The organism is Enterocloster sp. HCN-30185, assembly GCF_037890305.1.
In the GTDB taxonomy this organism is placed as follows: Bacteria; Bacillota; Clostridia; order Lachnospirales; family Lachnospiraceae; genus Enterocloster.
Genome location: NZ_JBBKBT010000001.1, coordinates 115,344 through 173,014 on the forward strand (window position 1 = coordinate 115,344; position 57,671 = coordinate 173,014).

49 protein-coding genes, 5 tRNA genes and 2 riboswitches (2 of these 56 cut by a window edge) are annotated in these 57,671 nt (G+C 49.0%); of the genes, 9 read left to right on the forward strand and 45 right to left on the reverse strand.

Features of this window, described 5'->3' with window-relative positions:
- The 10 genes from WKT10_RS00525 to WKT10_RS00570 form a co-directional block, all read right to left on the reverse strand.
- Positions 1 to 618: the 5' portion of a CpsB/CapC family capsule biosynthesis tyrosine phosphatase gene (locus tag WKT10_RS00525; protein ID WP_340274758.1), read on the reverse strand. The gene continues 105 nt to the left of window position 1, outside the view; the window shows 618 of its 723 coding nt (coding positions 1-618); its start codon is at positions 616 to 618; the stop codon falls past the left edge of the window.
- Positions 615 to 1,139, reverse strand: coding sequence for an AfsR/SARP family transcriptional regulator (locus tag WKT10_RS00530; protein WP_340274760.1), 525 nt, complete (start codon positions 1,137 to 1,139; stop codon positions 615 to 617). Before WKT10_RS00530 ends, WKT10_RS00525 begins: the two co-directional genes overlap by 4 nt.
- 242 nt (positions 1,140 to 1,381) lie before the next feature.
- Complete coding sequence (locus WKT10_RS00535) at positions 1,382 to 1,864, reverse strand: AfsR/SARP family transcriptional regulator (protein ID WP_340274762.1); 483 nt, start codon at positions 1,862 to 1,864, stop codon at positions 1,382 to 1,384.
- 142 nt (positions 1,865 to 2,006) lie between these two features.
- Positions 2,007 to 2,138: a hypothetical protein gene (locus WKT10_RS00540; RefSeq protein ID WP_337434286.1), complete on the reverse strand. Its 132-nt coding sequence runs from the start codon at positions 2,136 to 2,138 to the stop codon at positions 2,007 to 2,009.
- A gap of 119 nt (positions 2,139 to 2,257) precedes the next feature.
- A complete protein-coding gene (gene gltA / locus WKT10_RS00545) occupies positions 2,258 to 3,649 on the reverse strand; it encodes an NADPH-dependent glutamate synthase (RefSeq protein ID WP_066544448.1) in 1,392 nt (463 codons plus the stop codon).
- Positions 3,649 to 4,539, reverse strand: coding sequence for a sulfide/dihydroorotate dehydrogenase-like FAD/NAD-binding protein (locus WKT10_RS00550; RefSeq protein ID WP_066544450.1), 891 nt, complete (start codon positions 4,537 to 4,539; stop codon positions 3,649 to 3,651). The genes gltA and WKT10_RS00550 overlap by 1 nt, the downstream gene beginning before the upstream one ends.
- 87 nt (positions 4,540 to 4,626) lie before the next feature.
- A complete protein-coding gene (locus WKT10_RS00555; RefSeq protein WP_066544452.1) occupies positions 4,627 to 5,538 on the reverse strand; it encodes an aldose 1-epimerase family protein in 912 nt (303 codons plus the stop codon).
- Positions 5,539 to 5,654: 116 nt separating this feature from the next.
- Entirely contained in the window at positions 5,655 to 6,152 is a 498-nt protein-coding gene (locus WKT10_RS00560; protein WP_066544453.1) for a dihydrofolate reductase, read from the reverse strand.
- Positions 6,153 to 6,155: 3 nt separating this feature from the next.
- Complete coding sequence (locus WKT10_RS00565; protein ID WP_337933635.1) at positions 6,156 to 6,671, reverse strand: dihydrofolate reductase; 516 nt, start codon at positions 6,669 to 6,671, stop codon at positions 6,156 to 6,158.
- Positions 6,672 to 7,001: 330 nt separating this feature from the next.
- Entirely contained in the window at positions 7,002 to 8,396 is a 1,395-nt protein-coding gene (locus WKT10_RS00570) for an alanine/glycine:cation symporter family protein (RefSeq protein WP_340274770.1), read from the reverse strand.
- Positions 8,397 to 8,542: 146 nt separating this feature from the next.
- Here WKT10_RS00570 and WKT10_RS00575 point away from each other — a divergent pair, with 146 nt between their 5' ends.
- Together WKT10_RS00575 and WKT10_RS00580 are read left to right on the forward strand one after the other, a co-directional pair.
- Positions 8,543 to 9,466 carry a LysR family transcriptional regulator gene (locus WKT10_RS00575; RefSeq protein ID WP_066544462.1) on the forward strand — a complete coding sequence of 308 codons (924 nt, stop codon included), beginning with the start codon at positions 8,543 to 8,545 and terminating at the stop codon, positions 9,464 to 9,466.
- Positions 9,467 to 9,488: 22 nt separating this feature from the next.
- The gene (locus tag WKT10_RS00580; RefSeq protein ID WP_066544469.1) at positions 9,489 to 9,989 is read left to right on the forward strand and encodes a superoxide dismutase family protein; all 501 of its coding nucleotides are present in this window, start codon (positions 9,489 to 9,491) and stop codon (positions 9,987 to 9,989) included.
- On the opposite strand, the gene WKT10_RS00585 is transcribed toward WKT10_RS00580, so the two are convergent.
- From WKT10_RS00585 to WKT10_RS00595, 3 genes are all read right to left on the reverse strand, one after another.
- Positions 9,976 to 11,643: an AAA family ATPase gene (locus WKT10_RS00585; protein ID WP_340274773.1), complete on the reverse strand. Its 1,668-nt coding sequence runs from the start codon at positions 11,641 to 11,643 to the stop codon at positions 9,976 to 9,978. The two genes, WKT10_RS00580 and WKT10_RS00585, sit on opposite strands and share 14 nt — an antisense overlap.
- A gap of 88 nt (positions 11,644 to 11,731) precedes the next feature.
- Positions 11,732 to 12,184 (reverse strand): NUDIX hydrolase, encoded by a 453-nt coding sequence (locus WKT10_RS00590; RefSeq protein WP_066544480.1) that lies wholly within the window; start codon positions 12,182 to 12,184, stop codon positions 11,732 to 11,734.
- A 106-nt stretch (positions 12,185 to 12,290) separates the two neighbouring features.
- A complete protein-coding gene (locus WKT10_RS00595) occupies positions 12,291 to 12,548 on the reverse strand; it encodes a glutaredoxin (RefSeq protein WP_066544481.1) in 258 nt (85 codons plus the stop codon).
- Between the two features lie 181 nt (positions 12,549 to 12,729).
- Here WKT10_RS00595 and WKT10_RS00600 point away from each other — a divergent pair, with 181 nt between their 5' ends.
- Genes WKT10_RS00600 through WKT10_RS00610 form a run of 3 tightly spaced genes read left to right on the forward strand, consistent with a single transcriptional unit; the run spans position 12,730 to position 16,856 of the window.
- Complete coding sequence (locus tag WKT10_RS00600; RefSeq protein WP_066544487.1) at positions 12,730 to 13,224, forward strand: MarR family winged helix-turn-helix transcriptional regulator; 495 nt, start codon at positions 12,730 to 12,732, stop codon at positions 13,222 to 13,224.
- 16 nt (positions 13,225 to 13,240) lie between these two features.
- A complete protein-coding gene (locus tag WKT10_RS00605) occupies positions 13,241 to 15,013 on the forward strand; it encodes an ABC transporter ATP-binding protein (protein ID WP_340274777.1) in 1,773 nt (590 codons plus the stop codon).
- Positions 15,014 to 15,047: 34 nt separating this feature from the next.
- Positions 15,048 to 16,856 (forward strand): ABC transporter ATP-binding protein, encoded by a 1,809-nt coding sequence (locus tag WKT10_RS00610; RefSeq protein ID WP_340274779.1) that lies wholly within the window; start codon positions 15,048 to 15,050, stop codon positions 16,854 to 16,856.
- A 5-nt stretch (positions 16,857 to 16,861) separates the two neighbouring features.
- Here WKT10_RS00610 and WKT10_RS00615 read toward each other — a convergent pair whose 3' ends face one another.
- From WKT10_RS00615 to ruvA, 9 genes are all read right to left on the reverse strand, one after another.
- Positions 16,862 to 19,195, reverse strand: coding sequence for a xanthine dehydrogenase family protein molybdopterin-binding subunit (locus WKT10_RS00615; RefSeq protein WP_340274781.1), 2,334 nt, complete (start codon positions 19,193 to 19,195; stop codon positions 16,862 to 16,864).
- Positions 19,195 to 19,662: a (2Fe-2S)-binding protein gene (locus WKT10_RS00620; protein WP_066544495.1), complete on the reverse strand. Its 468-nt coding sequence runs from the start codon at positions 19,660 to 19,662 to the stop codon at positions 19,195 to 19,197. Before WKT10_RS00620 ends, WKT10_RS00615 begins: the two co-directional genes overlap by 1 nt.
- Positions 19,662 to 20,453, reverse strand: a complete 792-nt coding sequence (locus tag WKT10_RS00625; RefSeq protein ID WP_066544497.1) for an FAD binding domain-containing protein — start codon at positions 20,451 to 20,453, stop codon at positions 19,662 to 19,664. Before WKT10_RS00625 ends, WKT10_RS00620 begins: the two co-directional genes overlap by 1 nt.
- Positions 20,454 to 20,547: 94 nt before the next feature.
- Complete coding sequence (locus WKT10_RS00630; RefSeq protein WP_340274784.1) at positions 20,548 to 21,993, reverse strand: peptidoglycan D,D-transpeptidase FtsI family protein; 1,446 nt, start codon at positions 21,991 to 21,993, stop codon at positions 20,548 to 20,550.
- Entirely contained in the window at positions 21,993 to 23,351 is a 1,359-nt protein-coding gene (locus WKT10_RS00635; protein ID WP_340274786.1) for an FtsW/RodA/SpoVE family cell cycle protein, read from the reverse strand. The genes WKT10_RS00630 and WKT10_RS00635 overlap by 1 nt, the downstream gene beginning before the upstream one ends.
- 3 nt (positions 23,352 to 23,354) lie before the next feature.
- Positions 23,355 to 25,613: a U32 family peptidase gene (locus WKT10_RS00640; protein ID WP_340274788.1), complete on the reverse strand. Its 2,259-nt coding sequence runs from the start codon at positions 25,611 to 25,613 to the stop codon at positions 23,355 to 23,357.
- A 133-nt stretch (positions 25,614 to 25,746) separates the two neighbouring features.
- Positions 25,747 to 26,505, reverse strand: coding sequence for a cell division protein ZapA (gene zapA, locus WKT10_RS00645; RefSeq protein ID WP_337933617.1), 759 nt, complete (start codon positions 26,503 to 26,505; stop codon positions 25,747 to 25,749).
- Between the two features lie 67 nt (positions 26,506 to 26,572).
- A complete protein-coding gene (ruvB, locus tag WKT10_RS00650; protein ID WP_296036076.1) occupies positions 26,573 to 27,568 on the reverse strand; it encodes a Holliday junction branch migration DNA helicase RuvB in 996 nt (331 codons plus the stop codon).
- Positions 27,569 to 27,611: 43 nt separating this feature from the next.
- Positions 27,612 to 28,235, reverse strand: coding sequence for a Holliday junction branch migration protein RuvA (gene ruvA / locus WKT10_RS00655; protein WP_337434327.1), 624 nt, complete (start codon positions 28,233 to 28,235; stop codon positions 27,612 to 27,614).
- A 201-nt stretch (positions 28,236 to 28,436) separates the two neighbouring features.
- Here ruvA and WKT10_RS00660 point away from each other — a divergent pair, with 201 nt between their 5' ends.
- Positions 28,437 to 29,534: a ribonuclease H-like domain-containing protein gene (locus WKT10_RS00660; protein ID WP_340274795.1), complete on the forward strand. Its 1,098-nt coding sequence runs from the start codon at positions 28,437 to 28,439 to the stop codon at positions 29,532 to 29,534.
- An 11-nt stretch (positions 29,535 to 29,545) separates the two neighbouring features.
- Here the strand turns inward: WKT10_RS00660 and WKT10_RS00665 are convergent, their stop codons facing one another.
- The 7 genes from WKT10_RS00665 to WKT10_RS00695 form a co-directional block, all read right to left on the reverse strand.
- The gene (locus WKT10_RS00665; RefSeq protein WP_066544505.1) at positions 29,546 to 30,157 is read right to left on the reverse strand and encodes a hypothetical protein; all 612 of its coding nucleotides are present in this window, start codon (positions 30,155 to 30,157) and stop codon (positions 29,546 to 29,548) included.
- 235 nt (positions 30,158 to 30,392) lie between these two features.
- Entirely contained in the window at positions 30,393 to 30,974 is a 582-nt protein-coding gene (locus tag WKT10_RS00670) for an NUDIX hydrolase (RefSeq protein ID WP_066544507.1), read from the reverse strand.
- 13 nt (positions 30,975 to 30,987) lie between these two features.
- Complete coding sequence (gene proC / locus WKT10_RS00675) at positions 30,988 to 31,785, reverse strand: pyrroline-5-carboxylate reductase (protein WP_296036090.1); 798 nt, start codon at positions 31,783 to 31,785, stop codon at positions 30,988 to 30,990.
- A 12-nt stretch (positions 31,786 to 31,797) separates the two neighbouring features.
- Positions 31,798 to 33,066, reverse strand: a complete 1,269-nt coding sequence (locus tag WKT10_RS00680; RefSeq protein ID WP_066545255.1) for a diaminopimelate decarboxylase — start codon at positions 33,064 to 33,066, stop codon at positions 31,798 to 31,800.
- A 115-nt stretch (positions 33,067 to 33,181) separates the two neighbouring features.
- Positions 33,182 to 34,618 carry a pyruvate kinase gene (pyk, locus tag WKT10_RS00685; RefSeq protein ID WP_066544509.1) on the reverse strand — a complete coding sequence of 479 codons (1,437 nt, stop codon included), beginning with the start codon at positions 34,616 to 34,618 and terminating at the stop codon, positions 33,182 to 33,184.
- Positions 34,619 to 34,724: 106 nt separating this feature from the next.
- Positions 34,725 to 35,579, reverse strand: a complete 855-nt coding sequence (locus tag WKT10_RS00690; RefSeq protein WP_066544510.1) for a hypothetical protein — start codon at positions 35,577 to 35,579, stop codon at positions 34,725 to 34,727.
- Between the two features lie 16 nt (positions 35,580 to 35,595).
- Entirely contained in the window at positions 35,596 to 36,537 is a 942-nt protein-coding gene (locus WKT10_RS00695; protein WP_066544511.1) for a magnesium transporter CorA family protein, read from the reverse strand.
- Positions 36,538 to 36,889: 352 nt separating this feature from the next.
- On the opposite strand from WKT10_RS00695, the gene WKT10_RS00700 reads away from it, so the two are divergent.
- Positions 36,890 to 41,155 (forward strand): acyl-CoA dehydratase activase-related protein, encoded by a 4,266-nt coding sequence (locus tag WKT10_RS00700; protein WP_340275167.1) that lies wholly within the window; start codon positions 36,890 to 36,892, stop codon positions 41,153 to 41,155.
- Positions 41,156 to 41,228: 73 nt separating this feature from the next.
- Here the strand turns inward: WKT10_RS00700 and glyA are convergent, their stop codons facing one another.
- From glyA to brnQ, 3 genes are all read right to left on the reverse strand, one after another.
- Entirely contained in the window at positions 41,229 to 42,479 is a 1,251-nt protein-coding gene (glyA, locus tag WKT10_RS00705; RefSeq protein ID WP_296036106.1) for a serine hydroxymethyltransferase, read from the reverse strand.
- Between the two features lie 109 nt (positions 42,480 to 42,588).
- The gene (recJ, locus tag WKT10_RS00710; protein WP_340274803.1) at positions 42,589 to 44,313 is read right to left on the reverse strand and encodes a single-stranded-DNA-specific exonuclease RecJ; all 1,725 of its coding nucleotides are present in this window, start codon (positions 44,311 to 44,313) and stop codon (positions 42,589 to 42,591) included.
- 40 nt (positions 44,314 to 44,353) lie between these two features.
- The gene (gene brnQ / locus WKT10_RS00715; protein ID WP_340274805.1) at positions 44,354 to 45,721 is read right to left on the reverse strand and encodes a branched-chain amino acid transport system II carrier protein; all 1,368 of its coding nucleotides are present in this window, start codon (positions 45,719 to 45,721) and stop codon (positions 44,354 to 44,356) included.
- Positions 45,722 to 45,960: 239 nt separating this feature from the next.
- Between brnQ and WKT10_RS00720 the strand changes: the two genes are divergently transcribed.
- Entirely contained in the window at positions 45,961 to 46,569 is a 609-nt protein-coding gene (locus WKT10_RS00720) for a GTP pyrophosphokinase (protein WP_340274807.1), read from the forward strand.
- Positions 46,570 to 46,613: 44 nt separating this feature from the next.
- Here the strand turns inward: WKT10_RS00720 and WKT10_RS00725 are convergent.
- Positions 46,614 to 46,687: transfer RNA gene (locus WKT10_RS00725), tRNA-Arg, on the reverse strand.
- 262 nt (positions 46,688 to 46,949) lie between these two features.
- On the opposite strand from WKT10_RS00725, the gene WKT10_RS00730 reads away from it, so the two are divergent.
- The gene (locus tag WKT10_RS00730; RefSeq protein ID WP_066544522.1) at positions 46,950 to 48,377 is read left to right on the forward strand and encodes a sodium:solute symporter family protein; all 1,428 of its coding nucleotides are present in this window, start codon (positions 46,950 to 46,952) and stop codon (positions 48,375 to 48,377) included.
- 72 nt (positions 48,378 to 48,449) lie between these two features.
- Here the strand turns inward: WKT10_RS00730 and WKT10_RS00735 are convergent.
- From WKT10_RS00735 to yfcE, 12 genes are all read right to left on the reverse strand, one after another.
- A tRNA-Gln gene (locus WKT10_RS00735) sits at positions 48,450 to 48,522 on the reverse strand.
- A 44-nt stretch (positions 48,523 to 48,566) separates the two neighbouring features.
- A tRNA-His gene (locus WKT10_RS00740) sits at positions 48,567 to 48,640 on the reverse strand.
- 31 nt (positions 48,641 to 48,671) lie between these two features.
- Positions 48,672 to 48,745, reverse strand: a tRNA-Arg gene (locus tag WKT10_RS00745).
- 128 nt (positions 48,746 to 48,873) lie between these two features.
- Positions 48,874 to 49,485: an ECF transporter S component gene (locus tag WKT10_RS00750; protein WP_066544524.1), complete on the reverse strand. Its 612-nt coding sequence runs from the start codon at positions 49,483 to 49,485 to the stop codon at positions 48,874 to 48,876.
- A 171-nt stretch (positions 49,486 to 49,656) separates the two neighbouring features.
- Positions 49,657 to 49,775, reverse strand: a riboswitch (FMN riboswitch).
- A gap of 59 nt (positions 49,776 to 49,834) precedes the next feature.
- Positions 49,835 to 49,905, reverse strand: a tRNA-Gly gene (locus WKT10_RS00755).
- 234 nt (positions 49,906 to 50,139) lie between these two features.
- Positions 50,140 to 51,513 carry an NCS2 family permease gene (locus tag WKT10_RS00760; protein ID WP_340274809.1) on the reverse strand — a complete coding sequence of 458 codons (1,374 nt, stop codon included), beginning with the start codon at positions 51,511 to 51,513 and terminating at the stop codon, positions 50,140 to 50,142.
- Between the two features lie 48 nt (positions 51,514 to 51,561).
- Positions 51,562 to 53,331 carry an adenine deaminase gene (gene ade, locus WKT10_RS00765; RefSeq protein ID WP_340274811.1) on the reverse strand — a complete coding sequence of 590 codons (1,770 nt, stop codon included), beginning with the start codon at positions 53,329 to 53,331 and terminating at the stop codon, positions 51,562 to 51,564.
- A gap of 101 nt (positions 53,332 to 53,432) precedes the next feature.
- Positions 53,433 to 53,529, reverse strand: a riboswitch (purine riboswitch).
- A gap of 190 nt (positions 53,530 to 53,719) precedes the next feature.
- The gene (locus tag WKT10_RS00770) at positions 53,720 to 54,220 is read right to left on the reverse strand and encodes a metallophosphoesterase family protein (protein WP_296036126.1); all 501 of its coding nucleotides are present in this window, start codon (positions 54,218 to 54,220) and stop codon (positions 53,720 to 53,722) included.
- A 21-nt stretch (positions 54,221 to 54,241) separates the two neighbouring features.
- Positions 54,242 to 54,862, reverse strand: a complete 621-nt coding sequence (gene rdgB, locus WKT10_RS00775) for an RdgB/HAM1 family non-canonical purine NTP pyrophosphatase (RefSeq protein ID WP_066544542.1) — start codon at positions 54,860 to 54,862, stop codon at positions 54,242 to 54,244.
- 6 nt (positions 54,863 to 54,868) lie between these two features.
- Positions 54,869 to 56,275: a lectin like domain-containing protein gene (locus WKT10_RS00780; RefSeq protein ID WP_340275169.1), complete on the reverse strand. Its 1,407-nt coding sequence runs from the start codon at positions 56,273 to 56,275 to the stop codon at positions 54,869 to 54,871.
- 40 nt (positions 56,276 to 56,315) lie between these two features.
- Positions 56,316 to 57,491 carry a THUMP domain-containing class I SAM-dependent RNA methyltransferase gene (locus WKT10_RS00785; RefSeq protein WP_066544544.1) on the reverse strand — a complete coding sequence of 392 codons (1,176 nt, stop codon included), beginning with the start codon at positions 57,489 to 57,491 and terminating at the stop codon, positions 56,316 to 56,318.
- A gap of 16 nt (positions 57,492 to 57,507) precedes the next feature.
- Positions 57,508 to 57,671 carry the end of a phosphodiesterase gene (gene yfcE, locus WKT10_RS00790; RefSeq protein ID WP_066544546.1) on the reverse strand. Its footprint extends 391 nt past the window's final position, so 164 of the gene's 555 nt are visible here — the last part of the coding sequence; its start codon lies off the right edge, out of view; the stop codon is at positions 57,508 to 57,510.

The following is a 57,671-nucleotide window of genomic DNA, read 5'->3' on the forward strand; positions in this document are numbered from 1 at the left end:
CCTGGGCGGCCTTGTATCCGGCCGGTGCATATCGCTGGCGGCAAAGTGGATCCTCCCCTTCTGGATTTCTTTCAGGCTCCAGGCTGCCGTCCGGTCAAACAGACCGCCTGTCAGGCTTTCTGCATTGACCTGCAGACAGGCTCCGCTCTGAACCAGCTCCTCGGTCCTGCCTGTTTCACGAAGGCAAAGATACCGCTCTGCGTGAGCCAATACGGGAATAAATCCAGACTGGACCAGTTCCCGGACTGCCCGTCTTATGGTCTGAAATCCATCTCCCGGTTTGAATTCCACCAGAGCATACCGGCTTTCTGCCAGTGTGAGCGCTCTGCCCTGTTCCAGATACAGCGGCAGTTCTTCAAAATACCGCAGTTCCTGTCCCAGGCTTATTTCAAGTTCCAGCCCTTTTCTGTGAGCCAGCTCCCGGACGCCTGCTTTTAATTGTCTTAACTGCTCCATATCCGTCTTTCTGGAAAAATGGGGGGTTGCGATAATATGGCGGACTCCCTGCGCCCAGGCTGCCTCCAGCAGACGGCCGGTTTCCTCCCAGTTTCTGGCTCCGTCGTCAATTCCCGGCAGAATATGAGCGTGGATATCTATCATTTCCAGTTGATCCGTCATTTTCTCTTTCCGCCTTTTTTCCTCTGACTGAGAATCGTCTCATGAACCTGATCGGAAAGTCCGTTCATAGGCGTTTCACAGTACTGGCAGTAAAGGTTGTTTAAATAGGGCACTACCTCCTGCCCCCACTCGTAACCGGACATATAGTTTCCCAGAAACAAGGGGACATAGTCGGGATTCCCTTCCACAAATTCGTATACATCACAGATAAAGCTGCTGGCGTCCACCGCAAAACTTCCTCTCTTTTTGATCAGCATGCCGCCAATCCCGTTATTCTCCAGTATTTTTTTCAGCCGGTAATAAATCACCCGAAGATTATTTTTGGCGGTCTGTTCCGGTGACTGTTCATACAGCAGCCAGGCCATCTGTGATAAGGATACGCTGCTCCCTCTCTTATCCACCAGAACCGCCAGCATTTCCTTTGCCTTTTCACTGGAAAAATGGACTTGTTTCCCGTCTACAAATACATCGAACCCGCCAAAGGTTTTTATAAATATGTTTTGCCCTTCCCTCTGACTCATTAAATATCTCTCCCGCTTTTAATCGTATTCTTAATAAAAACTTAATTTTTATTAACTATCCTTTAATAAGATACACCATGAACCTTATCAGTACCGTTACAGTTTTGCATTGTTATGCATGTTTCCTGTATTTTCGTAACATTTTCAAAGTGTTTTTATTTTAGTACCGTTTTTTTTACATAATTTCCAAAAAAAGGACTGCAGGTATTCTGCCCTGCAGTCCTTTTTCCCCCATTACTTTATTATTCGTTCTGTGCTTCCCTTATTTTCCGGGTTTTAATTTCCTCAAACTTCTGGAGCAGATATGACAATGTAACCTCTGCCCAGCTGTACTCCGGCATATATTCGCCCATAAAGTAACGGTCTTCATTCTCCTCCAGCATCTCCCAGCAGTCGCACCGGATCCGCCGGCGGTTCAGCGCATAAAATCCGCGGCCTTCCCTCACGATATCTCCCAGCCCATAGCTGACGAGCGTTTTCTTGAGCCTGAACCACGCCACATGAACTGCCTGTCTGGCCGTTTCATCATCTTCCCCGTCCGAAAGAATCTGGGCCATCTCATGCAGGCTGATTTCCCTGCCACCCTGGTCTACCAGAACTGCCAGCAGTTCTTTTGCTTTGGCATTTGAAAAATCAATCTCTTTCCCCCTATAATACAGGTCAAATCCCCCAAATGTTTTAATGTAAACCTTTTCTGCGTCCACTAAACTTATTTTACGGTACATTTATATACCCCCCCCCCCGGCATTTCCGGAAGCAAGAACATATTTTTATACTAACACAGAAAGAGGTGTTTTTCCAGTAAAACGATAGTTAAATTACTAATTTTTGAACTGTCACAAATTTTGCGACTGTTGCAGGGGTACTTTACAATTCTTCATTCAAAGCGTTATTTATATGCTTACCAATCGTTTTTATATCTCTACCAAATAATTCAGCCATTTGATTTCTATTTAACCAAACTGTTTCTTGTTCTACTGCAACAGGAAGCGTTATCATTTTATCACATTTTCCCACCATAGTCTTGTGTTTTATAATGAGTTTTTATTGAGAATGCAAAAAGGATGCCAGTCAATGCTTCCCTGATCTGACATCCTTTACTGCTTTATTTATATTCTTCAGGCCTCTTTTCCCTTCAGATATTCATCAATCCCCTTCGCACCTGCCTTACCTGCCTCCATAGCCAGGATCACGGTAGCTGCGCCTGTTACGGCATCGCCGCCGGCGTATACGCCTTCCTTGGTGGTCTTTCCATTGCTTTCATCTGCAATGATGCATTTCCACTTGTTGGTCTCCAGTCCTTCTGTGGTAGAAGAAATCAGCGGGTTTGGTGAAGTTCCCAGAGACATGATCACCGTATCTACCTCGATGGTGTAGTCGGAACCTTCTACCTCTACTGGTCTGCGGCGTCCGGATGCATCCGGCTCGCCAAGCTCCATTTTCCGAACTACCATGCCGGTTACCCAGTCATTTTCGTCGGTCAGGATCTCTACCGGATTGGTAAGAAGGTCAAACTGTACGCCCTCTTCCTTTGCATGGTGAACCTCCTCCACACGGGCCGGAAGCTCTGCCTCGCTTCTTCTGTATACAACATGTACCTCTGCGCCCAGACGAAGTGCGGTTCTGGCAGCGTCCATGGCTACGTTTCCGCCGCCTACTACGGCTACCTTTTTGCCCAGGAAGATCGGTGTGTCATAATCGTCTCTGAATGCCTTCATCAGGTTGCTTCTGGTCAGGTACTCATTTGCGGAGAATACGCCGTTGGCATTTTCACCGGGGATTCCCATGAACTTGGGAAGTCCTGCGCCGGAGCCGATAAATACGGCCTTAAAGCCCTCTTCGTCCATCAGCTCGTCAATGGTTACGGACTTTCCGATGATCACGTCTGTCTCGATCTTAACGCCCAGCTTCTTTACATTTTCAATCTCAGGACGAACGACTCTGGTCTTTGGCAGACGGAATTCCGGGATACCGTAGGTTAATACGCCGCCCGGCTCGTGAAGTGCCTCAAAAATCGTTACCTCATAGCCCATCTTTGCCAGATCGCCTGCACAGGTCAGACCGGAAGGGCCGGAACCGATGACAGCTACCTTGATGCCGTTGGTGGTCTCAGGCTTTGCGGGAACGACGCCGTTTTCTCTGGACCAGTCCGCTACAAAACGCTCCAGCTTTCCGATGGAAACCGGCTCGCCCTTGATGCCGCGGATACATTTTCCCTCGCACTGGCTCTCCTGAGGACATACACGGCCGCAGACAGCGGGAAGGGCGCTGGACTCAGCGATGGTAGCTGCTGCATCCGCAAATTTGCCCTCTTTTACCTCTGAAATAAATTTAGGGATATTGATGGATACGGGACAGCCCTTTACGCACTGTGCGTTCTTGCAGTTTAAGCAGCGGGACGCCTCCTCCTGTGCTTCTTCCTGTGTATAGCCAAGGCAGACCTCTTCAAAGTTAGCTGCTCTTACCTTTGGCTCCTGTTCTCTGATAGGTACTCTCTTTAAAACGTCCATTATTCGTCACCTCCGCAGTTTCCGCAGCCGCCGTGATGGGTGGCTCCTTCCTGAGCCTTAAGGATGGCTCTGCCTTCCTCTGTCTTGTACATCTGCTGGCGCTTCATGGCCTGGTCGAAATCTACCAGATGGCCGTCAAACTCCGGTCCGTCTACACAGGCAAATTTCACCTCTCCGCCAACGGTTACACGGCAGGCGCCGCACATGCCGGTTCCGTCTACCATGATTGGATTTAAACTTACAATGGTCGGAATTCCCAGCTCCTTTGTAAGCTTGCATACGAATTTCATCATGATCATGGGGCCGATGGCTACGCAGACGTCATACTTCTTGCCCTGATTCTCCACCAGATCCTTGATCACGTCTGTTACCATGCCCTTGCGCTCATAGGAGCCGTCGTCTGTGGTCACATAGAGATTTCCGGCTACTGCCTTTAATTCATCCTCCAGGATCAGCAGATCCTTTGTCTTGGAGCCCTCGATCACATCCGCCTCAATGCCGTGCTCATGCATCCATTTTACCTGAGGGTATACGGGAGCAGAGCCTACGCCTCCTGCCACAAAGAGATACTTTCTCTTCTTTACTTCTTCGATGTCTTCCTTTACAAACTCAGATGGCTGTCCTAAGGGGCCTACGAAATCCTGGAAATAATCTCCGGCTTTTAATTCCGCCATGCGCTGGGTAGATGCGCCTACGGTCTGGAATACGATGGTCACCAGTCCCTTTTCTCTGTCAAAGTCGCAGATGGTCAGAGGAATACGCTCTCCCACCTCGTCAATCTTTACGATAACAAATTCTCCCGGCTGGCAGGCTCTGGCTACTCTGGGCGCCTCTACGTCCATGAGATAGATCTTGTCCGCCAGACATTCTGCCTTAACGATCTTGTACATGATTTTCCTCCTCTTTTTCACTCATACCCCAAAACCGCAGATGCGCTTCTAATGGCATGTGTATTTATAAGACTCAGCTCCTCGGTTCTATTCGATCCGGATGCTGTAGCTCTTCTCCCAGGTTCCCCAGGCTTCCAGCTTCTGGATGCCCGGCCGGTCTTTTAATTCTCCCTTATATCCGTCGGGAGCGCACAGGCCGTACCATGGCTCCAGGCATACAAATGGATGGGTTGCCTCGATGGTCCATACGCCCAGGTATGGAAAATCGCCGCAGTCTATGGTCACATAGGGCGTTTCGTCAACCAGAAGACCCACGCTTGAAATCTGCGCCCCGTCAAACATATAGGTAAGGATCTGGTCAAAGAATCCCTTTGTCACCGGAACCTGACCGTCCTTAAGCTTTAAGTTGCCGGTCTTTTCCTCCACCTGATATCCCTGGTCATTGGGCGCCAGATAGTGAAGCTCCTCCTGATGATTTCCCGCTTCTTTTCCTTCTTTATTAAATACCAGCGTATAATCGTAAATGGTCTTTCCCTCAGGTACCTGAAAGGCCGGATGGCCGCCGATCATAAAAAGAAGCTCCCCGGAATCGGGATTTTTTACTCTCCACATCACTTCAATGGTCCGCCCCGTAAGCCGATGCCCTATCTCCAGCTCAAAATGGAAGGGGTAAACCCCATAGGTATCCGGAGTATCCTTTAACCGGAACCAGCATTCATCCATATCGCAGAGCAGAGGTTCAAATTCCATATCTCTGGCAAAGCCGTGGGGCGTAATACCATACTCTTTCCCCTCATGGGTATATTTTCCCTCAAAGCTCTTTCCTACAAACGGGAAAAGTACAGGCGCATGGCGGTTCCAGACTGCCGGATCTGCTCCCCAGAGAAGCTCTCTGCCGGCCTTTTTGTCATAAATCCTTGTAAGCTCTGCCCCGTGACGATCCACGGTGATCAGCAGTTCCTCATTTTCAAGTGTAAATACGGTTCCATCATTCTTCATAAGTCATCCCCCCTTTCTGATGTCTGCATCATTGAATCTGTCGTGAAAATGTATTGCTGCACAGACTTCATATTATCATTTTCCAATGAATGTTACAACTGTTTTTAAGGATTTTGTCACATCCCGGTTCTCACATAGCGGCAAAAGGTATAGCAGAGGTCAAAATAAGTCTGTTCTTCCCCCTCCTCTGCCAGTTTCCAGTCCGAAGCCTGATCCAGATCCACAGGGAAACGCAGATCTGCATCATAAACATAATCAATGGCAGTGAGATGAATGGTATCGCAGTAAGGCAGGAACTGCCGGTAAATGCTTTCTCCGCCCAGGATATAAATATCCTTTGGATCAAACTCCTCTAAATATGCAAGGGTCTCTTCCATACTGCGGCAGACCACAGCGCCTCTGGCCTTGAAGGACGGATCTGCGGAAAGAACCACATTGGTACGCCCTCCCAGAGGCTGGCCTCCAGGCAGTGTTTCCAGAGTTTTCCTTCCCATCACAACCACCTTCCCGGCGGTTTCCTTTAATAAAAGCTGGCGCTCCGCCGGAATATTTACCAGTGGGCGGCCATTTTTCCCGATCGACCAGTGTTTATCCGCTGATACAATAAGGTTCATCTGCTAAATCCCCCCTTTCCCGTCCGATACCGGCTGCTGCTCATACAGGCGGAATTCGTAGCGGATCCCATTGTCCTCTCCCGTTCCCAGCACTTTTGTCTGCTTCCATCCCGGCTCCCGATCCAGATCCGGAAATACCGTATCCGCAGGAAAGGTATGGAAAATGTGGGTAATATAGGCTTTTTTACAATAAGGAAGAAATGCTCTGTAGACCGTTCCGCCTCCAATGATAAAAACATCCTCGCTGTCATACTGCTTTAAAAGCTCCAGCGCTTCCTCCACGCTGCCGCACAGAGTTACACCCTCAGGAGCATAGTCCGTATTTCGGGTGAGCACAATATTAACCCTGTTTTTTAAGGGCTTTTTGCCCGGAAAGCTCTCCAGGGTCTTACGCCCCATGACTACCACCTTTTCCTTCGTGGTTTCCCTGAAAAATTTCATATCCCCCGGAAGATGAGCTAAAAGCCCCCCATCCTTTCCAATGGCCCAGTTTTCATCTGCTGCTGCTATCAAATTCATGCACATATCTCCAATCTGCCGTAATGTATCCATTCTATCACATTTACCTAAAAAATACATAACAAAAATCTCCCAGAATCATCATCCTGAGAGATTTTATTATGTATTTTTCGATATGCCTGGCTTCTGGAGTCTGGTGTCCAGAGCGACTTTGAAGGCCATTAGAAAACCTTAGGGGATTAAATTTTTCGTTAAAAGCCATATCAAACCTGTCTGAGCGCACCGAGTTTTTGATATGGCTTTTGCTTTTAGAAAAATTTCATCCCCTTAGTTTTTCTTATGGCCGGAAACCGGAGCTCTGGACACCAGACTCCAGACCTCGATGCTATTTCAAAGCACTCCCTTTGCCCTCTTTTCCTCATAATCCTTCAGAGAAGCCAGCGCTTCTCCTGCCATAGGATACAGAGCGATCAGATTGAAGATTGTCATCAGGCCAACGCCTACGTCGCCCAAATCCCATACGATGGTATAAGCAGCCAGTCCTCCGATAAAGAGCATCACCAGCGCCAGAACCTTATAGGCGGTCTGGGCGGCCCAGCTGTCTCCGAACAGATAGGAAACATTGCTGCGGGCATAGTACAGGATTCCAAGGAAGGTGGAAAAACTGAACAGCCACAGGATCACTGCGATAAAGATCACACCGAACCTGCCAAGATGATATCCCATAGCAGCCTGTAAAAGATCCATTCCTGCCAGAGAGCCGGTAATCTCATCCGGAGCTAAGAGCATTAAGAATGCGGTACAGCTGCAGATTACAATGGTATCAATAAATACGCCCAAAGCCTGAACCAGTCCCACCTTGGCAGGATGATCGGTCTTTGCGGTAGCTGCGGCGCAGGGAGCAGAGCCGGAACCGGCCTCATTGGAAAAGAGGCCGCGCTTTACACCATTCATGATCACTGCGCCGATTCCGCCGGCCACTGCCTGGCGCAGTCCAAAGGCCTCTGAAAAGATGCGCTCAAGCACAGCCGGAATCTGGCCGATATTTAACAGAATCACTCCCACTGTGATCAGCAGATACAGACCGGCCATTACAGGCACAATGGCATCCAGGGCTTTTACCGTGGCATTTTTACGAAGAACGATCACAGCGCCCAGGATCACCAGTACAATGGTGCTGTAAAGAGGCGGAATGTTAAATGCATTTTCAAAGGAGGAGGCCACTGAATTGCTGATTACCTGGCTGATGCCGCACCAGCAGATCAGGCCTGATATTGCAAAGAGCACAGAAAGAGGGAACCAGCGGGTCTGCTTCTTATTTTTCTGGAAAAATTTATGCATATAGTAGGCAGGACCTCCCCGGTAACCGCCGTAAAGAGGATCCTCTTCCTTATAAAGCTGAGCCAGCGTAGCCTCAATAAAGGCGGTAGTGGAACCCAGAAGGGCTGTGACCCACATCCAGAATACGGCTCCGGCTCCGCCTGCGGAAATCGCAGCCACAACGCCTACCAGATTTCCCATTCCTACACGAGTGGCAGTGGAAACTACCAGCGTCTGACAGGCAGAAAGCGCAGTTGTTTCTCCATCCTTCCGCTCCAGAGTAATCCTCAGCATATCCTTAAATAAACGCAGGGAAAGGAAACGGGTCCGCAGAGTAAAATAAATACCTGTAGGGATCAGCAAAAGCACCAAAAGAGAAAAGCTTATGCCTGCGCCCCCAGGCAGAGGCAGGGTGATCAGATCTCCCCACAGAAACTGATACACCGTTTGAATTAACGTAACCATAGTTTTAGACACTCCTTCTATATAGAACATAGATTTTTTCTGTGTTCCAGTATATAATAGTTATTATCATTTGTAAAATTGATAGTTTAAATCTCAACTATCTACATTTTCGATTGTTAGCAGGATAAAGTACAGGAGCGAAAGAAATGAACATAGATACGAAAAATATGGAAACCTTTATTCAGGTAGCGGAACTGTGCAGCTTTACAAAAGCTGCCAAAAAGCTGGGCTACTCCCAGTCTACCGTGTCATTCCAGATCCGCCAGCTGGAAGAAATGCTGAATGTGCGGCTTTTGGAGCGGATCAATCATACGGTCGCACTGACAGAGGCCGGCCGGAAGGTGCTCAATTATGCCCATCGTCTGGAACAGCTGACAGTGGACATGGAAAAAGAATTAAGGCCGCAGCCCTCTGTAAGCGGCCATGTGCGCATGGCTCTGGCAGATTCCCTTGCCTGCTGGATCCTGCGAGAGCACTATGAAAATTTCCGTGCTGCCTATCCGGGAATTACTCTGAAAATGGCAACTGCAAGCACGGAGGAGCTGTTCCGGATGCTGAATCAAAATGAAACAGACCTGGTCTATACGCTGGATCATCATGTTTACAACAGCGACTATATCATCGGTGCGGAAGAACGGATCCAGGCTCATTTCGTGGCATCTCCCGGCTTTCTTCCCTTTTCCTCTCTGACTGTACCGGTCCGAGAACTGATCACCTTTCCATTTCTCCTGACAGAAAAGGGGATGAGCTACCGCCGTCTGATGGACGAGCATCTGGCCCGGTTCTCCCTGGAGGTACGCCCGGTTCTGGAATTTGGCAGTGCAGATCTTTTATGTACCCTTGTGACTCAGGGCGCCGGAGTGTCATTTTTGCCTGATTATGTAACAGAAGCCGCCCTAAAAAGCGGGCGGCTGGTACGGCTTTCTGTGCCGGAATTTAAGCCGGAGCTTTGGAGGCAGCTTCTCTACCACAAAGACAAATGGGTATCTCCGGCCATGCAGACGGTGATCGAATATTTTTCCGGCCTTTCCCCGGCACATACGGATGCTTCCGATCATATGCTGTTGTAAATGGCACTTTCAGGAGATTTTTATGAATCAATCTGAATCCTCCACCCCCGGCGACCGCTTCGCCCAGATCCTGCAGTTTCAGACACCTGCGGCTCTGGCCTGGATCCGCGGAAACACGCCCTATGCTCCCGGCTTAAGCGGTATGGTGCGTTTTTATGATACGCCTTACGGCGGTGTTTTGATCGAAGGGGAATTTTTCCGGCTCCCCAATAAGGGAATTTCCAGCTCCACCGACTTCTACGCCCTGCATATCCATGAAAATGGAGACTGTTCCGCGGGATTCACACGAACAGGCGGCCACTATAATCCCACAGGCACATCACACCCCTGGCATTCCGGCGATCTTCTGCCTGTTATGGGAAACAGCGGGTATGGATGGCTTGCTTTCTATGACAAGCGTTTTACAGTAAAGGAAATCATGGGACGGTCTGTGGTCCTCCACAGCGGACTGGATGACTTTACCAGCCAGCCGTCCGGGAATCCTGGGGTTGTGATTGGGTGCGGGGTGATCAGGGAGAGGTAGGCTTTACCTTCACCATACACCGCTTCCGATAAAATGCGATCCCATAACAGATCACGGTACTGTAATCCTCAGCAAATTCTTCCCCATACCGTCTGACATCAATCTGCTTTATGGCTCTTTCACAGTCATAGGGCAGATCCTCCAGGCGGCGGGAATATTTTACCTCAAATACTGCAATCCTGTTTCCATCGTAGTCCTGAACTACAACATCACTGCGGCCGTCTCCATGCTCTCTGTTTGATTTTACGATATATCCGGCACCGGCAAAAATCCCCGCCAGAAAAACATGGTAAAAATCTTCTTTGTAGTCATGGTAGCTGATTGTTTTTCTAAGAAGCTTTGTCATCTCCTCTGTCAGCTTCTCTTCATCACGCTCCCATACTGCATGAAAAAGAGCCTTTCTTTCCCATAAACGGGCACTGTCATGGAACCATTTTATCACAGTATCTTCAAAAATTTCACGAATCTCCAGATTGGGAATCCATAAATTCCATTCCTGGCGTCCCTCCTCTTTTTCAGTTCCTGTAAGATATCCCGTTAAATACAGAATACTCCAAAGATTTTCTGCAGATGCATGAAGATAATCATAAGTAAGATCTTCCTCTATTTTCTGAGAAATTTTGTCTCCTGAAAGCAAGATTTCAAATTGTTTTATAGTATCATTTTCTGCCTGATCAATAAAAGAACGGATAATAGCATTGTCGCTTGTATTGCGCCAATAGCTCCTGGGCATAGCCTGAGGATCCAGGCATAATGCATTTATATGGTTCATCACATCCCAGGGCGAGTACACATCTATGCTTCCAAAACGATATCCATCATACCAGTTTTTGATTTCCTGACTATGAGAAGTATTTTGAGTATCTGCAAGAATCCTGTCTACTTCTTCCTGCGTAAAGCCAAAAAATTCATCCAGACGATTATCCGATATTGTATCTGTAATAAAGTTATTTGTTCCCGTAAAAATGCTTTCCTTGGCAATCCGAAGACAGCCTGTCACAACCGCCAGATGCAGGAAGGAATTATCCTTCAGAGCCTGAAGAATACCGCGGATCACATACAGCATTTCCTCATAATATCCCTTATCACTGGCCTTAGCAAGAGGCACATCATACTCATCTATCAGCAGAATCACCGTTTTTCCATAATATTGTTCCAACAGCCTTGTAAGAAATAGAAGACTGTTTTTAATTTCTTCCCCAGAAGCCTTTTTTCCTGCAATACGATCAAATATTTCTCGATCATATACCATCATTTCAGGGTTTTCCAGTAAGTAGATATGCTGCTTATAAAGCTCTGCGATCACAGCCTCTATCATGGAATAGGCATCCTTAAAACAGCTTCCGAATACAGATCTGAATGTCACATGGATGACCGGCCATTGGTTCATCCACGCCTCGCAAAGTTCCTTATTATCTGCTATTTTCAGCCCACTGAATATGGGGCGGCTGTCCTTTCTGATATCAAAAAATTCTGCCAGCATACTCATATTCATAGTTTTTCCAAACCGCCGGGGCCGGGTAATCAATGTAACCTTGATTCCCGGTGTTTTTAATAATTCCTCGATCAATCCTGTCTTATCAACATAATAGTAATTCCCTTTGCGGTATTCTGCAAAGTCGGAGCTTCCTACTGAAATTTTAGGCCAGGCCATACTTTCGATCCCCCTTTCTATCTCCCTATAAATAAAAACCTGCCGACAAATGCCTTTACCTATGCATTTCCCAACAGGTCCTTATTCTCTAAAAATACTTCTTGCTTCCCCAAAGATTACTCTTCTTCAGATCCAGATATTCATTATAGGCCTTTTCAAGGATCTGCTTTTCATTGGAGAATTTCAGCAGATGGTAGGCTTCGTAAAATTTGTAATATCCGGAATCCAGAAAGTACTCTTCCCGCTGTGGTTTGCTGTAATAGCTGTCGGCCATCATCAGATACCAATGTACATCCTTTTCCACAACATCCTGTGGGGTATTGAAGGTATACTGGCTTTTTCCGATATATTTGATGATGGAGGCGCTGACCCCGGTTTCTTCCTTGACCTCTCGCAGCGCCGTTTCCTTATATTCCTCTCCAGCTTCTACGGTTCCTTTGGGAAGAACCCAGCCCTCGTACTTGTTTTTGTAATTCTTGTACAGCACCAGGATCTTTCCTCGAAATATAACCACACCGCCGCAGCTCGTTGCTTCAATCATTGCAATCCCTCCTGGTTTTGGTGTGAACCTGGCTGCCCTGCGCAGCCGTGACTGGTTTTAGTATACAACGTTTGGAAGGGATATGCAAGAATTTTCACTTTCCCTGTTATATCTGTTCTAATACCTCCTGCAGGTCCAGCGTCTTCATTCCATTTTCAAGTTCAAAATAGGGCACTCCGATTTTTCCCTCTTTCTTTGGCCCGTCAAACAGAGCCTCCTCATCCCTGATCTTTAAAAATGCCTTCATTTCCGTCAGGCTGGCTGAGATATTTCTAAATTCCAGGTCTGCTCCCTTATCCTCCAGCTTGTAAATTGCATATAATGTATCTTTGCAGAGATGGGTTCCGTACATGATTACTTTCATTTTTGTGCTCCTTTTTATCTCATTTTTTCATAATGTAACAGCTGTCCTATTATCTGTCAATAGTATCTAAAGGAGCAATACATCCCCGGCTAGTTCCCTCTTGACAAAATCCGCTTTCGGATTTATACTCTCCTATACAAAAACCGAAATCGGATTATCAATTTATAAAGGAGCCTCAGCCATGTGCAGCAGCCATACCGCAAAAGAATTAAATCTTAAATTTAACCAGTTATACCGCCGTCAGTGCAATCTCTACCACACCTATGCAGCGGCCTGTCATCTTTCTGATACTGCATTTTCCATTCTTTACTGTCTCTGTGAAACAGAAGCAGATGAACATACCACACCATTTACTCAGCACGAGCTGGCTGAGCTTTGCAGCCTGCCCCGCCAGACAGTGAACTCTGCCATCAGTGGTCTGGTAAAAAATGGATATGTAAGTCTGGAGCAGTTAGCCGGAGCCGGCAATACCAAGGCAGTATACCTGACAGAAAAAGGGACTCAGCTCTGCCGGCAGATTGTAATCCCCCTGATTGAGGCGGAGCAGCATTCTCTGGCACAGATGACCGCAGAAGAGGTAGAGCTGTGCCTGAAGCTGTCTGTCCGCCAGTTAGACTTGTTTGAGGAGGAGCTGGCTTTAATCCTTCCGAAAAAGGAACACCCCTCCGGGGAATAAAGGAGAATTTGACATCATGCAATATTTTATACGATTTCTGAAACCTTACCGAATGACCTGTGTCCTGATATTCTTTACCGTGCTTTTAGATGTGGCCGGAGCCCTTCTGGTGCCTACGGTAACCGCCAAAATGTTAAATCTTGCCGCAGCAGGCGCAGGGCTTATGCCGATCCTTCACGAGGGCCTTATCATGCTGGCTATCTCCCTGATGGCCGGTTTCGGCGCTTTGTGGGGAAGCTTTCTCTGTGCGCGCCTGTCTGCCAGACTTGGCCGGGACATGCGTGTGGCTGTCTACGAAAAAAGCCTGAGTTTTTCCGCAGCGGATTTTGAACGGTTCGGAACAGCTTCTATGGTAACCCGAACCTTAAATGATATTAACTCTATCCAGACCGCCTTCGTCATGTGCATCCAGATGGTTCTTCCCGTTCCGATCATGTGTATCCTGGGCATCATTTTTGCTTTTCGGATCCATCCTTCTATGGGATATCTGGTTACAGCCGTAGTAATTTTTCTGCTGACAGCAGGCTTCTTTATTATCCGCAGGGCGGCCCCTATCTTTGAACGGCTTCAGCGGTTTTTAGACCGGGTGAATACGGTTCTCAGAGAAACAATCACCGGTGTGCGCGTGATCCGTGCCTTTGGAAAGGAACACCATGAAGCGGGACGGTTAAACCGGACCTTTTCTGATTATGCCGATTCTGCCATCCGGGCCAACCGGCTCTTTGCAGCACTGGACAGCATTGCCAATGTAGCGATCAACCTGACGGTTGTTGCAATCCTGTATATAGGCGGCAATCTGACCGGAGCCGGGGCCATGGAAATCGGCGGCATTACAGCTGTGACTGAATATGCGATCTGGATCCTGTTCTATATCATGATGGCCCAGATGGTTATCATTATGGTGCCCAGAGCCCTGGTGTGTATTGAGCGAATGGCTGAGGTGCTGTCACTGGAACCGGAGATACAGGATAAGCTTCCGGTTCCGGCTAAAACTGAAATCGTGAAACCTGATCCCCATACATCTGAGGCACTTGATTTGGGGGGCGCTGCCTCCTCCCACGCTCTCCTGTCCTTTGACGACGTTACCTTCCGCTTCCCGGATGCGGATGAGAATACCTTAAGTCATCTGGCCTTTCAATGTGAGAAAGGCACTACAACTGCCATTATCGGCGGTACGGGAAGCGGAAAATCCACCATTGCAAAGTTGATTCTGCGCTTTCACGATGTTACCTCCGGACGGATTTGTCTGGATGGAACCGATATCCGGGAACTTCCCCAGAAAAAGCTTCGTGACGCAGTATCTTATGTACCCCAGAAAGCCTGGCTCTTTTCCGGCACCATTGAAGAAAACCTGCGGTATGGAAATCCCAACGCCTCGGAGGCGGAGCTGCGGACAGCTCTGGATACAGCTCAGGCGGGCTTTGTATATGACCTGCCGGATGGCCTGGCTTCCCATACAGCTCAGGGGGGCACGAATTTTTCAGGCGGACAGAAGCAGCGCCTTTCCATCGCCAGGGCACTGGCAAAAAAAGCCGCTGTTTATATCTTTGACGACAGTTTTTCCGCTCTGGACGCAAAGACAGACGCAGCTCTCCGCCATGCTTTAAAGGATGCCACGAAAGATGCGGCTGTCATCATCATCGCCCAGCGTGTAAGCACCATTCTTCACGCGGACCAGATCCTGGTGCTGGATGACGGGAAAATCGCAGGACTGGGCACTCATTCCTGGCTTTTGGAGCACTGTCCGGTATATAAGGATATTGTGCGTTCCCAGCTTCGTGACGCCTGATTTTGTCATATTTTAAGGGAGGTTCATTGATTTTATGGAAAATGACCAGAATTATTTTGATACAGAAGTATTTGAAGCAAAGCATATGAAAAAGACCATTCTGCGCTTTATCCGCTCTATGGGGAAGCAGAAATGGAGACTGACCGTTGTATTTATCTGTATTGCCTTTTATACCTATTTTACGGTCATGGCGCCCTTATACAGTGCAGATGTGGTAGACCTGATCTGGAACCAGATGAAGGAGGCAATGCATACCGGACAGCATTTTCAGATCACCTGGGAGTTTGGCGGAAGGCAGCTTTTCTCCCTTCTTCTCATGTTTTTAGCCTGCGGTATCTTCTATTCCCTCCAGAGCTTTCTTATGGCAAGCTTTGCAGAGAAGCTGAACCTGCAGCTGCGGGGGGAGATCAGCGAGAAGTTAAACCGTCTTCCCTTGTCCTACTTTGACCGCCAGCAGCCGGGAGCCATCATGAGCCGGGCCACCAATGACCTCGAAAAAATGTCCGAGGCTCTTCAAACGGGACTTCTGCGCCTATTTATGGCTGTTGGAACTATCCTGGGTTCTCTTTCTATCATGGCTTACTTTGACGGATTCCTCACTGCGGTCTTTTTGTTCTTCACCGCAATTTCCCTGCTGGCAGCCAAAGCCGCTTCACGAAAGACCCTGTGCTATGCGGCCAGACGCCAGGATTGTACGGGACGGCTCAACAGCCTTATCGAAGAAGCCTACAGCGGCCGTATGCTGATCAAAGCCTTTAACCGGGAAGAGGAAAGTCTGGCCCAGATCCGCCAGGCCGCTGTGGAGCTGGCAGACGCTTCCGAAAAAACAGATTGGATCATCAATGCCATTAACCCCGGAATCCGCGTTATCAACCGGTTCGGACAGGTTGCTGTGGCTGTTTTGGGAGGTGTTATGCTCTTAAAGGGCCACCTGACCCCGGGACGGTTCCAGGCGTTCTTCCAGTATGCCAATCAGGCCGGAGAACCCATTACCGAGCTGTCCTATATGATCAATTCCCTCCAGTCTGCCCTTGCATCGGTGGAACGGGTCTATGAGCTGCTGGACGAAGAAGAAATCCTACCGGATCCTGAGCATCCGGCCTGTCTTCCCGCCCCAAAGGGCCATGTGGACTTCTCTCATATCCGTTTCGGCTACACTCCGGAGCGCACCCTCATGTCTGATATCAGCTTTTCCGTAAAAGAAGGGCAGAAAATCGCTATCGTAGGCGCTACGGGTGCGGGAAAAACCACGCTGATCAATCTGCTGATGCGTTTCTATGAAATCGGCGGCGGAACCATTTTACTGGACGGCGTAGACACCCACTCCTTAAGCCGGGCCGACCTTCGCCAGGCCTTTGGCATGGTACTGCAGGACACCTGGCTTTTTGAGGGGACCATTGCGGAAAATATTGCCTATGGAAAGCCGGATGCTTCCAGAGAAGAGATTATTGCTGCTGCAAAGGCAGCCAGAGCCGACTTTTTTATCCGTACGCTGCCTAAGGGATACGATACGGTTCTTGGAAGCGATGCGGAAACTATTTCCGCAGGACAGCGCCAGCTCCTTACCATCGCCAGGGTCATGCTCTGCGATCCTGCCATCCTGATCCTGGATGAGGCTACCTCTTCTGTGGATACCCGGACGGAAATGGAGATCAGCCTTGCCATGAACACACTGATGAAGGGCCGTACTTCTTTTGTGATCGCCCACCGTCTGTCTACCATTGTGGATGCGGATCTGATCCTGGTAATGCAGAATGGTACGATTATCGAGCAGGGGAATCACAAACGCCTCCTGGAATCAGGAGGCGCTTATGCGGAACTGTATAACAGTCAGTTTGCTTAATTTAATTACTGATTTAAACCATTAAATATCTTTTCAGCCGTAATCGGAAGCTCTCTGATCCGGACGCCGACTGCATTGTATACTGCATTGGCAATGGCCGGGGACGGAGTATTGATTACGATCTCACCAATGGACTTGGCGCCAAAGGGGCCTGTCGGCTCATAGCTGCATTCCAGCTCTACCTGCACCCTGCCAATGTCCAGACGGGTGGGAAGCTTGTACTGCATCAGGGAATTCTCGCAGACATGGCCGTTTTTCAGATAGGTTACATCCTCGTAAAGAGCCATTCCGATGCCCTGTACCAGTCCGCCCTCTGTCTGTACTCTTGCCAGATTTTCATTTAACGGCGTACCGCAGTCAACGGCTGATACAAACTGGATCAGATCGATCTGTCCGGTTTCCATATCTACCTCTACTTCTGCCGCACCTGCCATGAACGGAGGCGGAGATACGGGAGATGTACAGGATTCGGTTGCCTGAAGTGCCTCGTTATTAAAGCACATCGCTCTGTTTCCGATATCCAGAAGGGAAATCTCATTTTCAAATCCTGAGCCTTCGGGCACCGGAGTGAGACGCTTTACGGATTTTCCGGTAAATTCCAGTTCATCCTCGCCGCAGCTTAAGTATTCTGCGGCCTTCTTTATAATCTTTTTCTTTAAGGTCTCGCAGGTCTTAACCACTGCGTTTCCGGTCAGGTAGGCCGTACTGGAAGCATAGGAACCGGAGTCATAGGGAGAAATATCCGTATCTACGCCGTAGACAACGATATCATCCATCTCACAGTTCAGACACTCTGCCGCTACCTGCGCCAGGGTGGTATCGCAGCCCGTTCCCATATCGGATGCACCGATGGTCATGGAATAAAAACCGTCATCATTTACCTTGATGGTTACAGAAGCCACATCTACCTTTGAAATAGATGAACCCTGCATAGCCATGGCAATTCCTACGCCGCGGACCTTTCCATTTCCCATATCCTTTCTGGGATACTTCTCATCCCAGCCGATCATTTCCTTTACACGATCCACACAGCGGTCCAGCGTGCAGCTTTCTGCCGTTTCTCCGTAATATGCAGGCATTACCTGTCCTTCACGGATCATATTTTTTTCACGCAGCTTAACCGGATCCATATGAAGCTCTGCAGCCAGCTCGTCAATGGCAGACTCTACGGCAAAAATACCCTGGGTCGCACCATAGCCGCGGTATGCGCCTGCAGACATACGGTTGGTGTAGACTACATCATAGGCAAAGCGGAAGGCCTTTGGAGTTCCGTACAGAGGAATAGATTTGTGTCCGGAAAGTCCTACGGTCGTCGGCCCGTGCTCGCCGTAAGCGCCTGTGTTGGACAGGGTGTAAACGTCGATTGCCTGTAAAATGCCTTCGTCGTCGCAGCCTAATTTTACCTTTACTTCCATCTCATGGCGGGGAGAGGAAGCAATCTGGGACTCGTAGCGGCTGTAAACGATCTTTGCGGGCTTTCCTGTCTTCATGGTAACGATGGCAGGGTAAACCTCTGCGATTACAGTCTGCTTGGCTCCGAAGCCGCCGCCAATCCTGGGCTTGATCACACGGATCTTTGACTTTGGCACATCCAGCGCATGAGCCAGGATCCGGCGCACATGGAAGGTAACCTGGGTAGATGCGGTTACAACCAGTCTTCCGTAGATATCCATATAGGTGAAGGCCCGGAAGGTCTCCATCATGGCCTGCTGATTTGCCTTTGTATGGTAAACACGTTCAATTACATGGCTGCTGCCTGAAAATGCGGCTTCCAGGTCTCCGGCCTCATCCTTACCACAGGCACAGAGATTGCGCATATTGTCAGCGCCAACGGGACAGAGGGCCTTCCAGTCCTCCTCAGGATGAACTAAAATGTCTCCGTCCTTTGCATCATGCATATCAAGAACAGGCTCTAATACCTCATATTTTACCTTGATCAACCGCATGGCCCGGTCTACACAGGCCTCGTCCTCACCTGCTACAATGGCTACCGCGTCGCCCACGAAGCGCACTCTCTGATCAAGGATCAGACGGTCATAGGGGCTGGGCTCCGGATAGGTCTGTCCTGCCATGGTAAAGCGCTTCTTCGGCACATCCTTCCAGGTAAGGATACATTCGATTCCCTGTACCTTGGAGGCTACGGCGCAGTCGATCTCACGGATCAGCGCATGGGCATAGGGGCTGCGCAGAACCTTTACGATCAGGCAGTCCTTCATGGCAAGATCATCCGTATACACCGGCTTTCCCGTCACAAGAGCTTTCGCATCTCTCTTGATCAGGGGTGCGCCTACTACACGCAGCTTTTTGGCCTCAGCGGGCCGTTTCTGTGAATATGCCATCAGTCCCTGCCTCCTTTCTGCTTTGCATCCAGATACTTTTTAACTGCACGAAGCTGGGACATATATCCGCTGCAGCGGCAGAGATTTCCGGCTAAATACTCCTTGATCTCCTCCTCTGTAGGATCCTTTAACTCCCGCTCCATGGCCAGTACGTTCATAATAAAGCCCGGGCTGCAGAAGCCGCACTGCTCTCCGCCCTCAGCGGCTAAGAACATGCCAAATTCCTCTGCCTCCTTCTGAAGCCCCTCCAGAGTAGTTACATGACGTCCATCCGCTCTGAGAGCCAGAGTGGAACATGACAATACGGGCTTTCCGTCCAGCCAGACAGTACACAGGCCACAGTTTGCTGTTTCACAGCCTCTTTTTACGCTGTAGCAGCCCAGTTCACGCACCAGATCAAGAAGCACCGTATCCGGACGCACCTCTGCCTGAACCTGTTTTCCATTTAAACGAAAGCGAATCTCCATTACCGGCTCACACTCCTTCCCTTTAAGCGCTCCATGAGGCGTCTTACATACACAACTGCCAGGCTATGGCGGTACTGTCCGCTGCCTCTTGTATTATCTCCATAGGAAACTGCGTCTGCTGCCTGCTTTGCCATTTCCTTTATGGTGTCAAAATTATCTTCTGTAAATTCTACTAACGCTGCCTTTGCCGGTCTGGCTCCGATGGATACGAACCACTGGTTGCCCAGATTTGCAGCGCAGACTGCAAGCAGCGGGAAATCCGTACTGGAATTTCTCTGGCTGATATAGGCAGCCTTTCTTCCGTCCTTTTTGATCACCACACGGACAAGGATATCTCTGTCATCCCTGTGAACCGGACGGGCTGCGAACTCTTTGATCGGCACCATGCCGCCGTGGTACAGCTCTACATAAGCGTCAAGAGCCAGCAGGCAGGTAATGATATCGGAAAATCCGAAACGGGCATATACGCTTCCGCCTACAGTTGCGCAGTTGCGCATCTGAACTCCTACGATATGTCTGGTGCACTCCTTAAAAATGCCTCCGAAATATGTATTCAGTCCTTCATGAATTTCCAACTGTCTCAGGCTGCACATAGCTCCTATGGAAAATTCCTCTTCATTTTCTTCAATCTGATCCAGCCCAAGACCGGATAAGTCGATGACCATACGCTTTGTCACGTTTGTCATCTTCAGCCACACCATGCCTCCTACTACCAGGCTGCTGCGTTTCTGGCACAGCTCGTATGCCTCAGCCAGGCTGGTTACCTTAACATAATCATCTGCTCGAAACACCTGATCGCTCCTTTCGTCATTTGCAACGTTTCCTTTTGTATCAGACAAACAGAGGCATTATAGCACGAAATACCGCTGTTTTCTACATAGTTCGCTATTTTTTCAAAAGATATGCGTCAAACATGGCCCTGGCAACAGGCCCTGCTATCTTTCCTCCGCTTCCTGACTCCTCCACCAGCACCGTAACTGCAATCTTTGGAGCTTCTGCCGGGGCAAAGCCCGTAAACCAGGCATGCGTTTCCTTTCCGGTTTCAAATTCCGCAGTTCCTGTTTTAACTGCAGCGGTGTAATCCTCTGTACGGACCGCAGAGCCTGTGCCCACATCCGTCACAGCCTTCATAAGCTCTGTGAGCTTTCCCGCCTCATCTGCCGTCATCATGGAACCATAGGCCTCCGGAAGAAACTTCTTAACCTCTTCCCCGCCTGCACTTACTACCCGGTCTAACAGATAAGGCTTCATCAGCGTTCCCCCATTAGCCACAGCCGAGGTGATCAGGACACTGTGCAGGGGCGTGATCAGGGTAGTTCCCTGTCCGATGGAGGACTGCAAAATCTCCCAGATATCGGCTCCGGCTTTCATATTGAAGCTGCTCTCTTTATAAGGAAAGCCGGAAAATGGCAGCGGCCGGTTATATAAAAGTTCCTCTGCCGTAGCTGCAAACCGGTTTAAATCCAGCTCCAGCCCCATGCTTGAAAATGCTCCGTTGCAGGAATTAGCAAAGGCCTTTACAAAATCCTGGCTGCCATGAGCCTCGCTGTGAAAGCATTTGATGGAATACTCTCCATTGTGATATACGCCATTGCAGTCAAAATGAAAGTCTTTGTAATTGTCCGGATGCTCCCTGATATATTCCAGGGCAGTCAGGATCTTAAAGGTAGAACCGGGAGCATACAGCCCCTGGGCCGCGCGGTTTAAAAGCTGGCTTTGGGTATTGGCGCTGTCTGTGAGAGCAGCCCAGTCCGTAAGCAGCGTATTGGGATCATAGTCCGGCTTTGACACCATCGCTAAAATCTTTCCCGTGTCCGGCTCCATGGCGATCACCGCTCCTCTTCGGTCTCCCAAAGCGGAATAGGCGGTCTGCTGAAGATTGATGTCCAGAGTGGTTACCACATCATCTCCCAGATTTTTCCTTCCGCTTAATTCATTTACCGCCTGCTCGATGAGATTTACATGGGATGTAATGAGATAAAAATTTGCCAGAGACTCAATTCCTGTCTTTCCCTTGGTGGAATACCCTACTACATGTGCAAATACATCCCCATGGTCGTAAACCCGCAGCTCATTTCCATCCTCATCCTCCTCATTGTGAGCCAGAACCGTACCGTCAGACGCCAGGATCTTCCCCCTGTGAACCCGGTCGGAAAAACGGTCCAGACGGGCATTGTAGGAATTATTGATCACCTCCGGTCCCTGTATCTGTATAAAATACCCTACATATAAAATAAGTGCCAGAAACAGCAGGGCAATTCCGTAGGTAATCCTGAGGATACTGCGGTTTGCAGGAGATTCCCCTGTCTGTTTTTTTCCTTTTTTTGCCATCAGTCCTCAGCCACCCCCATCTCTTCTTCGTCATTTCGTTTAATAATATACAGTCCCTGGATCATGGCAAAGAGCATAAAGGTGCTCACAATGGAACTGCCGCCATAGCTTACAAAGGGAAGGGTCACGCCGGTAGATGGGATAAACTTCGTCACACCGCCTACGGTTAAAAATACCTGCGTCACATACTGGATTCCCAGCCCAAAGGCAATCAGCTTGTAAAACATGGCCTGCATCCGAGAAGCGATCATCATAAACTGGATAAAACAGCCCAGACAGATTAAAAGCAGGCAGACGGCAAAGATGCCTCCAAACTCCTCTCCTATGGCCGCAAAGATAAAATCCTTTTCCACCACTGGGATTTTTCCCGGCATTCCCTGGCACAGCCCCATGCCAAACCACCCTCCTGTACCGATGGCAAACAGCGACTGGGTGATCTGATAACCCGTATTGTCAATATCCGCCCAGGGATTTTTCCAGGCAGCCACTCTGCGCTTTACATGGTCAAACAGGCCAAAGGCAGCAGCGGCCGCTCCGCAGCCAAGTCCAATCCCGCCAAACAGATACAGCTTCTTTCCCGTGGCGATAAAAAGCATAAGCACATAGCTTACAAACAGGATCAATGCTCCTCCCAGATCCTTTGACAGAACCAGGATCAGCACATGGGCCGCTGCGGCGGCAGTTGTAATACAGACTTGTTTCAATTCCGTGGACTGGTAAAACATGGAAGCCGTAAAGAGCACAAAGGTCAGCTTTACAAATTCCGAGGGCTGGATGGAAATTCCTCCAATGGTAAAGGAAAGCTGCGCTCCAAAGCTCTCATCCCCTCCGATCCAGACCGCAAGAAGAGCCAGGATCCCCACCGCGGCGTAAATCCACTGGAATTTATAAATCTGCCAGAACCGCTCCATGATCCACGGGATCAGCCAGGAAACAACGGCTGCCCCGCAGATAATTACAAACTGCTTTAGAGCCTTATCTAAGGGATCTGCACGAAACATGGACAAACGGCTCAGCATAATCAGGCCTACGGCCAGAAGCATACAGGTGTTATTTACCAGAATCCGTGAAACATTCCGGTAAAAACGCCGCGTAAGGAAAATATAAACCAGGAAAAACACAGCCTGGGCTGCATAAAAGGCGGCTAAAAGCCCCGACGTCTTTTCATCCTCTGCCTTTAAAAACAATATCATATAGGACAGAAAATGCATAAAAAACATTACATGGTTCTGTCTGGCGCAGAGCCTTAGCTTCCGTTCCCGGTCCGGGAAGGAAAAATAGCGGAAATTCGCCCAGGTGTAGACAGCCATGAGAAAAATCATCACATATTTGGACAGTTCCAGGATCAGATTAACCATACCCTATTCTACTCCCCGCCTGAAATGGCCTCTGGTAAATTCTGTAAATGGAGGCTCTGCGTTTTCTCCTCTGATAAACTCTGCTGCAAAGGCATTTAATACTGCCTTTGTCTCCTCCCCTGTTTCTATTGTAAAGCACAGGCGCAGTCCCTCAGGAGCCAGACGCTTTACAGAATCTGCGCAGCCGTGAAGGGACACGGGAAGAGGATTTAAAATCGTATTATAGCAGAACGCACAGTGATTCTGAACCGGCAGCCGTGCTCCGGTTCTGTCCTTCATCCACAAAAGAGAGGGACATTTACTGCAGCCTTTTACGGTCTTTGTAATGCACTGGGCCGATACCATCATGGGCGCCCGGCCATAAACGATCAGCTCTGCCAGAAGCCCCTCTCTGCGGCAGGCCTCAAAAACAGGCTCCAGCTCTCTGCTGTTCAGTTCCCATGGCGCAGTGATAAAAGCAGCCTGCTCCTCCTTCAATGTGTGTACTGCCCCATGGTTCCATGCATAGACGGAGGCGTCAAAGGAAGCAGAAAGGGAAATCTGCTCCTCTCTCATCCACTGTATTTCTTCAAAGGCACGGATTAAAAGGCCGTCAAAACCTGCCAGCTCCAGACAGGAACGGTATGTTCGGAAAAATCCTATGGCATGGGTCCTGAAAATGTGCGGGAGGGTAAGATAGCACTCCTTTCCGGCCTGATGGATCAGCTGCACAAATTCTGCCCAGCGCTCCGGCTGAAAGGATGAAGCATCCAGACAGATCCTCCTGACCTCCGGCACGGCAAGCGCTGCAGACAGCTGATCCCCGGTTTCTGCGGATACCGTAAGATACATCGGTCTTTTACCTGCACTCTCATCCGGGACAGGCCCGGCGCATCCAGCCGCCCGGCTGCTTTTCTCACCGGAATCTGCACCGTTCTGAACTTCTCCCGCCTCCGGCGCCTTTCTTCTCCACTGATTCTGGATCGCCTCTGTAAGCGCCTCAAAGCCCTCTCTGCGCAGTTCATTTAATGCCTGAACGGGAAGAAACAGCGCTCCGCATACCTCTGCCTCAAGCTCTGTAAATTCAAAAGCCGTAGCCCCTGTTTTCCCCAGCTGGCGGATCACCTTTTCTCTGGTCATTGGCTGGTTTTTCGCAGCCTGAGGCTCCTGTCCGGAAACCGTCACAGAAATATCCCCGCAGGTCAGCGTAAGCACGGACGGAAGTCCCTCCGCCAGATATGCATACCCCTCCACAGGCTCTTTCTTCTCTGTTTCCACATATTCCCGGTCCAGAAAGTCAAAGAGTTCTTTGTTCGTTTCCCGAAATTCCGGCTTTTCCTTTAAAGCGATCATGTCGCGGCCATTATGTCTGGTGTAGTAGCCGGAGGTAAAGCCTCCCCGGTCAAACAGATCCAGAAGCTCTTTTTTATCTTCCGGCTCCACATAATACCCTTCTGAACCGTATTCCAGATACCGGTTCAGATACTTCCGGTAAATCCGCACTACCCCGGCCGTATATCTGGGGCTCTTCATCCTTCCTTCAATCTTCAGTGAAAATACACCTGCTTCCAGAATCTGGGGCAAAATATCCAGCGTGCACAGATCCTTCATGCTGAGGACACATTTCTGATCCTCTTTATTAACAGCTGTTCCGTTTTCCTGCTCATATACCCGGTAGGGAAGACGGCAGGGCTGGGCACACCGGCCCCTGTTTCCGCTTCTGCCCCCGATCAGGCTGCTCATAAGGCACTGTCCGGAATAGCAGTAGCACAGCGCCCCGTGGACAAAGGTTTCAATATCCATTCCCGTCTCATCATAGATCCGGCGGATCTCCTCTAAGGATACCTCTCTGGCCGGCACTACCCGGCAGCAGCCCAGACGCTTCAGCTCCTTTGCCCCGTAAACACTGGTAATGGTCATCTGGGTGCTGGCGTGAAGTTCTATTCCCGGAAAATGCTCCCGAATAAAGGACAGGGCTCCCAGGTCCTGAACGATCACACCGTCCAGTCCGGCTTTATAATAGGGAAGCAGATACTCATATAATTCTCCCAGCTCATTCTCCTTAAAGAGCGTATTTACGGTCATATAAAGGCGGCAGCCATGGAGATGGGCGTATTCAATGGCTGCGATCATCTCATCCTGATCTGCATTTTGAGCATAGGCTCTGGCTCCAAACCGCGCTCCTCCCATATATACAGCGTCAGCGCCCGCTGCCACTGCTGCCTTTAAGCTTGCAAAGGAGCCTGCCGGAGCAAGCAGCTCTGCTCTTTTTTTCTCTTTCATGTTATTTCCGCCTTTCCTGGTCTTTTAACGGATCCAAAACCACATTTCTCCCCCGTTCTCTTCAGGGATAACGAAAGGATGCCCCATACGAATCCATGAGACATCCCCCCGATGCTGTCTTTTTTGTATCCTTCTATCTGCGGCCTCTGTGAAAGCCTGCCTTTCTGGCTGCCTGAAGCGCTCTTCTTGCCAGCTCTTCATCGGAAACAGGCCGAACCTCTTCTTCAGGAGCAGCCGCCGGTTCAGAAACCTCCGCTTCTTCATTCGAAACCTCTGCCGCTTCCTCTTCTGCGGTCTCTTCTCCTGTCTCTTTCCCAACCTCAGGTTCTTCCTCCAAAACAGGATTCTCCTCAACAACAGGCTCTTCCTCAGAAGCAGCCGCTTCTCCCACTGCCCGGAGTTCGTTCTCCTGATGAAGCATAAGGGCTTTCATCTGCTCCGCCTCTGTCACTGCCTCAGCCCGCTCCTGAGACAGCCTTTCATTCTGGCGGGTAAGATTTCTGTTTTCCCGTTCCAGCTTCGCTAAATGTGAAGCCGTCTCCTCCAGCTGCACCTGGCGCTCCTCCAGATCCTTAAGCACAGCTTCCAGCTTCATCTGAGTGCTTACCAGCTCATGCTTTAAGCTGTAGCTCTCCTTTTCCATCCGGTTGCGTTCCTCTTCCATCTGTTCCGAATGATCCAGCGCCTTAAAATAATCGTCTGCAATATTTAACTGGATCATAACCTGCTGATAATCCGCACTCTGCTTGGAGAAACCCGGAATCCCGCGCAGCTGCATATTCTTTTCATTCACATAGCTGGCCGTCCGCTGAAGATAGGCCTCATCCTCGCTTCCGCCCAGAGTATATATTTTTCCGTCAATTAAAACCTGTGTATAATTCTTTGTTTCCATACTTCACTCATTCTCCTGTCTGATCCGGGGAAACGTTCTTTCCCTCTAACAGAAGCTTACCACATTTTCATCCCATTTCCAAGCCCAAATGACGATAAGCGCTCTCTGTGGCCATCCTTCCTCTGGGCGTGCGGTTGATCAGGCCATTCATCAGAAGATAGGGTTCGTACACATCCTCTAAGGTTCCGGCGTCTTCCCCCAAAGCCGCAGCCAGCGTATCAAGCCCTACAGGGCCGCCGGAAAACTTCTCAATGATCATAAGCAGGATATTTCTGTCATTCTGATCCAGTCCCAGCTTGTCCACATCCATAATATCCAGAGCAAAATCCGTCACTTCTTTCGTGATCGCTCCGTCATATTTTACCTGAGCGAAGTCTCTTACCCTTTTTAAAAGGCGGTTTGCCAGTCTGGGCGTACCTCTGGACCGTCGGGCAAGCTCTAATGCCCCTTCCGGATCGATCTCCACTCCCAGCACCCCTGCGGAATGCATGATAATGGTCTTAAGCTCCTGGGGCGTATAAAATTCCAGACGCTGAACCACTCCGAACCGGTCTCTTAAAGGAGCCGTAAGAAGGCCGGCTCTGGTAGTAGCGCCCACCAGAGTAAAATGGGGCAGCTCCAGACGGATGGAGCGGGCCGAAGAATCCTTTCCCAGCATAATATCTATGGCAAAGTCCTCCATGGCCGGATAAAGTACCTCCTCCACCTGACGGTTTAAACGGTGGATCTCATCCACAAAGAGCACATCCCCCTCCTGAAGGTTATTTAAGATCGCAGCCATCTCCCCAGGCTTTTCAATGGCCGGGCCGCTGGTTACCTTCATCTTCGTTCCCATCTCATTTGCAATAATCCCGGAAAGGGTGGTCTTTCCAAGGCCAGGGGGGCCGTAAAACAGCACATGATCCAGCGCTTCCCCTCTGGATTTGGCTGCCTCAATATAGATTTTCAGAGTGGATTTGATTTTCTCCTGCCCAATATAGTCCTCAAGGCACTGAGGACGCAGCGTAGTCTCAATACGCACATCCTCCTCTGTTGCCTCTGTTGTTATGATCCTGCGTTCCATAAGTCCCTCATCATTTTCCAATTATTTCCTTTAAGTTCTTCCCTTACAGAAAGGTCAGAAATTTTAAAGAAGCCTTAAGCACATCCTCTGAATTCATTCCCTCTGTCATTTCCACGCGCTTTACCGCCCTGGAAGCCTCTGCCCCCGTATAGCCAAGGGCCGTAAGGGCCTCCACAGCTTCTTTTGCAGCTGATGCCAGCCCGGAAAGTTCCTCGGTCCGGACTGCACTGCCGTTTCCGCCCCCAAAGCCGGAAATCACCTCTTCCAGATCCACCTTATCCTTTAAATCCAAAATCAGCCTCTGGGCCGTTTTGGGGCCGATACCGGGTGCCCTGGAAATGGCCTTGGCGTCGCCGCTTACAATAGCCGTCCGCAGGTCGTCGGGCCGCATAACAGACAAAATCCCCAGAGCGCCTCTGGGGCCGATGCCGTTTACGCTGATAAGCTGCTTAAACATCTCTCTGTCCTGCCGGTTAAGAAAGCCATAAAGTGTCATGGAATCCTCACGGACCTGAAAATACGTATGAATAGTCACCGGAGAGCCCAGAGACGGAAGCTCTTCTAAGAGGGACAAAGGCACACGGATCCCATAGCCAATGCCTCCTGTCTCCACTATGATCATGTCCTCTTCCACTGCTTCCAGGGTTCCTTTTATATATGATATCATCGATCCAGTTCCTTTTCTCTGTGCGTTCTGCCGCTCCCGGCAGCTTTTATTTCTGACCTTCATCATAACATACCGCCACACGCAATGCAAGTGGTGTATCGAACGTATTTTCTGTTTTTAAAATACACCTTTGACAGATGCTTGCATATTTCCCTATTTTCCGCTAAACTGTCCTCAGTAACTATATCAGAAAGGAACACCATGATCACCATTAAGCATCCCATTGATTTTCCGGAGACCTATCCCCTGGACCGGATCGGGCCAAAAGAACAGCTGCTTTTCTTCGATATTGAAACAACCGGATTTTCCGGAGACACTTCCCAGCTCTACCTGATCGGCTGCGTGTACCATGACGGCTTTGGCTGGAAGCTGATCCAGTGGTTTGCAGATACCAGACAGGCGGAATCAGAACTTTTAGATGCATTCTTTGTCTTTATAAAACGTTTTAAAACCCTGATCCACTTTAACGGCGACCGGTTTGACATTCCCTATCTGGAAAAATGCTGCCGCAGGCTGGGTCTTTCCCACAGCTTTGAGGGCATGGAAAGTATGGATATCTACAAAAAAATCCGTCCTTACCGGAAGCTTCTGGGATTAGAAAGCATGAAGCAGAAGGCCATTGAGCAGTTTTTAGGCATTTCCCGTGAGGATAAGTACACTGGAGGACAGTTAATTGAGGTCTACCGCGATTATCTGCACACCCATGAAAAATCGCTCTATGATCTGCTGATCCTTCACAATGAGGATGATTTAAAGGGAATGCCCGCTATCCTTCCCATTTTAAGCTATGCAGATTTCTTTTCATCCCCTCTTTTCCCTCAGGCTCCTGAATTATGGGAGGGTGACTGTACAGAGCCCACGGACACGCCCCTTCTGCATCTTATGGGTACCGGCTCTGTTTCTGTTCCCGTTCCGCTGGAATATTCTTCCGGTCCGGTGAGTCTGGAGCTATATGAAAATAAAGCCGTCTGCACCATCCACCTCTGCCGCGGCTGCCTTAAATATTTTTATCCCGATTATAAGGATTACTACTATCTCCCCTTTGAAGACACAGCCGTCCATAAAAGCGTAGGGGAGTATGTAGATCGGTCTGCCCGGAAAAAGGCCACTGCCCGAACCTGCTACACAAAAAAAGAGGGCCTGTTCCTCCCTCAGTTTGGCCCCTTTAAGGAACCTTCCTTCCGGGAGGATTACAAGTCCCCTCTCACCTATGTGCTTTATGATGACTCGCTGTTTTCACAGCCCCAGGCCGCAGATACCTACTTCAGTCAGCTCTTTTGCTGGCTTTTGGAACAGTAGGGCTGAAAACATTACGGGTGATGAAAAATCCCCTCTAACAGAGCTCCGGCTGCGGTAAAAAGAAGCAGAAGAAAAAAAGCTGCCAGATGAAGACGGTGTTCCCGTCCTCCGGCCCAGCCTGCAAGGACTGCCCAGGTAATCCCATAAATCACCCCCTGTGGAAACAAAAGCCAGAGAAACACTGGAAGTCCCCAGACGCCCTTTTCCAATGTGAGAAAAGCCAAGGCCCCGGAAAGGCACATTCCGCCCCAGCAGGTAATGCAGCCAAAAAAGAAGGGGCTGCAGATCGTTAGACCTGCCACCCATCCTGCAGTCATCTGAAGCAGCCGCTTTGCCAGCAGACTCACAACGCCGGCTTCCTTCATTGCCTGTTCCAGCCCCCCATCTTTCAATGTCTCTGTCAGGCAGGAAATCATCCCCTTCCCCCAGAGATCCTCCCTGCCTTCTCCTGCAAGCAAGCCCCTTCCCAGTGCTCCTTCTCCAAATAAAAGCACAACGGCTGTTCCCCCTATGATCCCGGCTCCAAAGCAGAATATAAGCCAGTCCTCATAGGAAAAACGCCGCTGTCTGAAAGCTGTCACCGTTCTGGCTGCCAGCGCCATTTTTTTCCCTCTGATCTTCATTCCCGTTTCTCCCTGTTTCCCCTTAAAACAGGTGTATGCGGCCGGAGGGATCCGTATGTATCAGGGAGTCTCCCAGTACAGGATTCCGTTTCGGTTCTCTCTTAAGGCAAAGTCCTCATCATAGAGGTATTCCAGACAGGAAAATACGAATTTCATCCACACCGGCTCCCGTGCTGTACAGTTTCACTTCATAAATTCCCGGCGCACGTTCTTCCATCCTGCTCACCCTTCTGTTTTATACAAACTCGTCCTTCTTATCCACACTCCGGTACTTACGTCCGTAAGCCATAATGGCGGCAATGGTCTTTCCGTCTGTGATTTTTCCCGTAAAGATCAGCTCCTCTAAATCCTTAAGCTCCCAGGCCTCTACTTCTATGACCTCATCCTCATCCAGATGCTGATGGCTTGGCACCAGATTGTGGGCAACAAAAATATCAATGGCCTCATCGCAGAAGGCTACCGTAGTATTAACACTGATCAGATATTCCAGTTTTTCTGTCTTAAAGCCCGTTTCCTCCTCCAGTTCCCGGTACGCACACTCAATTTTGGGTTCTTTGGGATCATCCAGCTTTCCTGCCGGGATCTCCAGAGTAAAACGATCCAGTGCGTTTCTGTACTGGCGCACCATGAGGATTTTTCCTTCATCCGTTACCGGCAGCACTGCCGCAGCTCCGTCATGGTGGATATAGTCCCAATGGGCCTCATGGCCGTTGGCAAGAACCGTATCCTCGTAAATCTTTAAAATATTTCCCTGATATTTTAGCTGCCGATCCAGACGGATCACCGGCATTCCTTCATTTTCTGGTTTCTGTGCCATGTTTTTTCCTCCCCTATTTCATTTTCTGGCTTTTTTCATAGCAGGCGTCTGCCGCTTTGATCACTGCATTGCGAAATCCAAATTCTTCCAGAGCAGATACTCCCGCAATGGTGGTTCCGCCCGGAGAGCAGACCTCATCCTTTAACTGCCCCGGATGCTTTCCCGTTTCCAGTACCATTTTCGCGCTTCCAAGAACGGTCTGGGCTGCCATTTCACAGGCTGTTTTACGGGGAAGCCCATATTTCACGCCGCTGTCTGCCAGTGCCTCGATAAACATGTATACAAAGGCCGGAGAGCAGCCGCTGACGCAGCCCACAGCCTCCATCTGGCTCTCCTCTATCAGCTCCACGCCGCCACAGCTTTTAAAGACCGCGCAGATCTGCTCCTTTTCCTCCTCTGTAAATGGATCGGTGCCAAAGGCGATCCCCGTCATTCCAGCTCCCAGCATAGCCGGAGTATTTGGCATGGCCCGCACCACACGGATCTCATCTCCCAGCCGCTCCTTTAAACTGGAAATGGTCTGTCCCGGAGCCAGGGAGATCACCACCTGATCCTCCTCTAATACCTCGCGGATCTCATCAAATACTACATCAAAATACTGGGGCTTAACCGCAAGGATCAGATATTTGCAGCTCTGCGCGCAGGCCCGGTTGGACTCTGCATGAGGCACGCCGGTAGCTTCTGTAACCGCAGCCATCTTTTCTGCATGAGCTGCCGTAAAAATAAATCTTCCCGGCTCACAGGTCTTTAAAAGACCGTGCAGGATCGCCAGGCCCATATTTCCCATTCCGATAAAACCGATCTCAGCCATTTTAAGACCTCCTTATTCTGCATCCTTTAGTATGTTACAAAAATCAAAGGTAGCGAAGTAATCCTTTGGCGTCTCTGCCCTCCGGATCATTTCTGCCGAGCCGTCTTCTTTTAAAAGAAGCTCTGCTGATCTTAATTTTCCATTGTAATTATATCCCATGGCAAAACCGTGGGCTCCAGTATCATGGATCACCAGCAGATCACCCTTTTCAATCTCAGGCAGCATCCGGTCAATGGCAAATTTATCATTATTTTCGCACAGGGAACCCACTATATCATACATATGGTCACAGGGTGCATTTTCCTTTCCCATCACCGTAATATGATGGTAGGCGCCGTACATGGCGGGACGCATCAGGTTTACCGCACAGGCGTCTACACCCACATACTCTTTATGGGTATGCTTCTCATGGATGGCCTTTGTAACCAGACAGCCATAGGGGCCCAGCATAAAACGGCCCAGTTCTGTGCACAGCGCTACATCACCCATACCCGCAGGCACCAAAACCTCCTCATAGACCTGCCGCACCCCTTCGCCGATGGCGCGGATATCATTAGGCTCCTGATCCGGACGGTAAGGGATGCCGATACCTCCGGAAAGATTGATAAAGGAAATATGAGCCCCCGTTTCCTCATGGAGGCGGACTGCCAGCTCAAACAGGATCTTTGCCAGCATGGGGTAATACTCATTTGTCACCGTGTTGCTTGCCAAAAAGGCATGAATGCCGAAATTCTTTGCTCCCTTGGCCTTTAAGATCTTAAATGCCTCAAATATCTGTTCCGTTGTCATACCATACTTGGAATCGCCGGGATTATCCATAATATCATTGCTGATCTTAAAAACACCGCCGGGATTAAAGCGGCAGCTGATGGTCTCAGGAATATACCCCAGCGTCTGCTCCACACACTCAATATGGGTAATATCATCCAGATTGATGATCGCCCCCAGCTTTGCAGCATAGGCAAATTCCTCCAGAGGCGTATCATTGGAAGAAAACATGATGTCGTTTCCGGAAAAACCGCAGGCCTTTGACATCATAAGCTCTGTCATGGAGGAGCAGTCCGTACCGCAGCCATACTCCTTTAAAATATTTAAAATAAAGGGATTAGGCGTAGCCTTTACCGCAAAGTATTCCTTATATCCCTTATTCCATGAAAATGCCTCCTTTAACTGTCTGGCATTTTCCCTGATCCCTTTTTCATCATACAGGTGAAACGGCGTTGGATACGTCTTTGTAATCTCCTCCAACTGCTCTTTTGTAACAAATGGTTTCTTCTCCACAGCAAATTTCCTCCTTCGTCCGCTTTGCTCCAAAACTGTAAAAAGTCTGTCTGAAAGCACAATGTCCTTGCCAAACATTGTACTCCCGGGCAGACTTCTTTGTCCAGTTCAATTTTTAGTTAATTTCTACCACACGCATGATGTTGGTCTGGGCAGCCTCCTCATGGCGTCTCGCATAGCTTACCACACCGGCAGTCAGTACAGCCAGCTTTCCGCTTTCCACGAAATTCTTTTCCTTAAGCTCCTCAATGGAATTTTCGATCAGCTCATCGGTAGAATCTGCGCGGCGGGACCATACGGGAGTTACGCCCCACTGAAGCTGCATCTGACGTACAGTAGACATACTTGGGGACATTCCCAGGATACGGGCAGCCGGCTTCCACTTGGAGAGCATCATAGAGGTAAAGCCTGTAATACTTGGAACAATGATATAATCAGCGCCGATATCATGGGCAGTGGAAACAGAAGCGCAGCATACAGCGTTAGAAACGTTCTTCATGTTCTCTGCGCTTACCTTACGCTGGCGGTATGCAGTGTAATCCAGATAGCTTTCTGTCTCCTCAACAATGGAACTCATCATCTTTAACGCCTCAACCGGATACTTACCCATGGCAGTCTCGCCGGAAAGCATCACGGCGTCTGTACCGTCATACACTGCGTTTGCAACGTCTGTTACCTCTGCACGGGTCGGTCTTGGGTTACGGATCATGGAATCCAGCATCTGGGTTGCAGTAATAACAGTCTTGCAGGCCACATTACACTTGCGGATGATCATCTTCTGAATATTTGGAACCTTCTGAGCCGGGATCTCAACACCCATGTCGCCGCGGGCAACCATGATGCCGTCAGCCTCAGCGATAATCTCATCCAGATTCTCAATTCCCTCTGCATTCTCAATCTTTGCAATTACCTTTATGGAAGAGCCTGCCTCATCCAGCATAGCCTTGATCTCCCGGATGCAGTCTGCCGTGCGGACAAAGGAAGCTGCAATAAAATCAAAGCCCTGCTTGATGCCGAAACGGATATCTTCCTTATCCTTCTCAGTCAGAGCCGGAAGCTTGATGCTTACGTTAGGAACATTTACGCCCTTTCTCTCGCCAAGCTCGCCGCCGTTTACAACGGTACATACGATATCTGTATCATTTACCTCATTTACCTTTAACTCGATCAGGCCGTCATCGATCAAAATGGTGTTTCCTGCAGAAACGTCCTCATTTAAGCCGCTGTAATTGATATGGCCGATGGTATCATCGCCAACGATTTCTCTGGTAGTCAGCGTATAGATCTGTCCCTCTTTTAAAGTGACCTTCTTTCCGTCCTTTAAAATGCCGGTACGGATCTCCGGTCCCTTTGTATCCAGAAGGGCTGCAACCGGAATATCCAGTTCCTTGCGCACTTCCTTTAAGATTTCCAGACGTCCCAGATGCTCTGCATAATCACCATGAGAAAAGTTAAAGCGGGCAACGTCCATGCCATTCTTTGCCAGCCCCAGCATAACATTCTTGTCATTGGTATTGGGACCCATGGTACAGATGATCTTTGTCTTTTTCATTTTAATCCTCCATTATTAAACGTAAGTTGTGTAAAGCGATCCGGCGCAGGCTTTAATATGTGGGGAAGCTGCTTCCGGGAATTTATGGAAAGAAGCAAAACCCGGACTATTCCTCAGGCTTTTCTCCTTTTTTGACATGTTTGTGCGTGTATAAATGATCCATGCAGTACTCATAACTGCCTTCGCATTTGGAACAGTAGCGGAATTCCATCCCAGGGCTGTCCTCTGAGGTGCGTCCGCAGACTGCACAGCGGTGGGGATTTTTCACCACCCGGATCTTCTCCGTCTTTTTCTGGAACTCTCTGGAACGCTTTTTCTGATAAACCGGGCCTTTTTTTCCAAAGGTAAGCCATCCAAAAAAGATACCCATAAGAGCGATGCTTAACAGAATCTCTATCCGGTCGATCAGGCTGCCTCTCACAAAAGAATAGATATACATTACCCCTTCAAATACGGCAATCCAGCTGGACTTTAAGGGAATAAGCATCATAAAAAGCACCTGCATATCCGGAAACATCAGTGCGAACACAAAGAAGAATGAGTACACCAGATAATTGGGGAACAGCGGCAGAGGCATACCTGTGATCAGGTAGATCAGCACGGAAACAGCCGCATGAAGCAGTACGCCGGATATAATATAACAGTTAAACTTAAACCGTCCCCAAACCTGCTCTACCAGCAATCCAAAAAGCCGGACACAGTAAATGCCAATGGCATTAAAAATAACAAAGCTGATCGCATCTCCGCCCGTAACTGCCGGCGGATATGCAAGAAACGTTACAATTCTCCAGATCTGCCCCCGGACAACCAGCGCAGGATTCAGGATCAGATAGCCAAAAAACTCCGGAGAAAGCAGATAGGTCACAACGCCCAGGATCTGCAGGCCGCATACGATGTCAATGATACTGCCTCCCATCATACGCCTCAGACTGCGCTTTGCATTATTTACAAAATGATTCATTTAAAATCCCCTCATTTCAAAACAGATCCTTCTTATTAAAAATATACGCCACAATTAAGGACAGGGCCACTGCAAATCCCAGGACGATCCAGAATCCATAGGGGCTGTCTGCAAAGGGCATCCCCTTTGGCAGCACATTCATGCCGTAAAAGCTCGCTACCATAGTCGGGATGGACAGGACAATGGTCACTGTGGCCAAAAACTTCATAACAATATTCAGGTTGTTGGAAATAACGGAAGCAAAGGTATCCATGGTACCGCTTAAAATTCCATTATAAATACTCGTCATCTCCATGGCCTGCTTGTTCTCAATGATAACGTCCTCCAAAAGATCTGTATCCTCCGGATATTTCTTGATCTTGTCAAGCTTTAACAGACGCTCCAGCACCACTTCATTGGAACGGAGAGACGTGGTAAAGTATACCAGTGATTTCTGCAGCTCCAAAAGCTCGATCAGCTCTTCATTTTTCTGAGCCTGATGAAGTTTGTTTTCGATCACTTCGCTCTTCTTGTCAATGATCCTCAAATACTGCAGATACTGAGTGGCATTTTTATAAAGAATCTGCAGGATAAATCTGGTTTTCATAAATGTATGGAAATCTCTCACCCTGCCGTCCATAAAAGCGCTTAAAATGGGCGTTTCCTCCAGGCAGACCGTGATCAGCACATCCCTGGTAGTAATGATCGCCATAGGGATCGTAACAAACCAGTCTTTCCCGTTTCGCTCCTCTATAGATGGTATATCCACCAGGATCAGAGTGTATTCATCCTCTGCCTCAATACGTGAACGCTCTTCTTCATCCAGAGGCGCTTTTAAATGATCCGGATCAATGCGGCAGGCATCCGCTACATCTATGATTTCAGAAGCGGTAGGGTTCGTAAGAGCGATCCAGCTTCCGGGCTGCATCTCTTGCTTTTCATGAATCGTACCATCTTCGGTTTTAAAAATCCGTATCATGCGAACTCTCCCCCATTCTGAAATTTTACCCCCTAATTATAGTGACTGCCTACGATTTTGTCAAATGGATTAGAACTCCATTTTACATAAAACGCAATTTTTACAAACATCCTACAATTTATTAACGTTTTTTTAACGTTCTTCCCTGATTGTATTTGCCTTGGATTTGTGCTACACTTTAGCGTGAACATTTTTGTCTGTTGCTTTTGTCACAGTTTTTATACGAATTTTATTATAAAATATACGCCAAACCAGTGCAGTCCATGTTATTTGGGGCTGCCTCTTTCATACAGAAGAGTCCTGGATCAGACTACAAAGGAGGGCAGGGTCAAAACCCGTATCTATGAATCAGATGAGTACAACTTACCGTTTAGGTGTCGATATCGGCTCCACCACCGTAAAGGTGGCTGTGCTGGATCAGGAAAACCGTATCCTTTTTTCCGACTATGAACGCCATTATGCCAATATTCAGGAAACTCTGGCAAAGCTTTTAAAAAAAGCGGTATCACAGACCGGAGATATTCTTGTTATTCCTGTGATCACCGGCTCCGGCGGCCTGACACTCTCCTCCCATCTTCATATCCCCTTTGTACAGGAGGTCGTAGCCGTTGCCTCCTCTCTTCAGGATTATGCGCCCCAGACTGACGTAGCCATTGAGCTGGGCGGTGAGGACGCAAAGATCATTTATTTTACCGGCGGAATCGATCAGCGCATGAATGGCATCTGTGCGGGAGGCACCGGCTCCTTCATCGACCAGATGGCCTCCCTGCTTCAGACGGACGCCTCCGGCTTAAATGAATATGCCAAAAATTATCAGGCGATCTACCCCATTGCAGCCCGCTGCGGTGTATTTGCCAAATCGGATATCCAGCCCCTGATCAATGACGGCGCTACCCATGAGGATCTGGCGGCTTCTATTTTCCAGGCAGTGGTAAACCAGACCATCAGCGGCCTGGCCTGTGGCAAGCCTATCCGGGGAAACGTGGCATTTTTAGGCGGTCCCCTCCACTTCCTTCCGGAGCTGAGAAAGGCATTTGTCCGTACCCTTCACCTGACGCCGGAGCAGACCATTGCCCCGGAGCACTCCCACCTGTTTGCTGCGGTGGGCGCCGCTATGAACCCTAAAGAAGATCAGACGCCCCTTTCCATAGCGGATCTGATCAAAACCCTTTCCTCCGGGGTGCAGATGGATTTTGAGGTAAAGCGCATGGAACCTCTTTTTAAAAACCAGGAAGAGTATGATGCTTTTCTTGCAGACCATGCTCACAATCATGTAAGATCCTCGGATCTTTCTTCCTATGAAGGGCTTTGTTATCTGGGTATTGATGCCGGCTCTACCACTACAAAAGTGGCCCTTGTAGGCGAGGACGGCTCCCTTTTATACCGTTTTTATGAAAATAACAACGGAAACCCTCTTGCAGCAGCCATCCAGGCGGCCAGAGAGATAAACGAGCAGATGACAGACAAGGCAAAAATCGCATGGTCCTGCTCCACGGGATATGGAGAAGCCCTGTTAAAAGCCGCTTTTTTGCTGGACGAGGGAGAAGTGGAAACCATTTCCCATTACTATGCGGCCGCCTTCTTTGATCCTGAGGTAGACTGCATCCTGGATATCGGAGGCCAGGATATGAAGTGTATCCGCATCAAGGACGGCACCGTAGACAGCGTACAGCTAAACGAGGCCTGCTCCTCCGGCTGCGGTTCCTTCATCGAAACCTTTGCCAAAAGCTTAAATTACAGTGTAGCGGATTTTGCAAAGGAAGCACTTTTTGCCAAAAATCCCATCGATCTTGGCACACGCTGCACCGTATTTATGAATTCCAATGTAAAGCAGGCCCAGAAGGAGGGAGCGACCGTAGCAGATATCTCTGCCGGACTGGCCTACTCTGTGATTAAAAACGCTTTATTTAAGGTAATCAAAATCACAAATGCCTCTGATCTTGGAAGCCATGTAGTGGTGCAGGGCGGAACCTTCTACAATGACGCCGTGCTCCGCAGCTTTGAGCGGATCTCCGGCTGCCGGGCTGTCCGTCCTGATATCGCAGGCATCATGGGCGCCTTCGGAGCAGCCCTGATCGCCAGAGAGCGCTACCACCTGGGCGGTGAAAAAGAAACCTCTACTATGGCTTTAGACAAGATCATTTCCTTAAAATATACCACCTCCATGGCCCGGTGCAAGGGATGCAATAACCACTGTGTCCTGACTGTGAACCAGTTTGGAAGCAGCCGCCGGTATATTTCCGGAAACCGCTGTGAACGTGGCCTTGGAATGGAAAAAGCCAAAAAGGAAATTCCGAACCTTTTTGACTATAAATACCGCCGGATGTTTGACTATGAGCCCCTTCCCATGGATGAGGCAGACCGGGGCTGCGTAGGGATCCCCAGAGTTTTAAATATGTATGAAAATTTCCCCTTCTGGGCTGTATTTTTCCGTAAGCTGCGCTACCATGTGATCCTCTCTCCCCAGTCCACAAAGCAGATTTATGAGCTGGGTATTGAATCCATTCCCAGCGAATCGGAGTGTTATCCTGCCAAGCTGGTCCACGGCCATGTATCATGGCTCATCCGCCAGGGTGTGAAGTTTATCTTCTATCCCTGCATCCCCTATGAACGCAACGAAAGCCCTGAGGCCGGAAACCATTATAACTGCCCCATGGTCACCTCCTATGCGGAAAACATTAAAAATAACGTAGAAGCCCTGGAAGAGGAACAGGTTCGCTTTATGAACCCCTTTATGGCATTTACAAACGAAAAAATCCTTACAGATGCGCTGGTAAAGGAGTTTTCCAGTTCTTTCCAGATCCCTGCGGCTGAGATCCGTATGGCAGCCCATGCTGCCTGGCAGGAATTAACCGCCTCCAGAGAGGATATCAAGAGAAAGGGCGAAGAAACCCTGAAATGGATGAAGGAACACGGCAGGCGCGGCATTGTTCTGGCAGGACGTCCCTACCATGTGGATCCGGAAATCCACCACGGAATCCCGGATGTGATCACCTCCTACGGCTTTGCGGTGCTCACGGAAGATTCTGTTTCCCATCTGGGAAAGGTAGAACGGCCTTTAGTGGTAACAGACCAGTGGATGTACCATTCCCGCCTCTATGCGGCAGCCAGCTTTGTAAAAACCCAGGACAATCTGGATCTGATCCAGCTCAATTCCTTTGGCTGCGGTCTGGACGCCGTTACCACAGACCAGGTTTCCGACATCCTCACACGGTCCGGAAAGCTTTACACTGTGCTTAAAATCGACGAGGTGAATAACCTTGGCTCTGCCCGCATCCGGATCCGCTCCCTCATTGCGGCCATCCGTGTAAGAGACCAGCGCCATTATGAGCGCAAGATCATTTCCAGCGCCTATAACCGCGTGGTATTTACAAAGGAAATGAAGAAGGACTACACCCTTCTCTGCCCCCAGATGTCGCCCATCCACTTTGATCTGGTAGAGCCCGCGATCCGGGCCTTTGGCTACAATATCGAAATCCTTCAGAACCACAATAAAAATGCAGTAGATGTGGGGCTTCGCTATGTGAATAACGACGCCTGCTATCCCTCTCTCATCGTCATTGGGCAGATCATGGATGCACTTCTGTCCGGAAAATACGATTTAAACCGTACAGCCATCTTTATGACCCAGACCGGAGGCGGATGCCGCGCCTCCAACTACATAGGCTTTATCCGCCGTGCCCTTGAAAAAGCCGGCATGAGCCAGATTCCTGTGGTTTCCATCAATGCAAACGGCATGGAAACCAATCCGGGCTTTTCCATCACCCTTCCTCTGCTTACAAAGGCTATGCAGGCGGTGGTATACGGCGATATCTTTATGCGGGTTCTCTACGCGACCCGACCTTATGAAGCAGTTCCGGGAAGCGCAGATGCGCTCCATGAAAAATGGAAGAAACGCTGTATCGCCTCCCTGTCCAAGCGCTCTGCAGCTATGATGGAGTTTGGCCGGAACATCAAGGGAATCATCCACGATTTTGACCGTCTGGAGCGAAGGGATATCAAAAAGCCAAAGGTAGGAATCGTAGGAGAAATCCTTGTCAAATTCTCTCCCCTGGCAAATAACCATATCGTAGAGCTTCTGGAAGCCGAAGGAGCGGAAGCCGTGATGCCGGATCTGATGGACTTCCTGCTTTACTGCTTCTACAACAACAATTTCAAGGCAGAGCATCTGGGCAAGAAGAAGTCCACTGCCCGGCTGTGCAATGCGGGAATTGCCCTTTTGGAATACTTCCGCCGGACGGCCAGAAAAGAGCTGGCTGCAAGCAGACATTTTGCACCTCCCGCAGCCATCAATGAGCTGGCTGATATGGCAAAGGGCTTTGTATCCCTGGGCAATCAGACCGGAGAAGGATGGTTCCTTACAGGAGAAATGCTGGAGCTAATCCACAGCGGCGTGAAAAACATCGTCTGCACCCAGCCCTTTGGCTGCCTGCCAAACCATATCGTAGGAAAGGGCGTGATCAAAGAGCTTCGCAGGAATTATCCCGACTCCAATATTATTGCCGTAGACTACGATCCCGGTGCCAGCGAGGTCAACCAGTTAAACCGCATCAAGCTTATGCTGGCAACGGCGCATAAAAATCTGAAAAAAGAGATGGAACCGAAGGTTCAGGTGTAAAATTAAAGAGGATCTGCCGCACCCGATGGATATGGCAGAATCCTCTTTTTCTTTTGTATGTTAATCTTTTATTTTACCCTTCATACAGCGGATACTTATCGCAAAGTTTTGCAACCTCCGCCTTAATATACTCTTTCTTATTTTCAAAATCCGTTGCAGTCAGCCAGATACATTCTGCGATCTTTTCCATGTCCTCTTCCTTTAAACCTCTGGTGGTGACAGCCGGTGTACCGATGCGGACGCCAGAGGTAACAAAGGGGCTTCTGGGGTCATTGGGAACGGTATTTTTATTCAATGTAATGCATACCTCATCACAGCGGTTCTGAAGCTCTTTTCCGGAAATATCCAGACCGCGCAGGTCAACCAGCATCAGATGATTGTCCGTACCGTCGGTTAAAAGTTTGAAGCCCTGCTTTTTAAGAGCCTCTGCAAGGGCCTTTGCATTTAAAACAACCTGATGGGCATATTCCTTAAATTCAGGCTTTAAGGCTTCGCCCAGACACACTGCCTTGGCTGCGATCACATGCTCTAAGGGACCGCCCTGGGTTCCCGGGAAAATGGCCTTATTAAAGTTAAACTTCTCTGCCGCCTCCTTATTTGCCAGGATCATGCCGCCTCTGGGGCCTCTGAGCGTCTTATGGGTGGTAGTAGTCACTACGTCTGCGTATGGAATGGGGCTTGGATGCTCTCCCGCTGCCACCAAACCTGCAATATGGGCCATATCCACCATCAGATAGGCGCCTACCTCGTCCGCAATCTCACGGAAGCGCTTAAAGTCAATGGTTCTTGCATAGGCGCTGGCTCCCGCCACGATCAGCTTTGGCTTCGATTCCCTGGCCTTGCGCTCTACCTCGTCATAGTCAATGAATCCCTGATCGTCTACGCCGTAGGGTACAATATTAAAATAAAGGCCGGAAAAGTTTACAGGACTTCCGTGGGTCAGATGGCCGCCGTGATCCAAATTCATACCCATAACCGTATCTCCCGGCTTTAACATAGCTACAAATACCGCCATATTGGCCTGTGCGCCGGAATGGGGCTGTACGTTGGCGTAATCACAGCCAAACAGCTTCTTTGCACGTTCGATTGCCAGATCCTCCACTACATCCACACACTGGCAGCCGCCGTAATAGCGCTTTCCTGAGTATCCTTCCGCATACTTATTTGTAAGAACTGTTCCCATTGCCATCATTACCGGCTCCGAAACAATATTTTCAGAAGCGATCAGCTCCAGATTCTGTCTCTGGCGCCTGCACTCCGCCTGAATCGCCTCGCCCACTTCCTTGTCATAGCCTGTAATAAAATCCATAACTGTATTTACCATTGCAGCCTACCGTCCTTTCCGCTCTTTTCTGCGATTATAACCTATCTGATTATAAAATGCAATACTCCCTGATACGGACACATTTTCGGTTTTGTCTGCAAAATAACTGTCAATTCTTAAATTTCCATGCTTTTATCACTACCTGAAGGCTCCGGTTTCCATTATATTCATTTACAGTGGGATAATAAATAATGTCAATCTGACGGTTTGAACCCATTTCCTCCATAAAGGCATCTCCATCCCCGAACACAATCCCATCCATGGAAAAGCCCCGTTCATTTACAAGAGAAAGACGCACTACATTGCGGTTTTTTCCCATTACACGGGCGCTTCGTATCCCCATGGCCTTCTGAGCAAACTGGGGCTTTTCATTGCCCTGTCCAAAAGGCTCAAGCCGTTCCAGATCGCAGATCAGCTCCTCCGAAATATATTCAAAGGGCATTGCCACATCAATCCATACTCTGGGGATAAAATCATCAGGCGTAAGCTTATCTGCCGCATTTTCATTGAGCCGTCTGCGGAATTCTCCTACATCTGCTTCTTCCAGCGAAAAACCGGCCGCCATGGGATGGCCTCCGAATTTCAGCAGCAGATCCTTTACCTCTACCAGGGCATGGAACATATGGTAGGCCTCGATAGAACGGCCGGATCCCTTGGCGCATCCTTCTGCCCTTGTAAGGACAAAAACAGGCTTATTGTACCGCTCTCTGATCCGTCCGGCTACAATTCCAGCCAGGGACTCATGGCAGTCGGGCAGAAAGACCACTAAAACCTTGTCATCCTTAAGCTCTGTTTCCACCTGAAGTGCCGCCGCATCCACATTCTCCTGCGTCATAGCCTTTCTCCGGTCGTTTAATTCCTTTAATTCCTCTGCAATAGAATCCGCCCTTGCAGTATCTTCGCACAGCAAAAGCTCCATGGCCAGTCTGGCCGTCTGAAGCCGTCCGCTGGCATTTAAACAGGGCCCCAGGACAAAACCAATATGGTACGCACTGATATTTGCCGGATCCAGCGCATTTTTATAAATCAGGCTTTTAAGGCCCGGATTTCCGGTCACAGCCAGACGCTTTAAGCCCTCCTTTACCACAATCCTGTTTTCATCCTTCAGCTTCATCACATCTCCCACCGTAGCAATGGCAGCAAGCTCCAGAAGTTCAAGCCATTCCTTACGGCTGATGCCGTATGCTTCATAGAGAGCGCCAACAAGCTTAAAGGCCACCATGGCTCCGCAGATCTCCGGCCACGGATACCGGCTATCCCTGCGCTTGGGATTTACAATTACATCTGCAGGAGGCATCAGGTCTTCCCCTGTTTCCTCATTGGTCTGGATATCGTGGTGATCTGTAATGATCACCTCCAGCCCCAGCTCCTTTGCCAGGGCAATCTGGCTGATGGCGGCAATGCCGTTGTCACAGGTTACAATAGTCTGTATCCCGTCTTTTGCCGCAGCCTCAATGATATGCTCGTTGATACCGTAGCCGTCCCGGATCCGCTCCGGGATCACATAATCTGCACAGGCTCCAATCCGTTTGAATCCCTTATATAAAATAGCAGTGGAGCATACGCCGTCGATATCATAATCACCCACGATCCGCAGACGCCGTTTTTCCTGTACTGCCCTGCTGATCCGCCGGACCGCCTCCTCCATATCGGGCAAAAGCCCGGGGGAATAAAGATCCTCCAGGCTTCCGTTCAGATAGCGCTCAAATTCCGCTTCGCTTTCAATATCCCTGTTCCGTATAATTCTGGCTGTCACCGGACTGATGTGAAACCGTCCTGCCAGAGCGTTAAAATCAGCTTTTTTTGCATGAAGCATCCAGATTGATCCTGTCATCCTGCTGTCCTTTCTCTTATGTCATTTCTGGGGATTTTTCTTACCCCTGCCCACCCCCCGTTTCATTTCCTCCGGGAATCATCCTTCCAAGCAGCCCGCCAATCACAGCCGGCAGCAGCCATCCAAGACCGGGAGCATAGCCTGGAAGATGCCTCATACCTTCCGTTATGCCCGGAATCGCAAGAGCTGCCTGATCCATGGTCCAGACAACGCTTACCGCCGCCGTAAACAGGATCGACAGACGGTACACCCAGATCCTGCGCCCTGTAAACCGCTCCATAAAAGCTAGAGCAATGAGAACAATCGCGATCGGATAAACGGCATTTAAAACAGGAACGGAATATTTCAAAATACGGTCCAGTCCCGCGCTGGAAATCAAAAGGCTGATAACTGCAAAAACCACCGTCCATATCCGATATCCAACGCATGGCGCCAGAGTAGAAAAAAACTGGCTGCAGCAGCAGATCAGTCCCACACAGGTATTCAGGCAGGCGATAAAAAAGATAATCCCCAAAATCACCATTCCCGAAATGCCAAAAAGATCTCCGGCCACAAAGGTCAGGATTCTGGCTCCGTTGGTGCCTGCTCCCGCCTGCTGTCCTACAGGGCCTCCAATATAGGCCAAAGCACCATAGACCAGAGATAAAAGGATCCCCGCCATAAGTCCGGCCTTTATCGTTTCCCGGATTACGGAATCCTCTCTGGAAATCCCCTTATTTCTTATATTAAGAGAAATGATAATGCCAAAATTTAAAGCCGCAAGCGTATCCATGGTCTGATACCCTTCCATAAAGCCTCTCACCGAAGCTCCTGCCGCAAATTCTGCCGCTGTCTCGCCCACCCCCTCCATGGGCCAGATCAGCCTTCCCGTAAATAATACTGCAATCAGGATCAACAGTGCCGGACAGGTCACCTTGCCCAAACGTTCTGAAAGGGTTTCCGGATGAACGGACAAAAGAAGGGCAATGGCAAAAAACACAAAGGAATATCCCAACTGAGCCCAAAACCGAACCGTCATGCCCGTATGGCCCAGATAATCTCCCAGCTGGACTCCCGCACCGCTGAGAACAGGAAGCAGCGTCATCTCAAAGGAAGTGCTTGCAGTTCTGGGAATCGCCAGGAAGGGGCCGATCGCCAGATACGCGGTTAAAGTAAATAAAAGCGAAAATCTCCCGCCCACTTTTCCCGCCAGCTTTTCAAGTCCTCCTGAAACAGCCACCGCAGCCACTCCCAGAACCGGAAGCCCCACTGCGCTGATCAAAAAGCCGGCCATAGCCGGAATCACCTGAGCGCCTGCCCGTGCAGCCAGATCCGGAGGAAAGATCAGATTTCCCGCACCGAAAAACATCGAAAATAAAGTAAATCCTACCAGAAGCAGATTCTGGATGGACAGCTTTTGTATTGTCATAAATCTCCACCTGTTCTGTATCCGATTGCGTCATTTTTTATCGCCGCTGCCTGCAAAAATATCTGCAGAGCTTCTTATCATCATACCATATTCCGGGGCAGGTTTCAACTGCGGCAAAATTCCTGCAGGTAAAATTCCTGCAGGTAAAATTCCTACACAGTTTTTACACAATTCTGTCACAGTTTAATCGTATTCTATTCTGGTATATGAACTACATTAAAGTGAGGGAACACCAGATTATGACCAATGAACAGTATTACAGCCTGATCCAGTCCTATGAGGATGCCAGAAAAATCCTGATTTCCCGACTGGAAATACTGGATCACAGCCTGTATGGGAACCATACCGAAAGCGGGCCTGTCCATACCATCCAAAGCCGGATCAAGTCAAAAGACAGTATTGAGGAAAAGCTTAAGCGCTCGGGAAAAACAAACAGCATTGCCAATGCCAGAGATTATCTGTTAGATATCGCCGGAATCCGTATTATCTGCTATTTTATTGACGATATTTATAACCTGGCCTCTGCCCTGAAACGCCAGAATGATCTGATAATCATTAAGGAACGGGATTATATCGCCTGCCCTAAGCCCAATGGCTACCGCAGCCTTCATATTGTGGCCGGAATCCCGGTTTATTGCCTTGATACAATGGAATATTTTCCCGTAGAGGTTCAGCTGCGCACCATGTCCATGGACTTCTGGGCCAGTATGGAACACCGTATCTGTTACAAAAAGAATCCTCATGGCCGGGAACAGCTGAGCCGGGATTTTAAAATTTATGCGGATATTTTGGAAGAAATCGAACGACAGCTGGAAGGCTACAGTGATGTAAAGAAAAAGATAGAATAATTGCAAAAAACCTCGTAAGCAAAACAGCTACGAGGTTTTTATCATGCGCCAGAGAAGATTCGAACTCCCGACACTACGGTCCGTAGCCGTATGCTCTATCCAGCTGAGCTACTGACGCATCTTTCATTACTTTGGCTTGTCTGCCTCAGCAACGTAGATTATTATATGCGATAAAACTCAAAATGTCAACTACTTTTTTCATTTATTTTATTTTTTGTTTTTTGTCAGTTTTACATCTCCATAAAAAGTTGTTTTCCGACAGCTTCAGCAGATATTTTCTTTCATTTGATTTATTTTGACACAGAATCTTTATTTACATTCTTTTCTGAATCATTTATAATTTATTTATATTTTTTTTAATATTTTAAGGAGGGTTTCTTATGGTACTGCAAACGCAAGCTCTTATTATCGTAGCTGCCTATCTGATCGGCATGCTGTTGGTTGGCTTCATCGTGGGGAAACTGAAGATCAAAGACAGCAGCGACTATATGCTGGCCGGACGGCGTATGGGACTTTTTATGGTGGCATTCTCATTGTCAGCCAACAATATCGGCGGCGGTTCTACTACAGGACTGGCGCAGAAAGCCTACGGCGAATGGGGAATGAGTGCGATCTGGTATGTACTGACCGCATCCATCGCTATGATCCCATTGGCTTATTTCGCCCCGAAGATCCGCAAAACCATGGCTGTGACCATTCCTGAGGTTGTAGGACGCAGATTCGGAAAAACATCCAGTACTCTGACTGCGGTTTTGAGTATCCTGTCCCTTTTCTGCCTTACCTCATCCCAGATTGCAGCCTCCGGCACTGTAGTAGCCAGCCTGACCGGAATTCCTACCAATGTAGCTCTGCTGATTGCAGGCGCTGTAGTGATTCTCTATACTACCTTTGGCGGCATGATCGCAGACCAGATTTCAGATTTGGTCCAGTTCGGCATCATACTGATCGGTCTTGCTGTTGCCACCCCCATCGTAATCCACGGATGCGGCGGATGGGACGCCATTTCTGCGGCTCTTCCTCCTGCTCATTTAAGCTTTACGAAAATCGGCTGGGTAACGATCATCGGATACATCTTCAACTATTTCTGCACCTTCCTCGCAGGCCCTGAGATGGTATCACGTTTTGAAACTGCAAAAAGTGAAAAGGTCGCAAAGGAAGCCGCCTGGCTTTCTGCTGTACTGATGGCGGCCATGTCCATTTTCCCGACACTTCTGGGCCTGGCAGCTCTGGCTACCATGCCGGAACTGGCCGACGGCGGAAAAAATGCCATGATGGCCGTTACCTCCGCCCATGCTCCCGGAGCCATCGTCGGCATCATCTCTGCCGCTATCATCTGCGCCACCATGTCCTCTGCGGACTCTAATCTGTTATGTATGTCCACCATGCTGATGAATGACCTGTATCTGAAATACGGCGGCAAACAGCTTAAGGATAAGCAGGTTATCGCCTACACCCGTACCTGCAACGTTGTGGCAGCAATCATTGCCATGATCATCTCCATGGCAGGAATCCCCATCGTAACTATGAACACCTTTGCCTTTGGCATCCGGTGCGCGGGCCCCTTTGCAGCCTACGGACTTGGCCTGATCGTACCAAAGGCGACTAAAAATTCCGGTATTCTCTCTTTGATCGGCGGAACGATCGGTTTCTGCTTCTGGCAGTATCTCAGCGGCGGAGGCTTTAAATTTGGCATTCTTCCTGTGGTATTCGGCTGTGCAGTCAGCGTAGCTGTATTTTTCCTTGTAAATGCCATCGAATGGAGCCGCGGTGTAGAACCCGCCCCCTCTGCCTATATGGATGAGAAATAATCTGTTCTGAAACCAGAATTACAAAAAGCGCCGTCGCTTCCTATCTGCTACGGAAACTACGGCGCTTTTTTACTGGGCTGGCGGGATTCGAACCCTCGTATGCAGGAGTCAAAGTCCTGTGCCTTTACCGCTTGGCGACAGCCCATTATATTAAAAAATCCTCTTCTCATCATCACGAAAAGAGGAAAGGGTGAGTAGAGGGATTCGAACCCTCGGCCTCCAGAGCCACAATCTGGCGCGATAACCAACTTCGCCATACCCACCATATATCATTCAATTAGAGCTTACGCTCAATGAGCCTGAAGGGATTCGAACCCCCGACCCACGGCTTAGAAGGCCGTTGCTCTATCCAGCTGAGCTACAGACTCATCCGTGATGCTTGCCGCATCAACGTGTTATACTTTATCATACTTTATCAAGAAATGCAAGCACTTTTTTTATATTTTTTTAGTTTTTTTATTCTGAAATTTTATCCCGCTTTTAACCAGGATTTCACTTACATGTCTCCACATATTTCCCGGTCTGCGCTATGGATCATACAGCTGATCCTCTTATATACCAGGGCAGTCAGAAGAGAAACGATCACTCCTTTTAATAAATTAAACGGAGCTACACAGAAAATCGCCAATCCCCACACACTGCTTACCGCCGGATTAATTGCAGCCCCCGCTTCCAGGATATTATCCAGAGGCATGAACCGGGAATAAAACGGAATCATTACAAGGGCATTGATCATCGCCCCCACTGTAGCCATTAAAATAGTCCCCACTGCCATTGCCTCAATTGCTCCTTTTTTCGTCTTACGGAGACGGTAGATCATTCCTGCAGGCACGACCATAGAACAGCCGATCACAATATTAGCAAACTCTCCCACAAAACCGGTAGAAGTCGGTTTGAGAAGAAGCTTTACCAGGATCTTCACTCCCTCCATCACAGCACCTGCTACAGGTCCCATAGCAAAAGTTCCCACAAGTACCGGAACTTCAGAAATATCAAGGCCGTAAAAACTGGGAGCTATAAAAGGAAGAGGCACCTCAAACAGCATCAGAACTGCCGCCAGAGCTCCAAACATTCCCATCAATACTACCTGCTTTGTTTTCATCTTCATTGTCAGATCCTCCTGTTTTGATGTAATCTGCCGGGGTAAAGAATGCCAGCAGCAGGCTTAACCAAAACATCTCCGCTTTCTCTCCCACTGACAAAAAAATCCCGGCTGATCTTGGATCCTCCGGGATAAAATACGCATTTTATACAGCAAATCTGCATCCAGGTCTGCTCTGCCCATCTTCTCTCATCCAGACTGTAACTGTCGGTTCCGGAATCACACCGGATCAACCGCATATGCGGGTCGCGGACTCTACCGCCGGTAGGGAATCTCACCCTGCCCCGAAGAATGTATCTGATGTCAGTATACTCCCGTCAGGGCATTTAGTCAAGCTGTTTTTAGGCACAAAAAAAGCAGGTGATGGGAATCGAACCCACGTATCTAGCTTGGAAGGCTAGTGTTCTACCATTGAACTACACCTGCACGAACAAGAAGTATTATAAAACAGGATGAGGGAATTGTCAACTGTTTTTTCAAAATTCCCTCATCTTTACCAGAAATAAACCAAAAAGAAAAAATCTTTTTTCAATTTCTCACGTTTATCTATGGCTAGTCTGAACTGTTACTAAATTCACGCAAAAACAGGCGGGTAAGGTCTGCGGCCTCCTTTCCTGCCTGTTTTTGCAGTGCTGCAACTGAACTATAAATTTATGTATCTTACAGCATAATGTACTTCCCGATAAACAGCACCGCCAGCACATACATCAGCGGGCTGATCTTCTTTTCCTTCATTTTTCCGGTCACTACATTGATTACAACGTAGGAGATAACGCCCATTGCAATTCCTTCGGAAATGCTGTACATGAAGGGCATTGCGATGATGGCAACGTATGCGGGAATGGCTTCTGTGAAGTCATCAAAGTTAATCTTTGTAATAGAGGTCAGCATCAGAAAGCCTACTACTACCAGAGCCGGAGCCGTTGCAAAGGACGGGATGGCCAGGAAAATCGGGGACAAGAACAGGGACAGTCCAAAAAGGATTGCAGCTACAACTGCGGTAAGTCCCGTACGTCCGCCCTCTGCCACGCCGGATGCACTCTCTACAAATGTGGTAGTGGTGGAGGTACCAAGCATAGCGCCCACAGAGGTTCCGATGGCGTCGGATAACAGGGCGCCGCGGATCCTTGGGAGCTTTCCATCCTTATCCAGCATATCTGCCTTGGAAGCCACGCCAATGAGGGTTCCAAGGGTATCAAACAGGTCTACGAACAGGAATGCAAACATGACTACAAAGAAATCCAGGGATAAAATACCGGAAAAGTCCATCTGCATTAAGGTAGGCGCCAGACTGGGAACGCTGATTCCATTGGAAAAATCAGGCAGCAGACTGTACATGCCAATCTCAGGATTTACCTGATAGATTCCAAGAAACTGGCAGAGAATGCCAAGGCCCCATGTGATCAGAATACCCCAGAGGATGTTTCCTTTTACGCCCTTTACAACCAGAATACCTGTAACCAGAATACCCACTAGAGCCAGAACGACTGTGATCCCTTCACTGTTAAACAGACCATTTTCTACGGAGCTTTTAAAAGAATACACGCCTACCAAAGTCGCGCTGTCTACTACAATATGCGCATTCTGCAGGCCGATAAATGCAATGAAAAGTCCGATACCCACAGATACCGCATGTTTTAAATTCATAGGGATGGCATTGAAAATCGCCTCGCGTACATTTGTCAAAGACAGAAGGATAAATACGATACCTTCAATAAATACGGCTGCCAGAGCGGTCTGCCAGCTATACCCCATCTGCAAAACAACGGTATAGGAAAAATACGCATTTAAGCCCATACCAGGAGCAAGTACAAAGGGATAGTTGGAAAATGCCGCCATTAAGAGCGTCGCGATAAGAGCCGCCAGAGCGGTAGCGGTAAATACAGCGCCGCTGTCCATTCCACAGGCGCTCAGTACACTGGGATTAACTGCCAGAATGTAGGCCATTGTCATAAAAGTGGTAATTCCTGCGATGACCTCTGTTTTTACATCTGTCTTATTTTCCTTCAGGTGAAATATTTTCTCCAGATCCATACAAGTTTCCTCCTACTTTTTCATTCCATGTTCCGTTTTGCCGCTCTTTTATGAAAAAGAAACAGCCCGGATTTCCTGCAGCTGTGTATCTATCAGGCCACAGGTATTTAAACGCAGCTTTGGAATTACGGGAAGGCTTACAAATGCCAGAGTCATAAAGGGATCGATCCCCTCTCTGACACCCAGACCGGCCGCCAGTCTCTTAAGTTCCTCCAGCTTTTCATCTACTGCTTCTGCTGCCATTGGGTTCATAAGTCCGCCGATTGGAAGAGGAAGAAGCCCCAGTACCGCTCCGTCCTTTACTACGGCAATCCCTCCCTGCGCCTTTCTCACCGTCTCCGCGGCCAGAGCCATATCCCGGTCACTGACGCCGGCTACAATGAGGTTATGGGAATCATGCGCTACACTGGTCGCCACTGCTCCGGCCTTTAAGCCATAGCCTCCCAGAAATCCAATCCCCTTATGTCCGGTTCCTTTATGGCGTTCCAGAACAGCCAGCTTTATAATATCCTTCTGAGGATTTACCCCGGGAGCAAAGCCAGGAAGCTGTACCCAGGCTGCATTCCGCTCCTTTGTCAAAAGTTCTCCTGGTGTAAGCTCAATCACCCGACAGTAAGCCCCCTCCGGCTCCAGCCTGAAATCCTGCTCACAAACTTCCTTCATATGGAAGGAATGATGCACGCGGTCAAAGGACGGGCTTTCGGATTTCTCTCTGCGCTTCTCTTGTGAGATCAGCTCTCCCATCTGCGCCGCCAGCTTCCCGTTTTTATAGACCTGCACTGCTTTTATCTGCTCCAGATCCTCTAAAACCACCAGATCTGCCCGATAGCCCGGCGCTACTGCCCCATTTTCACGAAGACCAAAATACCGGGCCGGATGAAGCGTTGCCATCTGAATCGCTGTCACCGGATCTGCTCCCAGCCGGACTGCTTTTCGGATGATCCCATCCATATGGCCCTTTCTCTGCAGATCTCCCGGATGTTTATCATCCGTAACAAACATACATCGGTTTGCATAAGGCTGCTTGCATAATGAAATAAGTCCTTCCAGATTTCTGGCTGCTGTCCCTTCACGCACCATGATCCACTGTCCCCGCCGGAGCTTTTCCAGCGCTTCTTCTACTTCAGAGCATTCGTGATCTGAAGCCACTCCCGCAGCGCAGTAAGCATTTAACTGATATCCTGAAAGTCCGGGAGCATGGCCGTCAATCCGTTTTCCCCTGTCCGAACAGTCCTTAAGCTTAGCCAGAACGCCTTTCTCTGCCCTTACAGTACCGGGAGCATTCATCATCTCTGCCAGCCCCAGCACCCTGGGATTTTCATAGTAGGCTCTTAGATCCTCTGCACGGAGCACAGCCCCGGACTCCTCTAAATCGGCTGCCGGTACGCAGGATGGAAGCATAAAAAACACATCCAGCATCAGATTTTCTGTTTCATAAAGCATGTAATCGATTCCCTCTGTGCCTGCCACATTGGCAATCTCGTGGGGATCTGTAATCACTGCCGTGGTGCCGTGGGGCAGAACCGCCCGTTCAAACTCAGCCGGCCTTACCATAGAACTTTCCAAATGAATGTGGCCGTCTATAAAGCCTGGGCAGGTAATCTTTCCTGACAGATCCACCTCCGTTTCCCCCTCATAGGAACCGACTCCTGCGATGTATCCACCTTCTATTGCCACATCGGCTTCCTCCAGCTCCCCGGTAAATACATTCACTACCCTGGCGCCCTTTAACACCAGACCTGCCCTTTTTTCACCCGAAGCCGCCAGAATCCGCTCTCTTAAGGAGCTGCTGTCCTGTCTGCTGCTCTTTCCTTCCATGAAGCTCTGTGCCTCCTTTCTGCGCTCTGAAACACCATTTTCCAGATTTTTACTCTCTATCCGCACAAAAAAACCACCGCTGCCTTCATGCTTTCACAGACGCTCCCGCTGTGAAAACTTATAGACAACTATTTGCGGTAGTTGGTAGAAACGCTCAACCAATTATGAGCATATATAAGCTTTGTCAAAATTCAACTATTCACGTTCCATTTCTTTTATATTTTTAATCATATCACACAAGTATTGTATTGTCAACTCTTAAAAATATTCATTTTTTTCAGACGTCATTCCCTGACTGCAAGCAAATACCTGTTCGTGCGGAAGCAGCCGCCCTTACTATCATTTCTACAAAAAAAGAACCGCTCCCTAAAAAGCAGTTCTCTCCTGTTTACAGATAATAGTGGTTAAATGCCGCCTCTCCGTTCTCCCCGATCTCCATGATCATATAGGACGGCCGCCTGCCCTCCTGCCTGGGGTAAGACAGGCTTCCGGGATTAAGCACGATCAGATCTTTTTGTCCCTTCTTTCGGTCAATCTCAAAAAAAGGCCGGTGGGTGTGACCGAACATAGCGATATCAAAATCTCTTGACCTTGCCTCTTCTTTTAAATACTCTGTGCTTAAAGACACATGATAGTAATGGCCATGGGTTAAAAGCGTTTTGTATTTTCCGATCATAAGATCCCGTTCCCGCTCCAGATGGGAAAAGAAGTCATTGTTTCCCAGAACCATCTCCAGTTCACACCCCGGTTCTGCCCAATGAGCGATGTACTGTTCGCTTCCTTCGGCATCTCCCAGATGGATCAGCATATCAAAGGGCTTTTCCTTTTCCATGACCCACTGGAGATTTCCATCTTTTCTGTGCGTATCACTGACAATCAGTATTTTCATCCCCTGTTTCCTTCCTTTATCTTACGCCATTCTCCCACCTGTCACCGCAATCTCCTGCTTCAGCGCGCTCTTCATGGCCTCTAATGCCTTTCCTCTGTGGCTGATCCTGTTTTTCTCCTCCATGGTAAGTTCCGCAGAGGTTTTTCCAAATTCAGGAAGATACAGGATAGGATCATAACCAAAGCCGCCCGTTCCGGCAGGTTCCTTTGCGATCACACCTTCCATATATGCCTCTGTCTGGATCACTCGTCCATCGGGCAGCACAGCTGCAATATTGCAGACAAAGCGGGCGCTCCGCTCCTTTCCCTCTGCCCCCAAAAGCCGGTCTATGATATTTCTGTTTTTAATCTCATAGGAGGTATCCTCTCCCATATACCGCGCAGAATAAACGCCCGGCTCGCCGCCGATATAATCCACTGCCAGACCGGAATCATCTGCCAATACGATCCCGCCTGTATGCTCCCAGACAGCTCTGGCCTTGATACGGGCATTTTCGGCAAAAGACGTTCCATCTTCTGTAATATCCAGAGAAACTCCTGCCTCCTTCATGGACAGCACAGGAAGCCCCAGATCGGACAAAATGGCCCGGATCTCCCTCATTTTCCCCTGATTCCCTGTTGCAAAAATGATCTTCTGTTCCATAATCCTCTATCCTTTTGTATTGGTATATGCCTTCAGGCAGAGGTTGCATTTCTGAGTTTCCTCCACACGCTCCCAGAGACTGCCGTCATGGCTCAGATATCCTTCTCCGTCTGTAAGATCGACTCTGGCGATCCCGTCTCCGGCATCATATTCGATCGCTGCCGGATGAACGGTATCCGGAGTTTTTATTTTAACTATTATAGCAAATTTTTCTCCTGCATCCAATAGTATTTTTTCATCAAAAGGAACCGTATAATAGCCGGAATACATCAGTTTTCCCCTGGCTATGGGCCTTCGGTCATTCAAAGCCCGATCCATACGGGCGCTCTGGCTTTCCTTTTCAGCCCCGGAAATCCCCTCCTGTACTTCCGGCAGATATCTGGCCAGATACATTTCATACTCCGTATCGGGTCCGGTCGCATAAAATCCGGCGGCTTCCAGTTCTTCCTTCTCACCTGCCCGGAAGGTATTGGCCGCCCAGACGGTATCCCGACCATAGCCGATCTGCCCTACCCAGCCGCACAGGTCGCTCTGATAGATCTTTTCATAAAGCCCGGCGGACTCTGCCCCGGTGTATACAATGTTATGAACACCGATATTGGTATCGTAATAGGACACATAAAAATAGCCTTCATCGCCAAAGTTTTCTCCCCAGCTGTTGGTACAGATAAATGCGCCGTCACCCTCCAGATCCATATTGAAATTTTCTTTTGGATAATCATCATCCCAGCCAATGATAACAGAATCATGGTTCGGCTCGTTCGTTCCCACATAGCAGTAGGAATTCGTATCCCGGTTGTAATACACGGATTCACTGTCATAATCCTGCATGGAAGTATAAAGGGAACTTTGAACTCCTCCCTCCAGATATACAGCCCTCTTGATCGCCTCATAATCCTTAGACGGAAGGATCTGGATTTCCTGTACATGAAGCCTGGGCTTCAGGCCGCAGGGGGAAACGCCATCTCCATAAGGGTCCTCGGATTCCCACACGGGTCCCTGCCAGCCCAGAAGATATGCCATGGACATGGTATATTCTCCGCCTTCATCCTGTCCCAGCGTATAATTATTATGCATGGACATATGATCCACTGAAAATGACTCATTCTTCTCAGGAAGAAGCGACGATTCCAGTGCCGTCAGGGAGGCAAAGGCCCAGCAGGTTCCAAGAGAGCCCTGATTTCCAATCTGGGGCGCACGTCCTTCCTCCCTGTAATCATAGGAACGGGGCAGAATTGTATCCTCAGGAAGCCCCCGGTTCCAAATCTGGCAGGAAGCATCCTTCTCTCCCACCTCCGGAAGGGCAGAAAGGCTCTGCTCCGTTTGTTCTGTTTCCTGCTCGCGGACATCTTCATATCCGAACGAACTATCCGGACTCCTTTTATCTGCCAAAACAGCGCAGCCTGCCGTCATAACAGCTATGCAAACGGCCAAAACAGCCCCCAAAGCCCTCCTATTCCTGTTTATCAATTTTCTTCTCCTGACTGCGTCTGGGAGGCTTCGGCCCCATAAACTGATAGAAATAGGTTTTCAGCATGCCGTTATAGATCTTTCGGTTCTTATCCGCCTTGCGCCCAATGCATTTTTCCGTATCCTCATAGGATGTGATCAGGTACATAGACCAGGCGTCCAGAGCGGCAAACCGCTCTCCGATTTCCCTGTAGAGAACCGGAAGATTCTTCTTCTCTTCAATCCGCTCTCCGTAAGGAGGATTAGAAATAATAAAGCCATATTTTTTCGGATGGCTTAAAGCGCTTACAGGCCGCTGCTGGAAATGGATCATATGGTCCACGCCTGCAGACTGGGCATTTAAGCGGGCGGCCTTTACGATATCCCCGTCAATATCATAGCCCTGAATATCGACCTGCACGCTGTCATCCACCAGATCGTTTGCCTCATCCATAGCCTCATACCAGCATTTGCGCCCGATAATATTTTTCCAGTCCTCTGCCAGGAAAGACCGGTTCATGCCCGGAGCTATATTGGCGGCGATCATAGCAGCCTCAATAGGGAAGGTGCCGCTGCCGCAGAAAGGATCTACCAGGATCCGATCCTTATTCCAGGGTGTTAAAAGGATCAGGGCCGACGCCAGTGTTTCCGTAATTGGTGCCTTGCTGGTAAGAGTACGATACCCCCTTTTGTGAAGGGAATCTCCGCTGGTGTCAATTCCAATGGTTACAATATCCTTGTACAGAAAAACCCTCAGAGGGAAGCTGGCTCCATTTTCTGGGAACCAAGTCACCTTATAATGGCTCTTCATCCGCTCTACCATGGCTTTTTTCATAATAGACTGAATATCGGAGGGGCTGAACAGCTTGCTCTTGATGGAAGACGCCTTTGCCACCCAGAATTTTCCATCTTCCGGAATCAGTTCCTCCCATGCAATGGCTCTGGTGCCCTGAAACAGTTCTTCAAAGGTTTCTGCCTTAAAGCTGCCCGCTTTCAATAAAATGCGTTCTGCTGTCCTTAAAAATACATTGGCTCTGCAGATTGCCTCGTCATCTCCGATAAAGGTTACTCTTCCATCTTCTACAGAAGCGATCTCATATCCCAGATCCAGGATTTCTTTTTTTAGTACTGCCTCCAGGCCGAAATGGCAGGGGGCGATCAGTTCATAGGTCTGCTTCAACTGGTTCTCCTCTCTTTTACAATTTCATTTCCTTAACCGCTTCACCGTCCAGTGTACGGATGGTAAATACGCCGTCCTCCAAAATACCATATGTATGCGGATTTCCTCCCTTGGGAATGGACACGGAACCGGGATTTAACACCCTGATCCTGCCGCAGTCTCCCTCTGTCTCCTCAGCCT

Bases quoted from the DNA above. Each gene is read 5' to 3' on its own strand.
- WKT10_RS00670 (WP_066544507.1), bottom strand. From the start codon at position 30,974: ATGGCACAGAAACCAGAAAATGAAGGAATGCCGGTGATCCGTCTGGAT.
- gltA (WP_066544448.1), bottom strand. From the start codon at position 3,649: ATGGACGTTTTAAAGAGAGTACCTATCAGAGAACAGGAGCCAAAGGTA.
- WKT10_RS00695 (WP_066544511.1), bottom strand. From the start codon at position 36,537: ATGATACGGATTTTTAAAACCGAAGATGGTACGATTCATGAAAAGCAA.
- WKT10_RS00600 (WP_066544487.1), top strand. From the start codon at position 12,730: ATGTGCAGCAGCCATACCGCAAAAGAATTAAATCTTAAATTTAACCAG.
- WKT10_RS00615 (WP_340274781.1), bottom strand. From the start codon at position 19,195: ATGGCATATTCACAGAAACGGCCCGCTGAGGCCAAAAAGCTGCGTGTA.
- WKT10_RS00690 (WP_066544510.1), bottom strand. From the start codon at position 35,579: ATGAATCATTTTGTAAATAATGCAAAGCGCAGTCTGAGGCGTATGATG.
- WKT10_RS00665 (WP_066544505.1), bottom strand. From the start codon at position 30,157: ATGAAGATCAGAGGGAAAAAAATGGCGCTGGCAGCCAGAACGGTGACA.
- WKT10_RS00580 (WP_066544469.1), top strand. From the start codon at position 9,489: ATGAATCAATCTGAATCCTCCACCCCCGGCGACCGCTTCGCCCAGATC.
- rdgB (WP_066544542.1), bottom strand. From the start codon at position 54,862: ATGGAACAGAAGATCATTTTTGCAACAGGGAATCAGGGGAAAATGAGG.
- WKT10_RS00630 (WP_340274784.1), bottom strand. From the start codon at position 21,993: ATGGCAAAAAAAGGAAAAAAACAGACAGGGGAATCTCCTGCAAACCGC.
- WKT10_RS00590 (WP_066544480.1), bottom strand. From the start codon at position 12,184: ATGATTGAAGCAACGAGCTGCGGCGGTGTGGTTATATTTCGAGGAAAG.
- WKT10_RS00700 (WP_340275167.1), top strand. From the start codon at position 36,890: ATGAGTACAACTTACCGTTTAGGTGTCGATATCGGCTCCACCACCGTA.
- ruvA (WP_337434327.1), bottom strand. From the start codon at position 28,235: ATGATATCATATATAAAAGGAACCCTGGAAGCAGTGGAAGAGGACATG.
- WKT10_RS00555 (WP_066544452.1), bottom strand. From the start codon at position 5,538: ATGAAGAATGATGGAACCGTATTTACACTTGAAAATGAGGAACTGCTG.
- WKT10_RS00730 (WP_066544522.1), top strand. From the start codon at position 46,950: ATGGTACTGCAAACGCAAGCTCTTATTATCGTAGCTGCCTATCTGATC.
- WKT10_RS00575 (WP_066544462.1), top strand. From the start codon at position 8,543: ATGAACATAGATACGAAAAATATGGAAACCTTTATTCAGGTAGCGGAA.
- WKT10_RS00780 (WP_340275169.1), bottom strand. From the start codon at position 56,275: ATGACGGCAGGCTGCGCTGTTTTGGCAGATAAAAGGAGTCCGGATAGT.
- WKT10_RS00610 (WP_340274779.1), top strand. From the start codon at position 15,048: ATGGAAAATGACCAGAATTATTTTGATACAGAAGTATTTGAAGCAAAG.
- ruvB (WP_296036076.1), bottom strand. From the start codon at position 27,568: ATGGAACGCAGGATCATAACAACAGAGGCAACAGAGGAGGATGTGCGT.
- zapA (WP_337933617.1), bottom strand. From the start codon at position 26,505: ATGGAAACAAAGAATTATACACAGGTTTTAATTGACGGAAAAATATAT.
- WKT10_RS00535 (WP_340274762.1), bottom strand. From the start codon at position 1,864: ATGTACCGTAAAATAAGTTTAGTGGACGCAGAAAAGGTTTACATTAAA.
- pyk (WP_066544509.1), bottom strand. From the start codon at position 34,618: ATGAAAAAGACAAAGATCATCTGTACCATGGGTCCCAATACCAATGAC.
- WKT10_RS00595 (WP_066544481.1), bottom strand. From the start codon at position 12,548: ATGAAAGTAATCATGTACGGAACCCATCTCTGCAAAGATACATTATAT.
- glyA (WP_296036106.1), bottom strand. From the start codon at position 42,479: ATGGTAAATACAGTTATGGATTTTATTACAGGCTATGACAAGGAAGTG.
- WKT10_RS00565 (WP_337933635.1), bottom strand. From the start codon at position 6,671: ATGAATTTGATAGCAGCAGCAGATGAAAACTGGGCCATTGGAAAGGAT.
- WKT10_RS00605 (WP_340274777.1), top strand. From the start codon at position 13,241: ATGCAATATTTTATACGATTTCTGAAACCTTACCGAATGACCTGTGTC.
- WKT10_RS00635 (WP_340274786.1), bottom strand. From the start codon at position 23,351: ATGGTTAATCTGATCCTGGAACTGTCCAAATATGTGATGATTTTTCTC.
- WKT10_RS00560 (WP_066544453.1), bottom strand. From the start codon at position 6,152: ATGAACCTTATTGTATCAGCGGATAAACACTGGTCGATCGGGAAAAAT.
- WKT10_RS00620 (WP_066544495.1), bottom strand. From the start codon at position 19,662: ATGGAGATTCGCTTTCGTTTAAATGGAAAACAGGTTCAGGCAGAGGTG.
- WKT10_RS00640 (WP_340274788.1), bottom strand. From the start codon at position 25,613: ATGAAAGAGAAAAAAAGAGCAGAGCTGCTTGCTCCGGCAGGCTCCTTT.
- WKT10_RS00585 (WP_340274773.1), bottom strand. From the start codon at position 11,643: ATGGCCTGGCCTAAAATTTCAGTAGGAAGCTCCGACTTTGCAGAATAC.
- WKT10_RS00540 (WP_337434286.1), bottom strand. From the start codon at position 2,138: ATGATAACGCTTCCTGTTGCAGTAGAACAAGAAACAGTTTGGTTAAAT.
- WKT10_RS00750 (WP_066544524.1), bottom strand. From the start codon at position 49,485: ATGAAGATGAAAACAAAGCAGGTAGTATTGATGGGAATGTTTGGAGCT.
- brnQ (WP_340274805.1), bottom strand. From the start codon at position 45,721: ATGACAATACAAAAGCTGTCCATCCAGAATCTGCTTCTGGTAGGATTT.
- WKT10_RS00570 (WP_340274770.1), bottom strand. From the start codon at position 8,396: ATGGTTACGTTAATTCAAACGGTGTATCAGTTTCTGTGGGGAGATCTG.
- proC (WP_296036090.1), bottom strand. From the start codon at position 31,785: ATGGCTGAGATCGGTTTTATCGGAATGGGAAATATGGGCCTGGCGATC.
- ade (WP_340274811.1), bottom strand. From the start codon at position 53,331: ATGGAAGGAAAGAGCAGCAGACAGGACAGCAGCTCCTTAAGAGAGCGG.
- WKT10_RS00720 (WP_340274807.1), top strand. From the start codon at position 45,961: ATGACCAATGAACAGTATTACAGCCTGATCCAGTCCTATGAGGATGCC.
- WKT10_RS00760 (WP_340274809.1), bottom strand. From the start codon at position 51,513: ATGGATCTGGAGAAAATATTTCACCTGAAGGAAAATAAGACAGATGTA.
- WKT10_RS00660 (WP_340274795.1), top strand. From the start codon at position 28,437: ATGATCACCATTAAGCATCCCATTGATTTTCCGGAGACCTATCCCCTG.
- WKT10_RS00530 (WP_340274760.1), bottom strand. From the start codon at position 1,139: ATGAGTCAGAGGGAAGGGCAAAACATATTTATAAAAACCTTTGGCGGG.
- recJ (WP_340274803.1), bottom strand. From the start codon at position 44,313: ATGACAGGATCAATCTGGATGCTTCATGCAAAAAAAGCTGATTTTAAC.
- WKT10_RS00770 (WP_296036126.1), bottom strand. From the start codon at position 54,220: ATGAAAATACTGATTGTCAGTGATACGCACAGAAAAGATGGAAATCTC.
- WKT10_RS00550 (WP_066544450.1), bottom strand. From the start codon at position 4,539: ATGTACAAGATCGTTAAGGCAGAATGTCTGGCGGACAAGATCTATCTC.